General features: G+C 51.0%; 44 protein-coding genes and 1 pseudogene (1 of these 45 cut by a window edge). 34 read left to right on the forward strand and 11 right to left on the reverse strand.

From position 1 onward, the window contains the following. A protein-coding gene (gene leuA, locus C4F37_RS08585) for a 2-isopropylmalate synthase (RefSeq protein ID WP_000082846.1) crosses the window boundary here: on the reverse strand, positions 1-1475 show its 5' portion. 97 nt of this gene lie to the left of the window's left edge; 1475 of the gene's 1572 nt are visible here — the first part of the coding sequence; the start codon lies at positions 1473-1475; the stop codon falls past the left edge of the window. Between the two features lie 91 nt (positions 1476-1566). Further along, entirely contained in the window at positions 1567-1653 is an 87-nt protein-coding gene (leuL, locus tag C4F37_RS08590) for a leu operon leader peptide (RefSeq protein ID WP_001300467.1), read from the reverse strand. Between the two features lie 657 nt (positions 1654-2310). Here leuL and leuO point away from each other — a divergent pair. Continuing rightward, a complete protein-coding gene (gene leuO, locus C4F37_RS08595) occupies positions 2311-3255 on the forward strand; it encodes a transcriptional regulator LeuO (RefSeq protein WP_001295767.1) in 945 nt (314 codons plus the stop codon). Positions 3256-3415: 160 nt separating this feature from the next. On the opposite strand, the pseudogene C4F37_RS27520 reads toward leuO, so the two are convergent. Then, positions 3416-3454, reverse strand: a pseudogene (locus C4F37_RS27520) (hypothetical protein). Positions 3455-3572: 118 nt separating this feature from the next. Here C4F37_RS27520 and ilvI point away from each other — a divergent pair. From ilvI to mutT, 23 genes are all read left to right on the forward strand, one after another. Continuing rightward, positions 3573-5297, forward strand: a complete 1725-nt coding sequence (gene ilvI, locus C4F37_RS08600; RefSeq protein WP_001774153.1) for an acetolactate synthase 3 large subunit — start codon at positions 3573-3575, stop codon at positions 5295-5297. 2 nt (positions 5298-5299) lie between these two features. Then, positions 5300-5791, forward strand: coding sequence for an acetolactate synthase small subunit (gene ilvN, locus C4F37_RS08605; RefSeq protein WP_001252744.1), 492 nt, complete (start codon positions 5300-5302; stop codon positions 5789-5791). An 11-nt stretch (positions 5792-5802) separates the two neighbouring features. Then, positions 5803-5889 carry a fruR/shl operon leader peptide gene (locus tag C4F37_RS08610; RefSeq protein WP_001303787.1) on the forward strand — a complete coding sequence of 29 codons (87 nt, stop codon included), beginning with the start codon at positions 5803-5805 and terminating at the stop codon, positions 5887-5889. Between the two features lie 81 nt (positions 5890-5970). Continuing rightward, on the forward strand, positions 5971-6975 hold the full coding sequence (cra, locus tag C4F37_RS08615; protein ID WP_000762401.1) for a catabolite repressor/activator: 1005 nt from the start codon (positions 5971-5973) through the stop codon (positions 6973-6975). Between the two features lie 601 nt (positions 6976-7576). Next, positions 7577-8035, forward strand: a complete 459-nt coding sequence (mraZ, locus tag C4F37_RS08625) for a division/cell wall cluster transcriptional repressor MraZ (protein ID WP_001295770.1) — start codon at positions 7577-7579, stop codon at positions 8033-8035. Between the two features lies 1 nt (position 8036). Then, complete coding sequence (gene rsmH / locus C4F37_RS08630) at positions 8037-8978, forward strand: 16S rRNA (cytosine(1402)-N(4))-methyltransferase RsmH (protein ID WP_000970479.1); 942 nt, start codon at positions 8037-8039, stop codon at positions 8976-8978. Continuing rightward, positions 8975-9340 (forward strand): cell division protein FtsL, encoded by a 366-nt coding sequence (gene ftsL / locus C4F37_RS08635; protein WP_000625658.1) that lies wholly within the window; start codon positions 8975-8977, stop codon positions 9338-9340. Before rsmH ends, ftsL begins: the two co-directional genes overlap by 4 nt. 15 nt (positions 9341-9355) lie before the next feature. Then, a complete protein-coding gene (gene ftsI, locus C4F37_RS08640) occupies positions 9356-11122 on the forward strand; it encodes a peptidoglycan glycosyltransferase FtsI (RefSeq protein ID WP_000642208.1) in 1767 nt (588 codons plus the stop codon). Further along, positions 11109-12596 (forward strand): UDP-N-acetylmuramoyl-L-alanyl-D-glutamate--2,6-diaminopimelate ligase, encoded by a 1488-nt coding sequence (gene murE / locus C4F37_RS08645; RefSeq protein WP_000785121.1) that lies wholly within the window; start codon positions 11109-11111, stop codon positions 12594-12596. The genes ftsI and murE overlap by 14 nt, the downstream gene beginning before the upstream one ends. Then, complete coding sequence (murF, locus tag C4F37_RS08650; RefSeq protein WP_000626679.1) at positions 12593-13951, forward strand: UDP-N-acetylmuramoyl-tripeptide--D-alanyl-D-alanine ligase; 1359 nt, start codon at positions 12593-12595, stop codon at positions 13949-13951. The genes murE and murF overlap by 4 nt, the downstream gene beginning before the upstream one ends. Next, on the forward strand, positions 13945-15027 hold the full coding sequence (gene mraY / locus C4F37_RS08655) for a phospho-N-acetylmuramoyl-pentapeptide-transferase (protein ID WP_000964131.1): 1083 nt from the start codon (positions 13945-13947) through the stop codon (positions 15025-15027). Before murF ends, mraY begins: the two co-directional genes overlap by 7 nt. A 2-nt stretch (positions 15028-15029) precedes the next feature. Then, positions 15030-16346 (forward strand): UDP-N-acetylmuramoyl-L-alanine--D-glutamate ligase, encoded by a 1317-nt coding sequence (gene murD / locus C4F37_RS08660; protein ID WP_001540693.1) that lies wholly within the window; start codon positions 15030-15032, stop codon positions 16344-16346. Beyond that, positions 16346-17590 (forward strand): cell division protein FtsW, encoded by a 1245-nt coding sequence (ftsW, locus tag C4F37_RS08665; protein ID WP_001295532.1) that lies wholly within the window; start codon positions 16346-16348, stop codon positions 17588-17590. The genes murD and ftsW overlap by 1 nt, the downstream gene beginning before the upstream one ends. Then, positions 17587-18654: an undecaprenyldiphospho-muramoylpentapeptide beta-N-acetylglucosaminyltransferase gene (gene murG / locus C4F37_RS08670; RefSeq protein WP_000016564.1), complete on the forward strand. Its 1068-nt coding sequence runs from the start codon at positions 17587-17589 to the stop codon at positions 18652-18654. Before ftsW ends, murG begins: the two co-directional genes overlap by 4 nt. A gap of 53 nt (positions 18655-18707) precedes the next feature. Further along, on the forward strand, positions 18708-20183 hold the full coding sequence (murC, locus tag C4F37_RS08675; protein WP_001096048.1) for a UDP-N-acetylmuramate--L-alanine ligase: 1476 nt from the start codon (positions 18708-18710) through the stop codon (positions 20181-20183). After that, entirely contained in the window at positions 20176-21096 is a 921-nt protein-coding gene (gene ddlB, locus C4F37_RS08680; protein ID WP_000130042.1) for a D-alanine--D-alanine ligase, read from the forward strand. The genes murC and ddlB overlap by 8 nt, the downstream gene beginning before the upstream one ends. A gap of 1 nt (position 21097) precedes the next feature. Then, positions 21098-21928, forward strand: a complete 831-nt coding sequence (gene ftsQ, locus C4F37_RS08685; RefSeq protein WP_000075745.1) for a cell division protein FtsQ — start codon at positions 21098-21100, stop codon at positions 21926-21928. Next, positions 21925-23187 carry a cell division protein FtsA gene (gene ftsA, locus C4F37_RS08690; protein WP_000588474.1) on the forward strand — a complete coding sequence of 421 codons (1263 nt, stop codon included), beginning with the start codon at positions 21925-21927 and terminating at the stop codon, positions 23185-23187. The genes ftsQ and ftsA overlap by 4 nt, the downstream gene beginning before the upstream one ends. Before the next feature lie 60 nt (positions 23188-23247). Then, positions 23248-24399, forward strand: a complete 1152-nt coding sequence (ftsZ, locus tag C4F37_RS08695; RefSeq protein ID WP_000462772.1) for a cell division protein FtsZ — start codon at positions 23248-23250, stop codon at positions 24397-24399. A 100-nt stretch (positions 24400-24499) separates the two neighbouring features. Then, complete coding sequence (gene lpxC / locus C4F37_RS08700) at positions 24500-25417, forward strand: UDP-3-O-acyl-N-acetylglucosamine deacetylase (RefSeq protein WP_000595482.1); 918 nt, start codon at positions 24500-24502, stop codon at positions 25415-25417. A gap of 230 nt (positions 25418-25647) precedes the next feature. Beyond that, positions 25648-26160, forward strand: a complete 513-nt coding sequence (gene secM, locus C4F37_RS08705) for a secA translation cis-regulator SecM (protein WP_000014320.1) — start codon at positions 25648-25650, stop codon at positions 26158-26160. 61 nt (positions 26161-26221) lie between these two features. Beyond that, positions 26222-28927 (forward strand): preprotein translocase subunit SecA, encoded by a 2706-nt coding sequence (secA, locus tag C4F37_RS08710; RefSeq protein WP_000905780.1) that lies wholly within the window; start codon positions 26222-26224, stop codon positions 28925-28927. Positions 28928-28986: 59 nt separating this feature from the next. Next, positions 28987-29385, forward strand: coding sequence for an 8-oxo-dGTP diphosphatase MutT (gene mutT, locus C4F37_RS08715; protein WP_001540697.1), 399 nt, complete (start codon positions 28987-28989; stop codon positions 29383-29385). 87 nt (positions 29386-29472) lie between these two features. On the opposite strand, the gene yacG is transcribed toward mutT, so the two are convergent. Genes yacG through coaE form a run of 3 tightly spaced genes read right to left on the reverse strand, consistent with a single transcriptional unit; the run spans position 29473 to position 31043 of the window. Further along, a complete protein-coding gene (gene yacG / locus C4F37_RS08720) occupies positions 29473-29670 on the reverse strand; it encodes a DNA gyrase inhibitor YacG (protein ID WP_000005042.1) in 198 nt (65 codons plus the stop codon). A 9-nt stretch (positions 29671-29679) separates the two neighbouring features. Continuing rightward, a complete protein-coding gene (zapD, locus tag C4F37_RS08725) occupies positions 29680-30423 on the reverse strand; it encodes a cell division protein ZapD (protein ID WP_001194731.1) in 744 nt (247 codons plus the stop codon). Next, positions 30423-31043, reverse strand: a complete 621-nt coding sequence (gene coaE / locus C4F37_RS08730; RefSeq protein WP_001269524.1) for a dephospho-CoA kinase — start codon at positions 31041-31043, stop codon at positions 30423-30425. The genes zapD and coaE overlap by 1 nt, the downstream gene beginning before the upstream one ends. A gap of 24 nt (positions 31044-31067) precedes the next feature. On the opposite strand from coaE, the gene C4F37_RS27525 reads away from it, so the two are divergent. Beyond that, the gene (locus C4F37_RS27525) at positions 31068-31112 is read left to right on the forward strand and encodes a protein YacM (protein ID WP_120795372.1); all 45 of its coding nucleotides are present in this window, start codon (positions 31068-31070) and stop codon (positions 31110-31112) included. Positions 31113-31267: 155 nt separating this feature from the next. After that, the gene (gene guaC / locus C4F37_RS08735; RefSeq protein ID WP_001217338.1) at positions 31268-32311 is read left to right on the forward strand and encodes a GMP reductase; all 1044 of its coding nucleotides are present in this window, start codon (positions 31268-31270) and stop codon (positions 32309-32311) included. 34 nt (positions 32312-32345) lie between these two features. On the opposite strand, the gene hofC is transcribed toward guaC, so the two are convergent. From hofC to nadC, 4 genes are all read right to left on the reverse strand, one after another. Then, positions 32346-33548 (reverse strand): protein transport protein HofC, encoded by a 1203-nt coding sequence (hofC, locus tag C4F37_RS08740; protein ID WP_001540700.1) that lies wholly within the window; start codon positions 33546-33548, stop codon positions 32346-32348. Next, positions 33538-34923, reverse strand: a complete 1386-nt coding sequence (gene gspE, locus C4F37_RS08745) for a type II secretion system protein GspE (RefSeq protein WP_001025178.1) — start codon at positions 34921-34923, stop codon at positions 33538-33540. The genes hofC and gspE overlap by 11 nt, the downstream gene beginning before the upstream one ends. A 9-nt stretch (positions 34924-34932) precedes the next feature. Further along, positions 34933-35373, reverse strand: a complete 441-nt coding sequence (gene ppdD, locus C4F37_RS08750) for a prepilin peptidase-dependent pilin (protein WP_000360914.1) — start codon at positions 35371-35373, stop codon at positions 34933-34935. A gap of 203 nt (positions 35374-35576) precedes the next feature. Next, positions 35577-36470, reverse strand: a complete 894-nt coding sequence (nadC, locus tag C4F37_RS08760; RefSeq protein ID WP_001135168.1) for a carboxylating nicotinate-nucleotide diphosphorylase — start codon at positions 36468-36470, stop codon at positions 35577-35579. An 87-nt stretch (positions 36471-36557) separates the two neighbouring features. On the opposite strand from nadC, the gene ampD reads away from it, so the two are divergent. Both ampD and ampE read left to right on the forward strand, forming a co-directional pair. Next, entirely contained in the window at positions 36558-37109 is a 552-nt protein-coding gene (ampD, locus tag C4F37_RS08765; protein WP_000923703.1) for a 1,6-anhydro-N-acetylmuramyl-L-alanine amidase AmpD, read from the forward strand. Next, a complete protein-coding gene (ampE, locus tag C4F37_RS08770) occupies positions 37106-37960 on the forward strand; it encodes a beta-lactamase regulator AmpE (RefSeq protein ID WP_000172010.1) in 855 nt (284 codons plus the stop codon). Before ampD ends, ampE begins: the two co-directional genes overlap by 4 nt. A gap of 42 nt (positions 37961-38002) precedes the next feature. Here the strand turns inward: ampE and aroP are convergent, their stop codons facing one another. Beyond that, positions 38003-39373 (reverse strand): aromatic amino acid transporter AroP, encoded by a 1371-nt coding sequence (aroP, locus tag C4F37_RS08775; protein ID WP_001540704.1) that lies wholly within the window; start codon positions 39371-39373, stop codon positions 38003-38005. Between the two features lie 527 nt (positions 39374-39900). Between aroP and tssD the strand changes: the two genes are divergently transcribed. The 6 genes from tssD to C4F37_RS08805 form a co-directional block, all read left to right on the forward strand. Continuing rightward, positions 39901-41682: a type VI secretion system tube protein TssD gene (gene tssD / locus C4F37_RS08780; protein ID WP_001540706.1), complete on the forward strand. Its 1782-nt coding sequence runs from the start codon at positions 39901-39903 to the stop codon at positions 41680-41682. Positions 41683-41687: 5 nt separating this feature from the next. After that, complete coding sequence (locus C4F37_RS08785; RefSeq protein ID WP_001519352.1) at positions 41688-41978, forward strand: bacteriocin immunity protein; 291 nt, start codon at positions 41688-41690, stop codon at positions 41976-41978. A gap of 167 nt (positions 41979-42145) precedes the next feature. Further along, positions 42146-42385, forward strand: coding sequence for a hypothetical protein (locus C4F37_RS08790; RefSeq protein ID WP_023150874.1), 240 nt, complete (start codon positions 42146-42148; stop codon positions 42383-42385). After that, a complete protein-coding gene (locus tag C4F37_RS08795; RefSeq protein WP_000282221.1) occupies positions 42386-42676 on the forward strand; it encodes a bacteriocin immunity protein in 291 nt (96 codons plus the stop codon). It begins immediately after the preceding gene. Between the two features lie 166 nt (positions 42677-42842). Beyond that, positions 42843-43031: a hypothetical protein gene (locus tag C4F37_RS08800; protein WP_000085117.1), complete on the forward strand. Its 189-nt coding sequence runs from the start codon at positions 42843-42845 to the stop codon at positions 43029-43031. Positions 43032-43084: 53 nt separating this feature from the next. Beyond that, positions 43085-43286 (forward strand): bacteriocin immunity protein (locus C4F37_RS08805; protein WP_106106706.1); only part of this gene is annotated, 202 nt, incomplete at its 3' end.

The following is a 43286-nucleotide window of genomic DNA, read 5'->3' on the forward strand; positions in this document are numbered from 1 at the left end:
ATGGCTTTGGCGGAGGACTCGACAATATCGGTGGCCAGGCCGACGCCGTGGAAGCGGCGACCGTTGTAGTTGGCGACAATATCCACCTGACCCAGCGCATCTTTACCGTGGCCTTTGGCGGTCAGGCTGTATTTCACCAGTTCGACGTTATAGTCAGTGATGCGGTTTATCGCCTGGTAGACGGCATCGACCGGACCGTTACCGTTGGCGGCTTCTGCTTTGACTTCTTCGCCACAGGCCAGTTTGACGGCGGCAGTGGCAATATCGTTAGAACCTGACTGCACGCTGAAGTAATCCAGACGGAAATGCTCCGGCTCTTCTTGCTGCTTACCGATGAAGGCCAGCGCCTCCAGATCGTAATCAAACACCTGGCCTTTTTTGTCCGCCAGCTTCAGGAAAGCGTCGTACAGGTTGTCTAAATTATATTCACTTTCTTTATATCCCATCTCATCCATGCGATGTTTCACCGCCGCACGCCCCGAACGAGAGGTCAGATTCAGCTGGATTTGGTTCAGACCAATAGATTCTGGTGTCATGATTTCGTAGTTTTCGCGGTTTTTCAGTACACCATCCTGGTGGATACCGGAGGAGTGTGCGAATGCGCCGCTGCCAACAATGGCTTTGTTTGCCGGGATCGGCATATTACAAATCTGGCTAACTAACTGGCTGGTGCGCCATATCTCCTGGTGATTGATGGCGGTGTGGACGTTGAGAATATCCTTACGAACTTTGATCGCCATGATGACTTCTTCAAGGGAACAGTTACCGGCACGCTCGCCGATCCCGTTCATTGCGCCTTCTACCTGCCGTGCTCCGGCATGTACCGCCGCCAGTGAGTTGCCGACCGCCAGGCCCAAATCGTCGTGGGTATGTACGGAAATAATGGCTTTGTCGATGTTGGGTACGCGTTCATACAGGCCGCTGATGATTCCGGCGAACTCAAATGGCATGGTGTAGCCCACGGTGTCCGGAATGTTGATGGTGGTGGCACCGGCATTAATCGCCGCTTCGACCACTCGCGCCAGATCGGCAATTGGGGTGCGTCCGGCATCTTCGCAAGAAAATTCAACATCATCGGTGTAATTACGGGCGCGTTTCACCATATAGATAGCGCGTTCGATCACTTCGTCCAGCGTGCTGCGCAGCTTGGTGGCGATGTGCATTGGCGAAGTGGCAATAAAAGTATGGATACGGAAGGCTTCGGCGACTTTCAGGGATTCGGCTGCCACGTCAATATCTTTTTCCACGCAGCGAGCTAACGCGCATACACGGCTGTTTTTAACCTGGCGAGCGATGGTCTGCACTGATTCAAAATCACCCGGCGAAGAGACGGGGAAACCGACTTCCATCACGTCAACACCCATACGCTCAAGGGCCAGCGCAATTTGCAGTTTTTCTTTCACACTCAAGCTTGCCTGTAACGCCTGTTCACCGTCGCGCAATGTGGTATCGAAAATAATGACTTGCTGGCTCATGGTTTGGGTCCTTGTCTCTTTTTGAGCGCCTCGCTTCGGGCATAAAAAAACCCGCGCAATGGCGCGGGTTTTTGTTTGACTGCGTGCTGGCTTAATGCTGGATGCCGCTCACTCGTCTACCGCGCAAAGAAGATGCGTTTAGTAGTAGTAGACCGATAAAGCGAACGATGTGAGTCATTAAATCAGCTCCAGATGAATGCGATATGCTTTTAGAGTTACTGGATACAAAAACGGATGTCAACCCTGAAGCAATAAAAACGTCACGCCATTGTGAGTTCGGCATCCGTAAAATTAGCTAATTGTGCTGCGGTGGTTAAAACAAGCGATATTAATTTCTGCTTAACCGCCGATGCTTTTCATCGGTTGACATATTTCAGAATAATTTTTTGCATCTAATCAACGAGGGAAAGGGGGATAAAATGCACGCGTTACAAAACCTATCCTGATGATTTGTATTGAATTATATGTTTTGCGAATTTTTTGATATTCATTTGCTGAATATTATTGATCAATTAATGTTAAGAATTAATGCATTAAACATATAAATTAATTATTAAAAAGCACATTTAATCCATTTTGTGGATGATTGAGTATTCGTGGTAGTTATGATTAGATTGTTTTCGCAACAAAAACATTATGGATTATTATGCTGTAGTAAATGACTCTTTGCTCGGCAGTGGATTCTGTTTTTATCAGAACCCGTATCTTTATGTTTTCCTAATTTTACTCATTTTGCTTTTTCTTATTTTATATGCATGATAAATCATATTCTCGAGGATTATTTCTCTGCATTCCAATAAGGGAAAGGGAGTTAAGTGTGACAGTGGAGTTAAGTATGCCAGAGGTACAAACAGATCATCCAGAGACGGCGGAGTTAAGCAAGCCACAGCTACGCATGGTCGATCTCAACTTATTAACCGTTTTCGATGCCGTGATGCAGGAGCAAAACATCACCCGTGCCGCTCATGCTCTGGGAATGTCGCAACCTGCGGTCAGTAACGCTGTTGCACGCCTGAAGGTGATGTTTAATGACGAGCTTTTTGTTCGTTATGGCCGTGGTATTCAACCGACTGCTCGCGCATTTCAACTTTTTGGCTCAGTTCGTCAGGCATTGCAACTAGTACAAAATGAATTGCCTGGTTCAGGTTTTGAACCCGCGAGCAGTGAACGTGTATTTCATCTTTGTGTTTGCAGCCCGTTAGACAGCATTCTGACCTCGCAGATTTATAATCACATTGAGCAGATTGCGCCAAATATACATGTTATGTTCAAGTCTTCATTAAATCAGAACACTGAACATCAGCTGCGTTATCAGGAAACGGAGTTTGTGATTAGTTATGAAGACTTCCATCGCCCTGAATTTACCAGTGTGCCATTATTTAAAGATGAAATGGTGTTGGTAGCCAGCAAAAATCATCCAACAATTAAAGGCCCGTTACTGAAGCATGATGTTTATAACGAACAACATGCTGCGGTTTCGCTCGATCGTTTCGCATCATTTAGTCAAACCTGGTATGACACGGTAGATAAGCAAGCCAGTATCGCGTATCAGGGCATGGCAATGATGAGCGTACTTAGCGTGGTGTCGCAAACGCATCTGGTCGCTATTGCGCCGCGTTGGTTGGCTGAAGAGTTCGCTGAATCCTTAGAGTTACAGGTATTACCGCTGCCGTTAAAACAAAACAGCAGAACCTGTTATCTCTCCTGGCATGAAGCTGCCGGGCGTGATAAAGGCCATCAGTGGATGGAAGAGCAATTAGTCTCAATTTGCAAACGCTAACTGAATGCAGAATAGGTCAGACATCAATGTCTGGTTTATTCTGCATTTTTTATTGAATGTAGAATTTTATTCTGAATGTTTGTGCTCTCTATTTTAGGATTAATTAAAAAAATAGAGAAATTGCTGTAAGTTGTAGGATTCAGCCGATTTATTATCAATTTCATCCTCTGTAATGGAGGATTTTATCGTTTCTTTTCACCTTTCCTCCTGTTTATTCTTATTACCCCGTGTTTATGTCTCTGTCTGCCAATTGCTTAAGCAAGATCGGACGGTTAATGTGTTTTACACATTTTTTCCGTCAAACAGTGAGGCAGGCCATGGAGATGTTGTCTGGAGCCGAGATGGTCGTCCGATCGCTTATCGATCAGGGCGTTAAACAAGTATTCGGTTATCCTGGAGGCGCGGTCCTTGATATTTACGATGCATTGCATACCGTGGGTGGTATCGATCATGTTTTAGTTCGCCATGAGCAGGCGGCGGTGCATATGGCCGATGGTCTGGCGCGCGCGACCGGGGAAGTCGGCGTCGTGCTGGTAACGTCGGGTCCAGGGGCGACCAATGCAATTACTGGCATTGCCACCGCTTATATGGATTCCATTCCATTAGTTGTCCTTTCCGGGCAGGTAGCGACTTCGTTGATAGGTTATGATGCCTTTCAGGAGTGCGACATGGTGGGGATTTCTCGCCCGGTGGTTAAACACAGTTTTCTGGTTAAGCAAACGGAAGACATTCCGCAGGTGCTGAAAAAGGCTTTCTGGCTAGCGGCAAGTGGTCGTCCTGGACCCGTGGTCGTTGATTTACCGAAAGATATTCTAAATCCGGCGAACAAATTACCCTATGTCTGGCCGGAGTCGGTCAGTATGCGTTCTTACAATCCCACGACCTCCGGGCATAAAGGGCAAATTAAGCGCGCTCTGCAAACGCTGGTGGCGGCAAAAAAACCGGTTGTCTACGTAGGCGGTGGGGCAATCACGGCGGGCTGCCATCTGCAGTTGAAAGAAGCGGTGGAGGCGTTGAATCTGCCCGTTGTTTCCTCTTTGATGGGGCTGGGGGCGTTTCCGGCAACGCATCGCCAGGCACTGGGCATGTTGGGAATGCACGGTACCTACGAAGCCAATATGACGATGCATAACGCGGATGTGATTTTCGCCGTCGGGGTACGTTTTGATGACCGAACGACGAACAATCTGGCAAAGTACTGCCCAAATGCCACTGTTTTGCATATCGATATTGATCCTACTTCCATTTCTAAAACCGTGACTGCTGATATCCCGATTGTGGGGGATGCTCGCCAGGTCCTCGAACAAATGCTTGAACTCCTGTCGCAAGAATCCGTCCATCAACCGCTGGATGAGATCCGCGACTGGTGGCAGCAGATTGAACAGTGGCGCGCTCGTCAGTGCCTGAAATATGACTCTTACAGTGAAAAGATTAAACCGCAGGCGGTGATCGAGACTCTTTGGCGGTTGACGAAGGGAGACGCTTACGTGACGTCCGATGTCGGGCAGCACCAGATGTTTGCTGCGCTTTATTATCCATTCGACAAACCGCGTCGCTGGATCAACTCTGGCGGCCTCGGCACGATGGGTTTTGGTTTACCTGCGGCACTGGGCGTCAAAATGGCGTTGCCAGAAGAAACCGTGGTTTGCGTCACTGGTGACGGCAGTATTCAGATGAACATCCAGGAACTGTCTACCGCGTTGCAATATGAGTTGCCCGTACTGGTGGTGAATCTCAATAACCGCTATCTGGGGATGGTGAAGCAGTGGCAGGACATGATCTATTCCGGCCGTCATTCACAATCTTATATGCAGTCCTTACCAGACTTCGTCCGTCTGGCGGAAGCCTATGGTCACGTCGGGATCCAGATCTCTCATCCGCAAGAACTGGAAAGCAAACTTAGCGAGGCGCTGGAACAGGTGCGCAATAATCGCTTGGTGTTTGTTGATGTTACCGTCGATGGCAGTGAGCACGTCTACCCGATGCAGATTCGCGGGGGCGGAATGGATGAAATGTGGTTAAGCAAAACGGAGAGAACCTGATTATGCGCCGGATATTATCAGTCTTACTCGAAAATGAATCAGGCGCGTTATCCCGCGTGATTGGCCTTTTTTCCCAGCGTGGCTACAACATTGAAAGCCTGACCGTTGCGCCAACCGACGATCCGACATTATCGCGTATGACCATCCAGACCGTGGGCGATGAAAAAGTGCTTGAGCAAATCGAAAAGCAATTACACAAGCTGGTCGATGTCTTGCGCGTGAGCGAGTTGGGGCAGGGCGCGCACGTTGAGCGGGAAATCATGCTGGTGAAAATTCAGGCCAGCGGTTACGGGCGTGACGAAGTGAAACGTAATACGGAAATATTCCGTGGGCAAATTATCGATGTCACACCCTCGCTTTATACCGTTCAATTAGCAGGCACCAGCGATAAGCTTGATGCATTTTTAGCATCGATTCGCGATGTGGCGAAAATTGTGGAAGTTGCTCGCTCTGGTGTGGTCGGACTTTCACGCGGCGATAAAATAATGCGTTGAGAATGATCTCAATGCGCAATTTGCAGCCCAACATGTCACGTTGGGCTTTTTTTGCGAAATCAGTGGGAACCTGGAATAAAAGCAGTTGCCGCAGTTAATTTTCTGCGCTTAGATGTTAATGAATTTAACCCATACCAGTACAATGGCTATGGTTTTTACATTTTACGCAAGGGGCAATTGTGAAACTGGATGAAATCGCTCGGCTGGCGGGAGTGTCGCGGACCACTGCAAGCTATGTTATTAACGGCAAAGCGAAGCAATACCGTGTGAGCGACAAAACCGTTGAAAAAGTCATGGCTGTGGTGCGTGAGCACAATTACCACCCGAACGCCGTGGCAGCTGGGCTTCGTGCTGGACGCACACGTTCTATTGGTCTTGTGATCCCCGATCTGGAGAACACCAGCTATACCCGCATCGCTAACTATCTTGAACGCCAGGCGCGGCAACGGGGTTATCAACTGCTGATTGCCTGCTCGGAAGATCAGCCCGACAACGAAATGCGCTGCATTGAGCACCTTTTACAGCGTCAGGTTGATGCCATTATTGTTTCGACGTCGTTGCCACCTGAGCATCCTTTTTATCAACGCTGGGCTAACGACCCGTTCCCGATTGTCGCGCTGGACCGCGCCCTCGATCGTGAACACTTCACCAGCGTGGTTGGTGCCGATCAGGATGATGCCGAAATGCTGGCGGAAGAGTTACGTAAGTTTCCCGCCGAGACGGTACTTTATCTTGGCGCGCTGCCGGAGCTTTCTGTCAGCTTCCTGCGTGAACAAGGTTTCCGTACTGCCTGGAAAGATGATCCTCGCGAAGTGCATTTCCTTTATGCCAACAGCTATGAGCGGGAGGCAGCTGCCCAGTTATTCGAAAAATGGCTGGAAACGCATCCGATGCCGCAGGCACTGTTCACAACGTCGTTTGCGTTGTTGCAAGGGGTGATGGATGTCACGCTACGTCGTGACGGCAAACTGCCTTCTGACCTGGCAATTGCCACCTTTGGCGATAACGAACTGCTCGACTTCTTACAGTGCCCGGTGCTGGCAGTGGCTCAACGTCACCGCGATGTCGCAGAGCGTGTGCTGGAGATTGTCCTGGCAAGCCTGGACGAACCGCGTAAGCCAAAACCTGGTTTAACGCGCATTAAACGTAATCTCTATCGCCGCGGCGTGCTCAGCCGTAGCTAAGCCGCGAACAAAAGTACGCGCCAGGTGAATTTCTCTCTGGCGCGTTGAGTACGGGAATGGACATCAATATCCTTAAAGTAAATAAGACTATTCCTGGCTATTATTGATAAATGCTTTTAAACCCGCCCGTTAATTAACTCACCTGCTGAAATTCACAATAATTAAATGATATTGACAGCGCGTTTTTGCATTATTTTGTTACATGCAGAGATGAATTGCCGATTTAACAAACACTTTTCTTTGTTTTTGCGCAAACCTGCTGGCATCAAGCGCCACACAGACGCAACAGGGACTGTTAACCAGAGAAGATATGTCCTAAAATGCCGCTCGCGTCGCAAACTGACACTTTATATTTGCTGTGGAAAATAGTGAGTCATTTTAAAACGGTGATGACGATGAGGGATTTTTTCTTACAGCTATTCATAACGTTAATTTGCTTCGCACGTTGGACGTAAAATAAACAACGCTGATATTAGCCGTAAACATCGGGTTTTTTACCTCGGTATGCCTTGTGACTGGCTTGACAAGCTTTTCCTCCGCTCCGTAAACTCCTTTCAGTGGGAAATTGTGGGGCAAAGTGGGAATAAGGGGTGAGGCTGGCATGTTCCGGGGAGCAACGTTAGTCAATCTCGACAGCAAAGGGCGCTTATCAGTGCCTACCCGTTATCGGGAACAGCTGCTTGAGAACGCTGCCGGTCAAATGGTTTGCACCATTGACATTCATCACCCGTGCCTGCTGCTTTACCCCCTGCCTGAATGGGAAATTATCGAGCAAAAATTATCGCGTCTGTCGAGCATGAACCCGGTTGAGCGCCGTGTGCAGCGCCTACTGTTAGGTCATGCCAGCGAATGTCAGATGGATGGCGCAGGTCGATTGTTAATCGCGCCAGTACTGCGGCAACATGCCGGGCTGACAAAAGAAGTGATGCTGGTTGGACAGTTCAACAAGTTTGAGCTGTGGGATGAAACAACCTGGCATCAACAGGTCAAGGAAGATATCGACGCAGAGCAGTTGGCTACCGGAGACTTATCGGAGCGACTGCAGGACTTGTCTCTATAAAATGATGGAAAACTATAAACATACTACGGTGCTGCTGGATGAAGCCGTTAATGGCCTCAATATCCGTCCTGATGGCATCTACATTGATGGGACTTTTGGTCGCGGTGGTCACTCACGTCTGATCCTCTCGCAGCTTGGCGAAGAGGGGCGTTTGCTGGCGATCGATCGCGACCCGCAGGCTATCGCCGTTGCGAAGACTATTGATGATCCGCGCTTCTCCATCATCCACGGACCTTTCTCCGCGCTGGGCGAATATGTTGCCGAGCGCGATCTTATCGGCAAGATCGACGGCATTCTCCTCGATCTTGGCGTCTCTTCACCGCAACTTGATGATGCTGAGCGCGGCTTTTCCTTTATGCGCGATGGTCCGCTGGACATGCGTATGGACCCAACCCGTGGGCAGTCAGCCGCTGAATGGCTACAAACCGCAGAAGAAGCCGATATCGCCTGGGTATTGAAAACCTATGGTGAAGAGCGTTTTGCCAAACGCATTGCCCGCGCCATTGTCGAGCGTAACCGCGAACAGCCGATGACCCGCACCAAAGAACTGGCGGAAGTCGTGGCTGCCGCAACGCCGGTGAAAGATAAGTTTAAACATCCCGCGACCCGTACCTTCCAGGCGGTGCGCATTTGGGTAAACAGTGAACTGGAGGAGATAGAGCAGGCGCTAAAAAGCTCGCTCAATGTGCTGGCCCCGGGTGGGCGGCTTTCGATCATCAGCTTCCACTCACTTGAAGACCGCATTGTGAAACGTTTTATGCGTGAAAACAGCCGCGGTCCGCAAGTTCCGGCAGGGTTACCGATGACAGAAGAGCAGCTCAAAAAACTGGGGGGCCGTCAGTTGCGAGCACTAGGTAAGTTGATGCCGGGCGAAGAAGAGGTGGCTGAGAACCCTCGTGCCCGTAGTTCAGTTCTGCGTATTGCAGAGAGGACGAACGCATGATCAGCAGAGTGACAGAAGCTCTAAGCAAAGTTAAAGGATCGATGGGAAGCCACGAGCGCCATGCCTTGCCTGGCGTTATCGGTGACGATCTTTTGCGATTTGGGAAGCTGCCACTCTGCCTGTTCATTTGCATTATTTTGACGGCGGTGACCGTGGTAACCACGGCGCACCATACCCGTTTACTGACCGCTCAGCGCGAACAACTGGTGCTGGAGCGAGATGCTTTAGACATTGAATGGCGCAACCTGATCCTTGAAGAGAATGCGCTCGGCGACCATAGCCGGGTGGAAAGGATAGCCACGGAAAAGCTGCAAATGCAGCATGTTGATCCGTCACAAGAAAATATCGTAGTGCAAAAATAAGGATAAACGCGACGCATGAAAGCAGCGGCGAAAACGCAGAAACCAAAACGTCAGGAAGAACATGCCAACTTTATCAGTTGGCGTTTTGCGTTGTTATGCGGCTGTATTCTCCTGGCGCTGGCTTTTCTGCTCGGACGCGTAGCGTGGTTACAAGTTATCTCCCCGGATATGCTGGTGAAAGAGGGCGACATGCGTTCTCTTCGCGTTCAGCAAGTTTCCACCTCCCGCGGCATGATTACTGACCGTTCTGGTCGCCCGTTAGCGGTGAGCGTGCCGGTTAAAGCGATTTGGGCTGACCCGAAAGAAGTGCATGACGCTGGCGGTATCAGCGTCGGTGATCGCTGGAAGGCGCTGGCTAACGCGCTCAATATTCCGCTGGATCAGCTCTCAGCCCGCATTAACGCCAACCCGAAAGGGCGCTTTATTTATCTGGCGCGTCAGGTAAACCCTGACATGGCGGACTACATCAAAAAACTGAAACTGCCGGGGATTCATCTGCGTGAAGAATCTCGCCGTTATTATCCATCCGGCGAAGTGACTGCTCACCTCATCGGTTTTACTAACGTCGATAGCCAAGGGATTGAGGGTGTCGAGAAGAGTTTCGATAAATGGCTTACCGGGCAGCCGGGTGAGCGCATTGTGCGTAAAGACCGCTATGGTCGCGTAATTGAAGATATTTCTTCTACTGACAGCCAGGCAGCGCACAACCTGACGCTGAGTATTGATGAACGCCTGCAGGCGCTGGTTTATCGCGAACTGAACAACGCAGTGGCCTTTAACAAGGCTGAATCTGGTAGCGCCGTGCTGGTGGATGTCAACACCGGTGAAGTGCTGGCGATGGCTAACAGCCCGTCATACAACCCAAATAATCTGAGCGGCACGCCGAAAGAAGCGATGCGTAACCGTACCATCACCGACGTGTTTGAACCGGGCTCAACGGTTAAACCGATGGTGGTGATGACCGCGTTGCAACGTGGCGTGGTGCGGGAAAACTCGGTACTCAATACCGTTCCTTATCGAATTAACGGTCACGAAATCAAAGACGTGGCGCGCTACAGCGAATTAACCCTGACCGGGGTATTACAGAAGTCGAGTAACGTCGGTGTTTCCAAACTGGCGTTAGCGATGCCGTCCTCAGCGTTAGTAGATACTTACTCACGTTTTGGACTGGGAAAAGCGACCAATTTGGGGTTGGTCGGAGAACGCAGTGGCTTATATCCTCAAAAACAACGGTGGTCTGACATAGAGAGGGCCACCTTCTCTTTCGGCTACGGGCTAATGGTAACACCGTTACAGTTAGCGCGAGTCTACGCAACTATCGGCAGCTACGGCATTTATCGCCCACTGTCGATTACCAAAGTTGACCCCCCGGTTCCCGGTGAACGTGTCTTCCCGGAATCCATTGTTCGCACCGTGGTGCATATGATGGAAAGCGTGGCGCTACCGGGCGGCGGCGGCGTGAAGGCGGCGATTAAAGGCTATCGTATCGCCATTAAAACCGGTACCGCGAAAAAGGTCGGGCCGGACGGTCGCTACATCAATAAATATATTGCTTATACCGCAGGCGTTGCGCCTGCGAGTCAGCCGCGCTTCGCGCTGGTTGTTGTTATCAACGATCCGCAGGCGGGTAAATACTACGGCGGCGCCGTTTCCGCGCCGGTCTTTGGTGCCATCATGGGCGGCGTATTGCGTACCATGAACATCGAGCCGGATGCGCTGACAACGGGCGATAAAAATGAATTTGTGATTAATCAAGGCGAGGGTACAGGTGGCAGATCGTAATTTGCGCGACCTTCTTGCTCCGTGGGTGCCAGACGCACCTTCGCGAGCACTGCGAGAGATGACACTCGACAGCCGTGTGGCTGCGGCGGGCGATCTCTTTGTAGCTGTAGTAGGTCATCAGGCGGACGGGCGTCGATATATCCCGCAGGCGATAGCGCAAGGTGTGGCTGCCATTATTGCAGAGGCGAAAGATGAGGCGACCGACGGTGAAATCCGTGAAATGCACGGCGTACCGGTCATCTATCTCAGCCAGCTCAACGAGCGTTTATCTGCACTGGCGGGCCGCTTTTACCATGAACCCTCTGACAATTTACGTCTTGTAGGCGTAACGGGCACCAACGGCAAAACCACGACGACCCAGCTGCTGGCACAGTGGAGCCAACTGCTTGGCGAAACCAGCGCGGTAATGGGCACCGTTGGTAACGGCCTGCTGGGGAAAGTGATCCCGACAGAAAATACCACCGGTTCGGCAGTCGATGTTCAGCATGAGCTGGCGGGGCTGGTGGATCAGGGCGCGACTTTTTGCGCAATGGAAGTTTCATCCCACGGGCTGGTACAACACCGTGTGGCGGCATTGAAATTTGCGGCGTCGGTCTTTACCAACTTAAGCCGCGATCACCTTGATTATCATGGTGATATGGAACACTACGAAGCTGCAAAATGGCTGCTTTATTCTGAGCATCATTGCGGTCAGGCGATTATTAACGCCGACGATGAAGTGGGCCGCCGCTGGCTGGCAAAACTGCCGGACGCGGTTGCGGTATCAATGGAAGATCATATCAATCCGAACTGTCACGGACGCTGGTTGAAAGCGACCGACGTGAACTATCACGACAGCGGTGCGACCATTCGCTTTAGCTCGAGTTGGGGCGATGGGGAAATTGAAAGTCGCCTGATGGGCGCATTCAACGTCAGCAACCTGCTGCTGGCGCTGGCGACACTGCTGGCACTCGGCTATCCGCTGGCTGATTTGCTGAAAACCGCCGCGCGTCTGCAACCGGTTTGCGGACGTATGGAAGTGTTCACTGCACCAGGCAAACCGACGGTGGTGGTGGATTACGCGCATACGCCGGATGCACTGGAAAAAGCCTTACAGGCGGCGCGCCTGCACTGTGCGGGCAAGCTGTGGTGCGTCTTTGGCTGCGGTGGCGATCGTGATAAAGGCAAACGTCCACTGATGGGCGCAATTGCTGAAGAGTTTGCTGACGTGGCGGTGGTGACGGACGATAACCCGCGTACCGAAGAGCCTCGTGCCATCATCAACGATATTCTGGCGGGAATGTTAGATGCCGGATATGCCAAAGTGATGGAAGGCCGTGCTGAAGCGGTGACTTGCGCCGTTATGCAGGCTAAAGAGAATGATGTGGTACTGGTCGCGGGCAAAGGCCATGAGGATTACCAGATTGTTGGCAATCAGCGTCTGGACTACTCCGATCGCGTCACGGTGGCGCGTCTGCTGGGGGTGATTGCATGATTAGCGTAACCCTTAGCCAACTTACCGATATTCTCAACGGTGAACTGCAAGGTGCAGATATTACCCTTGATGCTGTAACCACTGACACGCGAAAACTGACGCCGGGCTGCCTGTTTGTTGCCCTGAAAGGCGAACGTTTCGATGCTCATGATTTTGCCGACCAGGCGAAAGCTGGCGGCGCAGGCGCACTACTGGTTAGCCGTCCGCTGGATATTGATCTGCCGCAGTTAATCGTCAAGGATACGCGTCTGGCGTTTGGTGAACTGGCTGCATGGGTTCGCCAGCAAGTTCCGGCGCGCGTGGTTGCTCTGACAGGTTCCTCCGGCAAAACCTCCGTTAAAGAGATGACGGCGGCAATTTTAAGCCAGTGCGGCAACACACTTTATACGGCAGGCAATCTCAATAACGACATCGGTGTACCGATGACGCTGTTGCGCTTAACGCCGGAATACGATTACGCAGTTATTGAACTTGGCGCGAACCATCAGGGTGAAATTGCCTGGACTGTGAGTCTGACTCGCCCGGAAGCGGCGCTGGTCAACAACCTGGCAGCGGCGCATTTGGAAGGTTTTGGCTCGCTTGCGGGTGTCGCGAAAGCGAAAGGTGAAATCTTTAGCGGCCTGCCGGAAAACGGTATCGCCATTATGAACGCCGACAACAACGACTGGCTGAACTGGCAGAGCGTAATTGGCTCACGCAAAGTGTGGCGTTTCTCACCTAATGCCGCCAACAGCGATTTCACCGCCACCAATATCCATGTAACCTCGCACGGTACGGAATTTACCCTGCAAACCCCTACAGGTAGCGTCGATGTTCTGCTGCCGTTGCCGGGGCGTCACAATATTGCGAATGCGCTGGCAGCCGCTGCGCTCTCCATGTCCGTGGGCGCAACGCTTGATGCTATCAAAGCGGGGCTGGCAAATCTGAAAGCTGTTCCAGGCCGTCTGTTCCCCATAAAACTGGCAGAAAACCAGTTGCTGCTCGACGACTCCTACAACGCCAATGTCGGTTCAATGACCGCCGCTGTTCAGGTTCTGGCTGAAATGCCGGGCTACCGCGTGCTGGTGGTGGGCGATATGGCGGAACTGGGCGCTGAAAGCGAAGCCTGCCATGTACAGGTGGGCGAAGCGGCAAAAGCTGCTGGTATTGACTGCGTGTTAAGTGTGGGTAAACAAAGCCATGCTATCAGCACCGCCAGCGGCGTTGGCGAACATTTTTCCGATAAAACTGCGCTTATCGCGCGTCTTAAATCACTGATTGCTGAGCAACAGGTAATTACGATTTTAGTTAAGGGTTCACGTAGTGCTGCCATGGAAGAGGTAGTACGCGCTTTACAGGAGAATGGGACATGTTAGTTTGGCTGGCCGAACATTTGGTCAAATATTATTCCGGCTTTAACGTCTTTTCCTATCTGACGTTTCGCGCCATCGTCAGCCTGCTGACCGCGCTGTTCATCTCATTGTGGATGGGCCCGCGTATGATTGCTCATTTGCAAAAACTTTCCTTTGGTCAGGTGGTGCGTAACGACGGTCCTGAATCACACTTCAGCAAGCGCGGTACACCGACCATGGGCGGGATAATGATCCTGACGGCGATTGTGATCTCCGTGCTGCTGTGGGCTTACCCGTCCAATCCGTACGTCTGGTGCGTACTGGTGGTGCTGGTAGGTTATGGTGTTATTGGCTTTGTTGATGATTATCGCAAAGTGGTGCGTAAAGACACCAAGGGCCTGATTGCCCGTTGGAAGTATTTCTGGATGTCGGTCATTGCACTGGGTGTTGCCTTCGCGCTGTACCTTGCCGGCAAAGACACGCCCGCAACGCAGCTGGTGGTTCCGTTCTTTAAAGATGTGATGCCGCAACTGGGGCTGTTCTACATTCTGCTGGCTTACTTTGTCATTGTGGGTACTGGCAACGCGGTAAACCTGACCGATGGTCTCGACGGTCTGGCAATTATGCCGACCGTATTTGTCGCCGGTGGTTTTGCGCTGGTGGCGTGGGCGACCGGCAACATGAACTTTGCCAGCTATTTACACATACCGTATCTACGACACGCCGGGGAACTGGTCATTGTCTGTACCGCGATAGTCGGGGCAGGACTGGGCTTCCTGTGGTTTAACACCTATCCGGCGCAGGTCTTTATGGGCGATGTAGGTTCGCTGGCGTTAGGTGGTGCGTTAGGTATTATCGCCGTACTGCTGCGTCAGGAATTCCTGCTGGTGATTATGGGGGGCGTGTTCGTGGTAGAAACGCTTTCCGTCATCCTGCAGGTCGGCTCCTTTAAACTGCGCGGACAACGTATTTTCCGCATGGCACCGATTCATCACCACTATGAACTGAAAGGCTGGCCGGAACCGCGCGTCATTGTGCGTTTCTGGATTATTTCGCTGATGCTGGTCCTGATTGGTCTGGCAACGCTGAAGGTACGTTAATCATGGCTGATTACCAGGGTAAAAATGTCGTCATTATCGGCCTGGGCCTCACCGGGCTTTCTTGCGTGGACTTTTTCCTCGCTCGCGGTGTGACGCCGCGCGTTATGGATACGCGTATGACACCGCCTGGCCTGGATAAATTACCCGAAGCCGTAGAACGCCACACGGGCGGTCTGAATGATGAATGGCTGATGGCGGCAGATCTGATTGTCGCCAGTCCCGGTATTGCACTGGCGCATCCATCCTTAAGCGCTGCCGCTGATGCCGGAATCGAAATCGTTGGCGATATCGAGCTGTTCTGTCGTGAAGCACAAGCACCGATTGTGGCGATTACCGGTTCTAACGGCAAAAGCACGGTCACCACGCTAGTGGGTGAAATGGCGAAAGCGGCGGGGGTTAACGTTGGTGTGGGTGGCAATATTGGCCTGCCTGCGTTGATGCTGTTGGATGATGAGTGCGAACTGTACGTGCTGGAACTGTCGAGCTTCCAGCTGGAAACCACCTCCAGCTTACAGGCGGTAGCAGCGACCATTCTGAACGTGACTGAAGATCATATGGATCGCTATCCGTTTGGTTTACAACAGTATCGTGCAGCAAAACTGCGCATTTACGAAAACGCAAAAGTTTGCGTGGTTAATGCTGATGATGCCTTAACAATGCCGATTCGCGGTGCGGATGAACGCTGCGTCAGCTTTGGCGTCAACATGGGCGACTATCACCTGAATCATCAGCAGGGTGAAACCTGGCTGCGGGTGAAAGGCGAGAAAGTGCTGAACGTGAAAGAAATGAAACTTTCCGGGCAGCATAACTACACCAATGCGCTGGCGGCGCTGGCGCTGGCAGATGCCGCAGGGTTACCGCGTGCCAGCAGCCTGAAAGCGTTAACCACATTCACTGGTCTGCCGCATCGCTTTGAAGTTGTGCTGGAGCATAACGGTGTGCGCTGGGTTAACGATTCAAAAGCGACCAACGTCGGCAGTACGGAAGCGGCGCTGAATGGCCTGCACGTAGACGGCACGCTGCATTTGTTGCTGGGGGGCGATGGTAAATCGGCGGACTTTAGCCCACTGGCGCGTTACCTGAATGGCGATAACGTATGTCTGTATTGTTTCGGTCGTGACGGCGCGCAGCTGGCGGCGCTACGCCCGGAAGTGGCAGAACAAACCGAAACTATGGAACAGGCGATGCGCTTGCTTGCTACGCGTGTTCAGCCGGGCGATATGGTTCTGCTCTCCCCGGCCTGTGCCAGCCTTGATCAATTCAAGAACTTTGAACAACGAGGCAATGAGTTTGCCCGTCTGGCGAAGGAGTTAGGTTGATGCGTTTATCTCTCCCTCGCCTGAAAATGCCGCGCCTGCCAGGATTCAGTATTCTGGTCTGGATCTCCACGGCGCTAAAGGGCTGGGTGATGGGCTCGCGGGAAAAAGATACCGACAGCCTGATCATGTACGATCGCACCTTACTGTGGCTGACCTTCGGCCTCGCGGCGATTGGCTTTATCATGGTGACCTCGGCGTCAATGCCCATAGGGCAACGCTTAACCAACGATCCGTTCTTCTTCGCGAAGCGTGATGGCGTCTATCTGATCCTGGCATTCATTCTGGCGATCATTACGCTGCGTCTGCCGATGGAGTTCTGGCAACGCTACAGTGCCACGATGCTGCTCGGATCTATCATCCTGCTGATGATCGTTCTGGTAGTGGGTAGCTCGGTTAAAGGGGCATCGCGTTGGATCGATCTCGGTTTGCTGCGTATTCAGCCTGCGGAGCTGACAAAACTGTCGCTGTTTTGCTATATCGCCAACTATCTGGTGCGTAAAGGCGACGAAGTACGTAATAACCTGCGCGGCTTCCTGAAACCGATGGGCGTAATTCTGGTGTTGGCAGTGTTACTGCTGGCACAGCCAGACCTTGGTACGGTGGTGGTGTTGTTTGTGACTACGCTGGCGATGTTGTTCCTGGCGGGAGCGAAATTGTGGCAGTTCATTGCCATTATCGGTATGGGCATTTCAGCGGTTGTGTTGCTGATCCTCGCCGAACCGTACCGTATCCGCCGTGTTACCGCATTCTGGAACCCGTGGGAAGATCCCTTTGGCAGCGGCTATCAGTTAACGCAATCGTTGATGGCGTTTGGTCGCGGTGAACTGTGGGGACAAGGTTTAGGTAACTCGGTACAAAAACTGGAGTATCTGCCGGAAGCGCACACTGACTTTATTTTCGCCATTATCGGCGAAGAACTGGGGTATGTCGGTGTGGTGCTGGCACTTTTAATGGTATTCTTCGTCGCTTTTCGCGCGATGTCGATTGGCCGCAAAGCATTAGAAATTGACCACCGTTTTTCCGGTTTTCTCGCCTGTTCTATTGGTATCTGGTTTAGTTTCCAGGCGCTGGTTAACGTAGGCGCGGCGGCGGGGATGTTACCGACCAAAGGTCTGACATTGCCGCTGATCAGTTACGGTGGTTCGAGCTTACTGATTATGTCGACAGCCATCATGATGCTGTTGCGTATTGATTATGAAACGCGTCTGGAGAAAGCGCAGGCGTTTGTACGAGGTTCACGATGAGTGGTCAAGGGAAGCGATTAATGGTGATGGCAGGCGGAACCGGTGGACATGTATTCCCGGGGCTGGCGGTTGCGCACCATCTAATGGCTCAGGGTTGGCAAGTTCGCTGGCTGGGGACTGCCGACCGTATGGAAGCGGACTTAGTGCCAAAACATGGCATCGAAATTGATTTCATTCGTATCTCTGGTCTGCGTGGAAAAGGTATAAAAGCACTGATAGCTGCGCCGCTGCGTATCTTCAACGCCTGGCGTCAGGCGCGGGCGATTATGAAAGCGTACAAACCTGACGTGGTGCTCGGTATGGGCGGCTATGTATCAGGTCCAGGTGGTCTGGCCGCGTGGTCGTTAGGCATTCCGGTTGTACTTCATGAACAAAACGGTATTGCGGGCTTAACCAATAAATGGCTGGCGAAGATTGCTACCAAAGTGATGCAGGCGTTTCCAGGTGCTTTCCCTAATGCGGAAGTGGTGGGTAACCCGGTGCGTACCGATGTGCTGGCGCTGCCGTTGCCGCAGCAACGTTTGGCTGGACGTGAAGGTCCGGTTCGTGTGTTGGTAGTGGGTGGTTCCCAGGGCGCACGCATTCTTAACCAGACAATGCCGCAGGTTGCTGCGAAACTGGGTGATTCAGTCACTATCTGGCATCAGAGCGGCAAAGGTTCGCAACAATCCGTTGAACAGGCGTATGCCGAAGCGGGACAACCGCAGCATAAAGTGACGGAATTTATTGATGATATGGCGGCGGCGTATGCGTGGGCGGATGTCGTCGTTTGCCGCTCCGGTGCGTTAACGGTGAGTGAAATCGCCGCGGCAGGACTACCGGCGTTGTTTGTGCCGTTTCAACATAAAGACCGTCAGCAATACTGGAATGCGCTACCGCTGGAAAAAGCGGGCGCAGCCAAAATTATCGAGCAGTCACAGCTTAGCGTGGATGCTGTCGCCAACACCCTGGCCGGGTGGTCGCGAGAAACCTTATTAACCATGGCAGAACGCGCCCGCGCTGCATCCATTCCGGATGCCACCGAGCGAGTGGCAAATGAAGTGAGCCGGGCTGCCCGGGCGTAATTGTAGCGATGCCTTTTGCATCGTATGAATTTAAGAAGTTAATGGCGTAAAGAATGAATACACAACAATTGGCAAAACTGCGTTCCATCGTGCCCGAAATGCGTCGCGTTCGGCACATACATTTTGTCGGCATCGGTGGTGCCGGTATGGGCGGTATTGCCGAAGTTCTGGCCAATGAAGGTTATCAGATCAGTGGTTCCGATTTAGCGCCAAATCCGGTCACGCAGCAGTTAATGAATCTGGGAGCGACGATTTATTTCAACCATCGCCCGGAAAACGTACGTGATGCCAGCGTGGTCGTTGTTTCCAGCGCGATTTCTGCCGATAACCCGGAAATTGTTGCAGCTCATGAAGCGCGTATTCCGGTGATCCGTCGTGCTGAAATGCTGGCTGAGTTAATGCGTTTTCGTCATGGCATCGCCATTGCCGGAACACACGGCAAAACGACAACCACCGCGATGGTTTCCAGCATCTACGCAGAAGCGGGGCTCGACCCAACCTTCGTTAACGGCGGACTGGTAAAAGCGGCGGGGGTTCATGCGCGTTTGGGGCATGGTCGGTACCTGATTGCCGAAGCAGATGAGAGTGATGCATCGTTCCTGCATCTGCAACCGATGGTGGCGATTGTCACCAATATCGAAGCCGACCACATGGATACCTACCAGGGCGACTTTGAGAATTTAAAACAGACTTTTATTAATTTTCTGCATAACCTGCCGTTTTACGGTCGTGCGGTGATGTGTGTTGATGATCCGGTGATCCGCGAATTGTTACCGCGTGTGGGGCGTCAGACCACGACTTACGGCTTCAGCGAAGATGCCGACGTGCGTGTAGAAGATTATCAGCAGATTGGCCCGCAGGGGCACTTTACGCTGCTGCGCCAGGACAAAGAGCCGATGCGCGTCACCCTGAATGCGCCAGGTCGTCATAACGCGCTGAACGCCGCAGCTGCGGTTGCGGTTGCTACGGAAGAGGGAATTGACGACGAGGCTATTTTGCGTGCGCTGGAAAGCTTCCAGGGGACGGGGCGCCGTTTCGATTTCCTCGGTGAATTCCCGCTAGAGCCAGTGAATGGAAAAAGCGGTACGGCAATGCTGGTCGATGACTACGGCCACCACCCGACGGAAGTGGACGCCACTATTAAAGCGGCGCGCGCAGGCTGGCCGGATAAAAACCTGGTAATGCTGTTTCAGCCGCACCGTTTTACCCGTACGCGCGACCTGTATGATGATTTCGCCAATGTGCTGACGCAGGTTGATACCCTGTTGATGCTGGAAGTGTATCCGGCTGGTGAAGCGCCAATTCCGGGAGCGGACAGCCGTTCGCTGTGTCGCACAATTCGTGGACGTGGGAAAATTGATCCCATTCTGGTGCCGGACCCGGCGCAGGTAGCCGAGATGCTGGCACCGGTATTAACCGGTAACGACCTGATTCTCGTTCAGGGGGCTGGTAATATCGGAAAAATTGCTCGTTCTTTAGCTGAAATCAAACTGAAGCCGCAAACTCCGGAGGAAGAACAACATGACTGATAAAATCGCGGTCCTGTTGGGCGGGACCTCCGCTGAGCGGGAAGTTTCTCTGAATTCTGGCGCAGCGGTGTTAGCCGGGCTGCGTGAAGGCGGTATTGACGCGTATCCTGTCGACCCGAAAGAAGTCGACGTGACGCAACTGAAGTCGATGGGTTTTCAGAAAGTGTTTATCGCGCTACACGGTCGCGGCGGTGAAGATGGTACGCTGCAGGGCATGCTCGAGCTGATGGGCTTGCCTTATACCGGCAGCGGAGTGATGGCATCTGCGCTTTCAATGGATAAACTACGCAGCAAACTTCTGTGGCAGGGTGCCGGTTTACCGGTCGCGCCGTGGGTAGCGTTAACCCGCGCAGAGTTTGAAAAAGGCCTTAACGATAAGCAGTTAGCAGAAATTTCTTCTCTGGGTTTGCCGGTTATCGTTAAGCCGAGCCGCGAAGGTTCCAGTGTGGGAATGTCAAAAGTAGTAGCAGAAAATGCTCTACAAGATGCATTAAGATTGGCATTTCAGCACGATGAAGAAGTATTGATTGAAAAATGGCTAAGTGGGCCGGAGTTCACGGTTGCGATACTCGGTGAAGAAATTTTACCGTCAATACGTATTCAACCGGCCGGAACCTTCTATGATTATGAGGCGAAGTATCTCTCTGATGAGACACAGTATTTCTGCCCCGCAGGTCTGGAAGCGTCACAAGAGGCCAATTTGCAGGCATTAGTGCTAAAAGCATGGACGACGTTAGGTTGCAAAGGATGGGGACGTATTGACGTTATGCTGGACAGTGATGGACAGTTTTATCTGCTGGAAGCCAATACCTCACCGGGTATGACCAGCCACAGTCTGGTGCCGATGGCGGCACGTCAGGCAGGTATGAGCTTCTCGCAGTTGGTAGTACGAATTCTGGAACTGGCGGACTAATATGTCGCAGGCTGCTCTGAACACGCGAAATAGCGAAGAAGAGGTTTCTTCTCGCCGCAATAATGGAACGCGTCTGGCGGGGATCCTTTTCCTGCTGACCGTTTTAACGACAGTGTTGGTGAGCGGCTGGGTCGTGTTGGGCTGGATGGAAGATGCGCAACGCCTGCCGCTCTCAAAGCTGGTGTTGACCGGTGAACGCCATTACACGCGTAATGACGATATCCGGCAGTCGATCCTGGCATTGGGTGAGCCAGGTACCTTTATGACCCAGGATGTCAACATCATCCAGACGCAAATAGAACAACGCCTGCCGTGGATTAAGCAGGTGAGCGTCAGAAAGCAGTGGCCTGATGAATTGAAGATTCATCTGGTTGAATATGTGCCGATTGCGCGGTGGAATGATCAACATATGGTAGACGCGGAAGGAAACACCTTCAGCGTGCCGCCAGATCGCACCAGCAAGCAGGTGCTTCCAATGCTGTATGGCCCGGAAGGCAGCGCCAATGAAGTGTTGCAGGGCTATCGCGAAATGGGGCAGATGCTGGCAAAGGACAGATTTACTCTGAAGGAAGCGGCGATGACCGCGCGACGTTCCTGGCAGTTGACGCTGAATAACGATATTAAGCTCAATCTTGGCCGGGGCGATACGATGAAACGTTTGGCTCGCTTTGTAGAACTTTATCCGGTTTTACAGCAGCAGGCGCAAACCGATGGCAAACGGATTAGCTACGTTGATTTGCGTTATGACTCTGGAGCGGCAGTAGGCTGGGCGCCCTTGCCGCCAGGGGAATCTACTCAGCAACAAAATCAGGCACAGGCAGAACAACAATGATCAAGGCGACGGACAGAAAACTGGTAGTAGGACTGGAGATTGGTACCGCGAAGGTTGCCGCTTTAGTAGGGGAAGTTCTGCCCGACGGTATGGTCAATATCATTGGCGTGGGCAGCTGCCCGTCGCGTGGTATGGATAAAGGCGGGGTGAACGACCTCGAATCCGTGGTCAAGTGCGTACAACGCGCCATTGACCAGGCAGAATTGATGGCAGATTGTCAGATATCTTCGGTATATCTGGCGCTTTCAGGTAAGCACATCAGCTGCCAGAATGAAATTGGTATGGTGCCTATTTCTGAAGAAGAAGTGACGCAAGAAGATGTGGAAAACGTCGTCCATACCGCGAAATCGGTGCGTGTGCGCGATGAGCATCGTGTGTTGCATGTGATCCCGCAAGAGTATGCGATTGACTATCAGGAAGGGATCAAGAATCCGGTAGGGCTTTCGGGCGTGCGGATGCAGGCAAAAGTGCACCTGATCACATGTCACAATGATATGGCGAAAAACATCGTCAAAGCGGTTGAACGTTGTGGGCTGAAAGTTGACCAACTGATATTTGCCGGTCTGGCATCAAGTTATTCGGTATTGACGGAAGATGAACGTGAACTGGGTGTCTGCGTCGTTGATATCGGTGGTGGTACAATGGATATCGCCGTTTATACCGGTGGGGCATTGCGCCACACGAAGGTAATTCCTTATGCTGGCAATGTCGTGACCAGTGATATCGCTTACGCCTTTGGCACACCGCCAAGTGACGCCGAAGCGATTAAAGTTCGCCACGGTTGTGCGCTGGGCTCCATCGTTGGAAAAGATGAGAGCGTGGAAGTGCCGAGCGTAGGCGGTCGTCCGCCGCGGAGTCTACAACGTCAGACCCTGGCAGAGGTGATCGAGCCGCGCTATACCGAGCTGCTCAATCTGGTCAACGAAGAGATATTGCAGTTGCAGGAAAAGCTTCGCCAACAAGGGGTTAAACATCACCTGGCGGCAGGCATTGTATTAACCGGTGGCGCAGCGCAGATCGAAGGTCTTGCAGCCTGTGCTCAGCGCGTGTTTCATACGCAAGTGCGTATCGGCGCGCCGCTGAATATTACCGGTTTAACGGATTATGCTCAGGAGCCGTATTATTCGACGGCGGTGGGATTGCTTCACTATGGGAAAGAGTCACATCTTAACGGTGAAGCTGAAGTAGAAAAACGTGTTACAGCATCAGTTGGCTCGTGGATCAAGCGACTCAATAGTTGGCTGCGAAAAGAGTTTTAATTTTTATGAGGCCGACGATGATTACGGCCTCAGGCGACAGGCACAAATCGGAGAGAAACTATGTTTGAACCAATGGAACTTACCAATGACGCGGTGATTAAAGTCATCGGCGTCGGCGGCGGCGGCGGTAATGCTGTTGAACACATGGTGCGTGAGCGCATTGAAGGTGTTGAATTCTTCGCGGTAAATACCGATGCACAAGCGCTGCGTAAAACAGCGGTTGGACAGACGATTCAAATCGGTAGCGGTATCACCAAAGGACTGGGAGCTGGCGCTAATCCAGAAGTTGGCCGCAATGCGGCTGATGAGGATCGCGATGCACTGCGTGCGGCGCTGGAAGGTGCAGACATGGTCTTTATTGCTGCGGGTATGGGTGGTGGTACCGGTACAGGTGCAGCACCAGTCGTCGCTGAAGTGGCAAAAGATTTGGGTATCCTGACCGTTGCTGTCGTCACTAAGCCTTTCAACTTTGAAGGCAAGAAGCGTATGGCATTCGCGGAGCAGGGGATCACTGAACTGTCCAAGCATGTGGACTCTCTGATCACTATCCCGAACGACAAACTGCTGAAAGTTCTGGGCCGTGGTATCTCCCTGCTGGATGCGTTTGGCGCAGCGAACGATGTACTGAAAGGCGCTGTGCAAGGTATCGCCGAACTGATTACTCGTCCGGGTTTGATGAACGTGGACTTTGCAGACGTACGCACCGTAATGTCTGAAATGGGCTACGCAATGATGGGTTCTGGCGTGGCGAGCGGTGAAGACCGTGCGGAAGAAGCTGCTGAAATGGCTATCTCTTCTCCGCTGCTGGAAGATATCGACCTGTCTGGCGCACGCGGCGTACTGGTAAACATCACAGCGGGCTTCGACCTGCGTCTGGATGAGTTCGAAACGGTAGGTAACACCATCCGTGCATTTGCTTCCGACAACGCGACCGTGGTTATCGGTACTTCTCTTGACCCGGATATGAATGACGAGCTGCGCGTAACTGTTGTTGCGACAGGTATCGGCATGGACAAACGTCCTGAAATCACTCTGGTGACCAATAAGCAGGCTCAGCAGCCAGTGATGGATCGCTACCAGCAGCACGGGATGGCTCCGCTGACCCAGGAGCAGAAGCCGGTTGCTAAAGTCGTGAATGACAATGCGCCGCAAACTGCGAAAGAGCCGGATTATCTGGATATCCCAGCATTCCTGCGTAAGCAAGCTGATTAAGAATTGACTGGAATTTGGGTTTCGAGGCTCTTTGTGCTAAACTGGCCCGCCGAATGTATAGTACACTTCGGTTGGATAGGTAATTTGGCGAGATAATACGATGATCAAACAAAGGACACTTAAACGTATCGTTCAGGCGACGGGTGTCGGTTTACATACCGGCAAGAAAGTCACCCTGACGTTACGCCCTGCGCCGGCCAACACCGGGGTCATCTATCGTCGCACCGACTTGAATCCACCGGTAGATTTCCCGGCCGATGCCAAATCTGTGCGTGATACCATGCTCTGTACGTGTCTGGTCAACGAGCATGATGTGCGGATTTCAACCGTAGAGCACCTCAATGCTGCTCTCGCGGGCCTGGGCATCGATAACATTGTTATCGAAGTTAACGCGCCGGAAATCCCGATCATGGACGGCAGCGCCGCTCCGTTTGTATACCTGCTGCTTGACGCCGGTATCGACGAGTTGAACTGCGCCAAGAAATTTGTTCGCATTAAAGAAACTGTTCGTGTCGAAGATGGCGATAAGTGGGCTGAATTTAAGCCGTACAATGGTTTTTCTCTGGATTTCACCATCGATTTTAACCATCCGGCTATTGATTCCAGCAACCAGCGCTATGCGATGAACTTCTCCGCTGATGCATTTATGCGCCAGATCAGCCGTGCGCGTACGTTCGGTTTCATGCGTGATATCGAATATCTGCAGTCCCGTGGTTTGTGCCTGGGCGGCAGCTTCGATTGTGCCATCGTTGTTGACGATTATCGCGTACTGAACGAAGACGGCCTGCGTTTTGAAGACGAATTTGTGCGTCACAAAATGCTCGATGCGATCGGTGACTTGTTCATGTGTGGTCACAATATTATCGGTGCATTTACCGCTTATAAATCCGGTCATGCACTGAATAACAAACTGCTGCAGGCTGTCCTGGCGAAACAGGAAGCCTGGGAATATGTGACCTTCCAGGACGACGCAGAACTGCCGTTGGCCTTCAAAGCGCCTTCAGCCGTACTGGCATAACGACATTTATACTGTCGTATAAAATTCGACTGGCAAATCTGGCACTCTCTCCGGCCAGGTGAACCAGTCGTTTTTTTTTGAATTTTATAAGAGCTATAAAAAACGGTGCGAACGCTGTTTTCTTAAGCACTTTTACGCACAACTTATCTTCATTCGTGCTGTGGACTTCAGGCTTTAATGATAAGATTTGTGCGCTAAATACGTTTGAATACGATCGGGATGGCAATAACGTGAGTGGAATACTGACGCGCTGGCGACAGTTTGGTAAACGCTACTTCTGGCCGCATCTCTTATTAGGGATGGTCGCGGCGAGTTTAGGTTTGCCTGCACTCAGCAACGCCGCCGAACCAAACGCGCCCGCAAAAGCGACAACCCGCAACCACGAGCCTTCAGCCAAAGTTAACTTTGGTCAATTGGCCTTGCTGGAAGCCAACACGCGCCGCCCGAATTCGAACTATTCCGTTGATTACTGGCATCAACATGCCATTCGCACGGTAATCCGTCATCTTTCCTTCGCAATGGCACCGCAAACGCTGCCCGTTGCTGAAGAATCTTTGCCTCTTCAGGCGCAACATCTTGCATTACTGGATACGCTCAGCGCGCTGTTGACCCAGGAAGGCACGCCGTCTGAAAAGGGTTATCGCATTGATTATGCGCATTTTACCCCGCAAGCAAAATTCAGCACGCCCGTCTGGATAAGCCAGGCGCAAGGCATCCGTGCTGGCCCTCAACGCCTCAGCTAACAACAATAAACCGTTACTTCATTTTATTGACTCCGCAACGCGGGGCGTTTGAGATTTTATTATGCTAATCAAATTATTAACTAAAGTTTTCGGTAGTCGTAACGATCGCACCCTGCGCCGGATGCGCAAAGTGGTCAACATCATCAATGCCATGGAACCGGAGATGGAAAAACTCTCCGACGAAGAACTGAAAGGGAAAACCGCAGAGTTTCGTGCACGTCTGGAAAAAGGCGAAGTGCTGGAAAATCTGATCCCGGAAGCTTTCGCCGTGGTGCGTGAGGCAAGTAAGCGCGTCTTTGGTATGCGTCACTTCGACGTTCAGTTACTCGGCGGTATGGTTCTTAACGAACGCTGCATCGCCGAAATGCGTACCGGTGAAGGTAAAACCCTGACCGCAACGCTGCCTGCTTACCTGAACGCACTAACCGGTAAAGGCGTGCACGTAGTTACCGTCAACGACTACCTGGCGCAACGTGACGCCGAAAACAACCGTCCGCTGTTTGAATTTCTTGGCCTGACAGTTGGTATCAACCTGCCGGGCATGCCAGCACCGGCAAAGCGTGAAGCTTACGCAGCTGACATCACTTACGGTACGAACAACGAATACGGCTTTGACTACCTGCGCGACAACATGGCGTTCAGTCCTGAAGAACGTGTACAGCGTAAACTGCACTATGCGCTGGTGGACGAAGTGGACTCCATCCTGATCGATGAAGCGCGTACACCGCTGATCATTTCCGGCCCGGCAGAAGACAGCTCGGAAATGTATAAACGCGTGAATAAAATTATTCCACACCTGATCCGTCAGGAAAAAGAAGACTCCGAAACCTTCCAGGGCGAAGGCCACTTCTCGGTGGATGAAAAATCTCGCCAGGTGAACCTGACCGAACGTGGTCTGGTTCTGATTGAAGAACTGCTGGTTAAAGAAGGCATCATGGATGAAGGTGAGTCTCTGTACTCTCCGGCCAACATCATGCTGATGCACCACGTAACGGCGGCGCTGCGCGCTCATGCGCTGTTTACCCGCGACGTCGACTACATCGTTAAAGATGGTGAAGTTATCATCGTTGACGAACACACCGGTCGTACCATGCAGGGACGTCGTTGGTCCGATGGCCTGCATCAGGCTGTGGAAGCGAAAGAAGGTGTACAGATCCAGAACGAAAACCAGACGCTGGCGTCGATCACCTTCCAGAACTACTTCCGTCTGTATGAAAAACTGGCGGGGATGACCGGTACTGCTGATACCGAAGCTTTCGAATTTAGCTCCATCTACAAGCTGGATACCGTCGTTGTTCCGACCAACCGTCCAATGATTCGTAAAGATCTGCCGGACCTGGTCTACATGACTGAAGCGGAAAAAATTCAGGCGATCATTGAAGATATCAAAGAACGTACTGCGAAAGGCCAGCCGGTGCTGGTGGGTACAATCTCCATCGAAAAATCGGAGCTGGTGTCAAATGAACTGACCAAAGCCGGTATTAAGCACAACGTCCTGAACGCCAAATTCCATGCCAACGAAGCGGCGATTGTTGCTCAGGCAGGTTATCCGGCTGCGGTGACTATCGCGACCAACATGGCGGGTCGTGGTACCGATATTGTGCTCGGTGGTAGCTGGCAGGCAGAAGTTGCCGCGCTGGAAAATCCGACTGCAGAGCAAATTGAAAAAATTAAAGCCGACTGGCAGGTACGTCACGATGCGGTACTGGCAGCAGGTGGCCTGCATATCATCGGTACTGAACGTCACGAATCCCGTCGTATCGATAACCAGCTGCGCGGTCGTTCTGGTCGTCAGGGGGATGCTGGTTCTTCCCGTTTCTACCTGTCGATGGAAGATGCGCTGATGCGTATTTTTGCTTCCGACCGAGTATCCGGCATGATGCGTAAACTGGGTATGAAGCCAGGCGAAGCCATTGAGCACCCGTGGGTGACCAAAGCGATTGCCAACGCCCAGCGTAAAGTTGAAAGCCGTAACTTCGACATTCGTAAGCAACTGCTGGAATATGATGACGTGGCTAACGATCAGCGTCGCGCCATTTACTCCCAGCGTAACGAACTGCTGGATGTCAGCGATGTGAGCGAAACCATCAACAGCATTCGTGAAGATGTGTTCAAAGCGACCATTGATGCCTACATTCCGCCACAGTCGCTGGAAGAAATGTGGGATATTCCGGGGCTGCAGGAACGTCTGAAGAACGATTTCGACCTCGATTTACCAATTGCCGAGTGGCTGGATAAAGAACCAGAACTGCATGAAGAGACGCTGCGTGAGCGCATTCTGGCGCAGTCCATCGAAGTGTATCAGCGTAAAGAAGAAGTGGTTGGTGCTGAGATGATGCGTCACTTCGAGAAAGGCGTCATGCTGCAAACGCTTGACTCTCTGTGGAAAGAGCACCTGGCTGCGATGGACTATCTGCGTCAGGGTATCCACCTGCGTGGCTATGCACAGAAAGATCCGAAGCAGGAATACAAACGTGAATCGTTCTCCATGTTTGCAGCGATGCTGGAGTCGTTAAAATATGAAGTTATCAGCACGCTGAGCAAAGTTCAGGTACGTATGCCTGAAGAGGTTGAGGAGCTGGAACAACAGCGTCGTATGGAAGCCGAGCGTTTAGCGCAAATGCAGCAGCTTAGCCATCAGGATGACGACTCTGCTGCCGCAGCTGCACTGGCGGCGCAAACCGGTGAACGCAAAGTAGGACGTAACGATCCTTGCCCGTGTGGTTCTGGTAAAAAATATAAGCAGTGCCATGGCCGCCTGCAATAAAAGCTAACAGTTGAAGTAAAAGGCGCAGGATTCTGCGCCTTTTTTATAGGTTTAAGTCAATGAAAAAGCTGCAAATTGCGGTAGGTATTATTCGCAACGAGAACAATGAAATCTTTATAACGCGTCGCGCAGCAGATGCGCACATGGCGAATAAACTGGAGTTTCCCGGCGGTAAAGTTGAAATGGGCGAAACGCCGGAACAGGCGGTGGTGCGTGAACTTCAGGAAGAAGTCGGGATTACCCCACAACATTTTTCGCTATTTGAAAAACTGGAATATGAATTCCCGGACAGGCATATAACTCTGTGGTTCTGGCTGGTCGAAAGCTGGGAAGGGGAGCCGTGGGGTAAAGAAGGGCAACCCGGTGAGTGGATGTCGCTGGTCGGTCTTAATGCCGATGATTTTCCGCCAGCCAATGAACCGGTAATTGCGAAACTTAGGCGTGTGTATGTCGAATAAGGCGTCACGCTGCATCCGATATTTGCATATGATGCCTGATGCGACGCTGGCGCGTTTTATCAGGCCAGCGTCGCATCAGATAGAATGTCACTGCTTTGGCTCTTCGCTCCAGTCATCGCTTTCGGAAAGATCGCCACTGCTGGGGATTCGTTTTTCTTCAGCAGCCCATTCTCCGAGGTCGATCAGCTGACAACGTTTGGAGCAAAATGGCCGAAACGGGCTGATTTCACCCCACACCACCGTTTTCCCGCAGGTTGGGCAATTCACCGTAATAGTTTCTGACATTTTTACTCCTTAGCAACAGGCCAGTTCGAAATCCAGACGTTCTGGTACCTGTCCGTTTTCACTGTCCAGCGGCATAAAACGAATGGCAAAACGGCTCTTATGACCGGAAATTTGCGGATAAAGCTGTGAATCGAGCGACAGATTCAGGCGCAGCAAGTCGGCATCGCCACCGTTATCCTGATAAAAACCATTCAGGCTGGTTTGTTTACGGAAGGGGGCCGACTGGCGAATTAAATCCAGCACCATGGTAAGTGCCTGGGTAAGCGGGTTCAGGCTGGCAATCCAGGTTTCTACCTGGCTGTCGCGCTGCGCCTGGGGTAGATGCAGCCAAATGTGCAATGTAGGTAAATCAAAGCTGCAACAGCCGCCCGGGATGCTCAGTCGCTGACGCACCAGAGCAATCAAACGATCTTCACGTAGAAATTGCCCGATACGCGGCGCGGAGATTAATACGCTCCCCGCCGCTTTTAACTGCTGAATTAATGCCTCAATACGGCTCTGGTCCACGCCGGGCACGCCAATCCAGGTCTGGAGTTTACGTTGCTGTCGGTCAAGTTCTTTCAACAGCTCAGTGCGGACTTCGCCGCGCTCGAAAACATCCAGTAATTCGCTGACATTACGGAAAAAATGCAGCGCGCCAGCGTGGTCAACGATGGGTAAATTAACGGTGAGTTGCTGAATCAAAAACTCAATGCGCAGCCATGTACGCATTTTTTCATTTAGTGGATGTTCAAAAAGGACCTGGGTCTGCATTACGGTTTTTCCTGTGAGACAAACTGCGACGCAAGCTGCAAATAGTGTGCGTGCAGGCGGGCAACATCCGATGCGATAGCATCCGGTGCGCCGTTATTATCAATGACGTCATCTGCCACGGCAAGGCGAGCTTCGCGCGTTGCCTGAGCAGCAAGGATTTGTTCGACATGCTCGCGAGTTACATCGTCGCGCTGCATGGTGCGCTTAAGTTGCGTTTCTGGGCTGACATCCACCACCAGCACTCGATTCGCTTTTTTATACAGTGAGTTTTCTACCAGCAATGGCACAACCCATAGTACATAGGGGGAAGTAGCTCGCTGGATCTGGTGTTGCGTCTCTTGCTGAATCAGCGGATGCAGCAGGGCGTTAAGCCAGTTTTTCTCTTCCGGGTTGGCGAAGATCCGCTCGCGCAAGGCCCGGCGCTGCAATGTTCCATCAGCAGCAATCATGTTAGCGCCAAAGTGATCAGCAATGGCATGTAGCGCAGGTGCACCTGGTTCAACCACCTGACGCGCAATAATATCGGCATCAATGACGTTAATTCCGAGATCAGCAAACGCATTGGCAACGGTACTCTTGCCACTGCCAATGCCTCCCGTTAAGGCAACTATATACCTCATAATTTATATTCCCGGGAATTCATCATGATTATCAAAACGTTAAAAATGAGCGCACGAAAGCGAAATTGATGAAACGTTCGCTCACTATTTACCAGGTAAATTTATGGGATTGTAGCGTAAAAAAAGACAATTTCGCAGTCTTGCGCCGCATTGATTAGTGCGTATGATAACGTCACTGGAGTTGCGCTCTTACCCTTATAGCCATTAACCCCAGGAATCCGCACATGCGTATTGAAGAAGATCTGAAGTTAGGTTTTAAAGACGTTCTCATCCGCCCTAAACGCTCCACTCTTAAAAGCCGTTCCGATGTTGAACTGGAACGTCAATTCACCTTCAAACATTCAGGTCAGAGCTGGTCCGGCGTGCCGATTATCGCCGCCAATATGGACACCGTAGGCACATTTTCTATGGCCTCTGCGCTGGCTTCTTTTGATATTCTGACTGCTGTGCATAAACACTATTCTGTCGAAGAGTGGCAAGCGTTTATCAACAATTCTTCCGCTGATGTGCTGAAACATGTGATGGTTTCTACCGGCACGTCTGATGCGGATTTCGAAAAAACTAAACAGATTCTCGACCTGAACCCGGCATTAAATTTCGTTTGTATTGACGTGGCGAATGGTTATTCCGAACACTTCGTGCAGTTCGTTGCGAAAGCGCGTGAAGCGTGGCCGACCAAAACCATTTGTGCAGGCAACGTAGTGACTGGTGAAATGTGTGAGGAGCTTATCCTCTCCGGTGCCGATATCGTTAAAGTTGGCATTGGCCCAGGTTCTGTTTGTACAACTCGCGTCAAAACAGGCGTCGGTTATCCGCAACTTTCTGCGGTGATCGAATGCGCCGATGCTGCGCACGGTCTGGGCGGAATGATCGTCAGCGATGGCGGCTGCACCACGCCGGGCGATGTCGCGAAAGCCTTTGGCGGCGGTGCCGATTTCGTCATGCTTGGCGGCATGCTGGCGGGCCACGAAGAGAGCGGCGGTCGCATCGTTGAGGAGAACGGCGAGAAATTTATGTTGTTCTACGGCATGAGCTCAGAGTCTGCGATGAAACGTCACGTTGGCGGCGTTGCGGAATATCGCGCAGCAGAAGGTAAAACCGTTAAGCTGCCGCTGCGAGGCCCGGTTGAAAATACCGCGCGTGATATTTTGGGCGGCCTGCGTTCAGCTTGTACATACGTTGGGGCTTCACGCCTGAAAGAACTGACCAAGCGCACCACGTTTATCCGTGTGCAGGAACAAGAAAACCGCATCTTCAACAACCTGTAATATACCAACGCTGGCGTGGAGCAACACGCCAGCGTTATCCCATTCCACTCATCGCATCGCCTAAATGGAAAATTGGCAGATACATTGCCACCACCAGCGTACCGATAATTCCTCCCGTTATGATCAGCAACGCCGGTTCCAGTAAGGCTGCGAGGTTATCCGCCAGCGCCATTGTGTTATCCCGATGATGATGGGCGAGGTTGTCTAACATGAGATCCAGCGAGCCGGATGCCTCTCCTGTTCTCACTAATTGCAAACAGAGCGGGCTAAACTCACCGGCATTTTTTAGCGCCAGCCAGATGGGGTGACCGTTACTGATATCGTGCTGGATTTGTGTCAGAAGTTGCACCCAGTACGGGCAGCGCATTGTTTCTCTGACGCTCTCAACGCCCTGTAAAAAAGAAATGCCTGCACTTTGTGTCAGCGTCAGAATCGTAAAGATCTGCGTGAGTTTTTGTCCCCGCATCAGTGAACCCATAATCGGGATGCGTAACAGCAATTTCTGCCGTGCGATAAGCCTGGTTGGGTGGCGCATCAGCAGCTTATTGGCTATCGCCAGCAGAAAGCCGAATAGCACCAGCAACCAACCCCATTCGCCACTAAAACTTGCCAGCGTCATGATCCCCTGCGTTAGCGCCGGTAGCGGAGTGTTAAAGGTCTTATAGATAGCGGCAAACTCCGGCAGAACAAAATGCAGCATTGCCACAACCACCATGATTGCCATCGCTAAAATGATAATGGGATAACGTAACGCTGATTTCACTTTGTCGGTCAACTGATGCTGGGCTTTTTGCTGACGCGCCAGTTCAAAGCAGCATTCATCCAGCTTACCGGTCAGTTCACCCGTGCGGATCATCGCCTGATAGAGCGGCGGAAATACCTCTGACCAGGGTAATAAGGCATTGGAAAAGGCAACGCCCTGTTCAAGATCGTGCGCCAGTGATTGCAGCAACGCTTGCCACTGCTTACTGGGATGCTGTTCCGCCAGCAGAGCCAGCCCTTCAGAAAGCGTTAACCCGGCTTTGAGTAGCGTCGCCAGTTGATGAATGACTTCCGCGCTTTTATCTCCTCGCCACTGCGCAGAATTGATGGCGATTCGCTTCAGGCTTAGTGGGGTAACCATCTGTTGCTGTAGTGCCATGAGCAGCAAAGCACGGCTCTCTGCCCATAGCATCCCATCTTGCGCATTGCCGTCGCCGGTTATGCCATGCCAGCGCCAGAGTTGCTTACTCGCCATGCGGCATCCCCAATACGCGGATTAACTCTTCAAAGGTGGTTAAGCCTTGCTCCACGGCCAGGCAGCCGTTTTCAAAAAGCGTTCGCATACCCGCCTGTCGGGCGTGCGTTTCCAGCGATTCAACGTCGGTATTAGCGGAAATAAGCTGACGTATGACCGGTGTTATGGGCAGAACTTCAAATAAGGCCGTGCGACCATAAAAACCGTGGTAGCAATGTACACAACCGGGTGCCTGCCAGTGGGGCAGCGGCGATGGCCATACATTGTCTGGAATATGGATGGGCTCCCCTTGCTGCCGGCGACAATGCGGGCAAAGTTTGCGTACCAGACGCTGGGCTATTACCAGCGTAAGCGCCGATGATAGCATCCAGCGGGCGACTCCCATTTGCTGTAAACGTACCAGCGTTTCGCAGGTGGAGTTAGTGTGTAGGGTAGACAACACCAGGTGACCGGTTTGCGCGGCTTTAATGGCAATTTCTGCCGTTTCGCCATCGCGGATCTCTCCGATCATGATGACGTCAGGATCCTGGCGCAATAACGCACGCAAAACGCCCTGAAAGGTGAGTCCGGCACGCGAATGGATTTGCGTCTGGTTTAGTCCGGCTATGGGGATCTCAACCGGATCTTCGACGCTACAAATATTAATGTCAGCGGTATTCAGCATTTGCAGGGCACTATAAAGCGTGACCGTTTTGCCGCTGCCTGTAGGGCCAGTTACCAGCACCAGTCCCTGTGGTTGTTGCAAGGCATGAGCAAAGTCCACCAGTTGTGACGGCTGCATTCCAAGCGTGTTAACATCCAGTGCCTGGTTCACCTGCTGTAACAACCTTAATACCACCTTTTCACCACCCCGACATGCTAAGGTCGCAATACGAAATGAGACGGCATTTCCTGCCAGTTCGACAGTGAATTGCCCGTCCTGCGGCAGGCGATGTTCCGCAATATCCAGGTTTCCCAGCACTTTTAATCTGGCGGTTAATGCGACTCCGGCATCCGGTGAAACGTCCGGTAAAGGATGCAATACGCCGTCGATACGCAAGCGGATGCGGTAGGCATTGTCCGCTGGTTCGATATGAATATCAGACGCGCGTTGTTCCAGCGCAGATTGTAACGTTCGAGTCAGCAACTCTGCTTTGGGCTGATGCTTCTCCTGAACAGCTACGGGCAATGTCTGTTGTGTGCGACTGGCGTGACCTTCCATTTGTTGGCGCGTCCAGCAGGTGATCTCAATACGTTTGGTGGTAGCGAAATGCAATGCGTCCAGTAGCTCATGCGAAGGTGCATCGACTACCGCAACATGAACCACCTCTTCGCTGGCATCCAGCAAGACTCCCTGATAACGCAGACACAGGGCAGTGAGCTGTGGAATATTCATTGCCGCTCCTTAGTTGGCGTCATCAAAGCGGAAGACATCTTCGCAGGCTTGCTGCAATGCGCTGTCACTTTGAATATTGCAGTTACGCGTCCAGCCGGTGACGCCGTTTGCGTTATCCCAACCCGGCGTCATGACGACGCTTAGTCCATTGAGACTTTCTTGCCCGGTCAGCGACACCACGCCCTTTGCCACACTCATGGCTGAAACATAGCGGGTGGTGGTAGGCGAGGGAATGCCATTGCTGCCACCGTCGCAGGTATTTAATCCACCATGTTCCAGCGCGCACAACTCTACGGCGGTACGGTAAGGCACAAAGGTTTGTAGCATGTCGGTGAGTGCGGCTTTGCGCAGGTAGTTTTGATAAGCGGGAATACCAATGGCGCTTAAAATGGCAATGATGCCAATAACCACCATCAGTTCGATAAGTGTAAAACCGCGTTGCTTGTCCATCTGTTTCGCTCCTTGATTTGGTTGGCGCTACTTTGGCAAACGCCATCAGCACAAGCGAGGGGCAAAAAACGAAACGGGAAAGCAGCTTCCGAGGTTTTTTATTTCGTTGCAGCGAAAGACAAGAAATTTGCGAGGCGTTACGAAGAAAGTTGGGGAAGGGGAGATTTATCCGCCCGCGATGGAGCGGATAAATCTGTTAGCAATTAGCGAAAACGCATTGAAAGGTCGAGTGCCTGTACGTGTTTAGTTAGTGCACCAACGGAGATAAAGTCCACGCCCGTTTCGGCAAATTCGCGCAGTGTTTTGTCAGTGACGTTGCCAGACACTTCCAGTAGCGCCTTGCCGTTGGTGCGTTTGACGGCTTCGCGCATCTGTTCTGTTTCGAAGTTATCCAGCATGATGATATCGGCACCTGCTTTCAGAGCTTCATCAAGTTCTTCCAGATTCTCTACTTCGACTTCTACTGGCGCATCCGGGTGCAACCAGGACGCTTTTTCGACCGCCTGCCGCACTGAGCCGGAGGCAATAATATGGTTTTCTTTGATCAGGAAGGCATCAGAAAGCCCCAGACGGTGATTCGCTCCGCCGCCGCAAAGTACCGCGTATTTCAGAGCTGAACGCAGGCCGGGTAAGGTTTTGCGCGTATCCAACAGCTGCGTGTTGGTGCCTTCCAGTAATTCGACATAGTGGCGTACCTTACTGGCAACTCCTGAAAGGGTTTGCACAAAATTAAGCGCAGTGCGTTCGCCCGTTAACAGCACGCGAGATGGGCCTTCAAGTTCGAACAAGGGTTGATTGGCGTTGATGACATCGCCGTCATCCACATGCCAGATTATGGTGACATCGTCGCCTGCCAGTTGAATAAACACCTCTTCAACCCAGCGTTTGCCGCAAAATACGCCATTCTCGCGGGTGATCACTGTGGCATGAGAGCGAGAGTTTTCCGGTAAAAGTTTTGCCGTAATGTCATTGTTGGCATCGACTGTTCCGCCTAAATCTTCCCGCAGCGCCTGGGCCACCGCGCCGGGGATATCGAGATTAATGCGTTCCAGCAGCTCGTCACGTCGGGTGTCAGGGTTATAGCGGCGAGGCGGCATGTTAAAACTCCAGATAGCTAACGAATCATAAGGTAGAAACATGCTACTCTGAACCGGGTATTAGCACCACATATAAGGAGATCCTGCATGTTGTTAGAACAGGGGTGGCTGGCTGGCGCGCGCCGCGTTCCCTCACCACATTACGATTGCCGCCCGGATGACGAAACACCCACTCTGCTGGTGGTGCACAATATTAGCCTGCCGCCAGGCGAGTTTGGCGGTCCGTGGATCGACGCATTATTCACTGGAACTATTGATCCGCAGGCGCATCCTTTCTTTGCTGAGATCGCCCATTTGCGCGTCTCCGCTCACTGTTTGATTCGCCGCGATGGTGAAATAGTCCAGTATGTTCCTTTCGATAAACGTGCCTGGCATGCGGGAGTCTCTCAGTATCAGGGGCGTGAACGCTGCAATGATTTTTCTATTGGGATTGAGCTGGAAGGCACCGATACGCTGGCGTATACCGATGCGCAGTATCAACAGCTTGCGGCGGTTACGCGGGCACTGATTGATCGCTATCCGGATATCGCTAATAACATGACGGGCCATTGTGATATTGCGCCGGATCGGAAAACCGATCCCGGCCCTGCATTTGATTGGGCACGGTTTCGTGCGCTGGTCAGCAAGGAGACAACATGACGCTATTTACAACCTTACTGGTGTTAATTTTCGAGCGCCTGTTTAAGTTGGGCGAGCACTGGCAGCTTGATCATCGTCTTGAAGCGTTCTTTCGGCGGGTGAAACATTTTTCTCTCGGGCGCACATTAGGCATGACCATTATTGCGATGGGCGTGACTTTTTTACTGTTACGCGCATTGCAGGGAGTATTGTTCAACGTTCCCACGCTGCTGGTGTGGCTGCTGATTGGTTTGCTGTGTATTGGCGCAGGTAAAGTTCGTCTTCATTATCATGCTTATCTGACAGCTGCTTCACGTAATGATAGCCATGCCCGTGCCACGATGGCTGGCGAACTCACCATGATTCACGGCGTCCCGGCAGGCTGCGATGAACGTGAGTATTTGCGTGAGCTGCAAAATGCATTGCTGTGGATTAACTTTCGTTTTTATCTTGCTCCGCTGTTCTGGCTGATTGTGGGGGGAACCTGGGGACCCGTTACGCTGATGGGGTATGCGTTTTTGCGTGCATGGCAATACTGGCTGGCGCGATACCAGACGCCGCATCATCGTTTACAGTCCGGCATTGATGGCGTGCTTCATGTACTGGATTGGGTGCCGGTTCGTCTTGCGGGTGTGGTATATGCCTTGATCGGTCATGGTGAGAAAGCGTTACCGGCCTGGTTTGCTTCGCTGGGTGATTTCCATACTTCGCAATATCAGGTATTAACGCGTCTGGCACAGTTCTCTCTGGCGCGTGAACCGCATGTCGATAAGGTGGAGACGCCAAAGGCAGCGGTTTCAATGGCGAAGAAAACCTCGTTCGTGGTCGTGGTGGTAATTGCGCTACTGACGATTTACGGGGCGTTGGTGTAAAGATTATTGCCCTCACCCTGCACGGGTGAGGGCGTAGAGAGATTAATGCGCTTTTACGGCTTTGGCGGTTTTCTCTTTAAACAGATAGCCGATACCTAACACGATCAGCCATACCGGGATCAGGTATACCGAAATCGCCATTCCTGGGGTCATCAGCATAATCACCAGTACCGCCGCCATAAACAGCAGGCAGATCCAGTTACCCAGCGGATAAAGCAGGGCAGGGAAGCGAGTTACCACGCCTTGTTCTTGTTTGGCACGACGGAATTTCATATGCGCCAGACTGATCATCGCCCAGTTGATGACCAGTGCAGATACCACCAGCGCCATTAACAGTCCGAAAGCGGACTCTGGGGCAAGGTAGTTAATCAGTACGCACAATGCCGTAACCAGCGCAGACACCAGAATAGTGTTAACCGGTACGCCGCGTTTATCGACAGACGCCAGCGCTTTTGGCGCGTTCCCTTGTTGTGCCAGACCGAACAGCATACGGCTGTTGCAATATACGCAGCTGTTGTACACGGAGAGCGCAGCAGTCAGTACCACGATATTCAGCGCATTCGCTACAAAGGTATCGCCTAACTCGTGGAAGATCAGCACAAACGGACTGGTATCGGTGGTAACGCGGGTCCACGGCATTAGTGAGAGCAGAACGGCTAACGAGCCAATATAGAAAATCAGGATGCGGTAGATAACCTGGTTAGTTGCTTTCGGGATACTTTGCTCCGGGTTATCAGCTTCTGCTGCGGTGATCCCCACCAGTTCCAGACCACCGAAAGAGAACATGATAATCGCCATCATCATCACCAGACCGGTGAAGCCGTGTGGCAGGAAACCACCCTGATCCCACAGGTTGCTAACGCTCGCCTGCGGGCCGCCGTTGCCGCTGAATAGCAGCCAGGCGCCGAAGATGATCATCGCTACCACCGCGATAACTTTGATAATGGCAAACCAGAACTCCATCTCGCCAAACACTTTTACGTTTGTCAGGTTGATGGCGTTGATCACCACAAAGAACACGGCGGCAGAAACCCAGGTTGGGATTTCCGGATACCAGAACTGAATGTATTTACCCACGGCAGTCAGCTCTGCCATGGCAACTAAAACGTACAGTACCCAGTAGTTCCAGCCAGAGGCGAAACCGGCAAAACTGCCCCAGTATTTATAAGCAAAGTGGCTAAAGGAGCCTGCGACAGGTTCTTCGACCACCATTTCACCTAGCTGACGCATGATCAGAAAGGCGATAAAACCAGCAATGGCGTAACCCAGGATAATCCCTGGCCCTGCGGACTGTATTACGGAGGCGCTACCCAGGAATAGCCCTGTCCCTATCGCGCCACCCAGCGCGATAAGCTGAATATGGCGGTTTTTAAGGCCGCGCTTTAGCTGCTCGCCGTGCTGTTGACCTTCCATTATGAAACCTCGTGTTGTGTTGTTTTTTTGAACTACGCAGCAATGCGTGTGTAATTTTGTAATTCCGTTTGTTGTATTGGTTTCTTTACATTTTATGTAACTGAATTATGATGATAGTACTTTCAACTATCACAAGATAATGGTATATGCGCGAGAATGCACCTGCTTTATGTAGATGTGTTGATTTTCTGGATAAAAAAAAAGCAATTGTAAGTTTTTCATCACATTTAATAGATACTTTAAGTCTGATAACATACTGTTTTAACTAGCTATATGTCGGATTTGTCTGCCTGCTGAACACCATGCCTTAGCCACCAGCACAATAATCTTACAAAAGGTCATATAAGAATAAATAGATGTTAATAATACAATGGGGTTGTAACGCGAGTATTTAAATATAATATTGCGAGCTAAGTGAAAACGTTAAGTAATTGAAATAATTTTTCATTAAAAGCGTTTCTTATTGATCGAGAAATAAGTTTTCTATTTAATGCAAAAAAGTTAAGGATAAACGGGAATGAAATAAAGTGGGCGATATTGTTTACCTGAGAATAATCGGTGAGAAGCAGGGCGATATTTCTTCAGGCTGTGGGACGTATGCGTCGGTTGGTAATCGCTGGCAGGTTGGCCATGAAGATGAAATTTTTGCCTTTGCACTTACCAACGCCATTACCAGTACTGGTAAAGGCGTTAATCTACAGGGGCTACAATTTTGCAAACTCATTGATAAAAGCTCACCGCTACTGTCTAATGCCATCAATCAGAATGAGCGGTTATTTATTGAAATCGATTTGTATCGTATAAATAAAAGCGGGCGCTGGGAACGGTATTATTATATTCAGCTAAGAAATGCTTCATTAACTGCTATTCATGTAAACATTTCTGACAATAATCTTCCTACCGAATGTATAACTGTCGATTATGACTATATATTATGTAAACATCTCATAGCCAATACAGAATTTGACTGGTTGGCCTTTCCTGCTGGCTATAATAGCTTATTTATTCCGCCTAAAAGTCCACCTGCCAGTAATCTTAAGCCTGAACCGCTACCAGTTGTTAACCTTCCACTCTCTTCACCAGCGGTTAACCCGGTCTATGCCAAATCCTGTCTGAAGGTGAAGGGATGTACAGATGCCGGAACGGCAGAAGAACCCGCTGAAAACTTCGGTCAAGTAGCGATTTTCGCTCAGCCAGTGGTTGATGACTGCTGTGGATACCACCATCCCGAGGCTAACGTTATCGGGGAACCCGCAGAAGCTCAAACCATGCTACTGTTCCCGAGTAGTGTGTTGGCGACTCAAATATGGGGAAAATGGTCGCTCAGTGGCGTACTCAGTGCAACCCGCGGCTCTTACATCGGTGCGTTGGCATCTGCTCTGTATATTCCCTCTGCGGGTGAGGGCAGTGCTCGTGTGCCTGGACGTGATGAGTTCTGGTATGAGGAAGAACTGCGCCAGAAAGCGCTTGCAGGCAGTACCGCCACTACCCGGGTGCGTTTTTTCTGGGGAACTGACATTCACAGCAAGCCCCAGGTATATGGTGTTCATACGGGTGAAGGTACGCCGTATGAAAACGTCCGCTTGGCGAACATGCTGTGGAACGAGGAGAGGCAGCGTTATGAATTTACCCCCGCTCACGATGTCGATGGCCCCCTGATTACCTGGACGCCGGAAAATCCGGAACATGGGAATGTTCCGGGCCATACCGGTAACGACAGGCCGCCGCTGGATCAGCCCACCATTCTGGTGACGCCGATTCCGGACGGTACAGATACCTATACCACGCCGCCATTCCCGGTTCCTGATCCGAAAGAATTCAACGATTATATTCTGGTTTTTCCGGCGGGATCCGGTATTAAGCCTATCTATGTTTACCTGAAGGAGGATCCGCGAAAGCTGCCTGGTGTTGTAACAGGGCACGGCGTCCCGCTTTCACCAGGAACTCGCTGGCTGGATATGTCGGTATCCAATAACGGCAACGGCGCACCAATCCCGGCGCATATTGCTGATAAATTGCGCGGACGGGAGTTTAAAACCTTTGATGAGTTTCGCGAGGCGCTGTGGCTGGAGGTGAGTAAAGACTCAGTGTTATTGGCGCAGTTTATAAAAAGTAATCAGAATAACGTTAGTCAAGGATATTCCCCCTATGTCCCTGAGGAGGGGTATTATTACGGACCAAATGAGATAGTTAAGAAATTCCAGATACATCATGTAGTTGCTATAGAACATGGTGGTGGAGTGTATGATATTGATAATTTTAAGATTGTTACGCCCCGACTACATGATGAAATTCACTACAGGAGATAATGTATATGCGTGATTTAAAAGATAAAATATATTTTTACACAGAAGGTGAATTTCTTGAAATGCTTGAGGAGATAGTAAATGCAACTAGCAAAGATAAATCCCTAAAAGGGAAAAAATTAGAAAAATATCTCGATACCTTAGTGGATCATTTCATTAAAATTACTGAACATCCTAAAAAGGGAGATCTCATTTTCTATCCTAATTCCCAAGAAGATGGTGAACCTGAAAACATCCTGAAAATTGTCAAAGAATGGCGGCGTTCACAGGGGTTACCCTTGTTTAAAGACTCTAAATAAAGTAGATAATAAAACTATATATGGAACATCATCGCATCTGGCTAATGCGATGATATTAATGACATAAAATAATAATGTGATTGCTCTTAAAAAACAGGTAAAAATACTGAAGCCTCATTAGGTTATTTTATCATTTTCCCGCTTTTACCGATACCCTTTGGCTGGAGGTGAGTCAGTATCCGGAGTTGATAGCGCAGTTTTCAAGCGGTAATCAAACACGTATAAAACAAGGAGTAATCGCAAAAGCACCACTTGAAGGTTGGCATTATGGCACTAAAGAAATCGTTAAAAAATTCCACATGTATCATCGTGTTGCGATTGAATATAGTGGCGGAATTTACGATATTGATAATTTAAGGAGGGCACACCTCATTTGCATGATGAAATTTATTACAGGAGATAGTTAAATGTATAATTTTAAAGATGAAATAGAAGATTACACAGAGCGGGAATTCATTGAGTTGCTTGGCGAGTTTACAAATCCAACCGGGGATAACGCTCAATTAAAAGGGGAAGAGCTTGACAAATATTGGGATGATCTAGAAGAACATCTTACCAGAATTACACAACATCCGTTGATGAGCGATCTTATCTACTATCCTGCAAAGAAGGGAGATGATGAACCTGAAAACATCCTGAAAATTGTCAAAGAATGGCGGCGTTCACAGGGGCTACCCTTGTTTAAAGACTCTAAATAAAGTAGATAATAAAACTATATATGGAACATCATCGCGTCTGGCTAATGCGATGATGTTAATAACATAAAATAATAATGTGGGTGCTCTTAAAAAACAGGTAAAATACTGAAATTTCATTAGGTTATTTTATCAATTTCCCGCTTTCACCGATACCCTTTGGCTGGAGGTGAGTCAGTATCCGGAGTTGATAGCGCAGTTTTCAACTGGTAACCAAACACGTATAAAACAAGGATTAATCGCAAAAGCGCCTCTTGAAGGTTGGCATTATGGCTCTAAGGAAATTGTTAAAGAATTCCATATATATCATAGTGTTGCGATTGAATGTGGTGGCGAAATTTATGATATTGATAATTAAAGGATTGTTACGCCTCGACTACATGATGAAATTCACTACAGGAGATAATGTATATGCATGATTTAAAATATAAAATATATTTTTACACAGAAGGTGAATTTCTTGAAATGCTTGAGGAGATAGTAAATGCAACTAGCAAAGATAAATCCCTAAAAGGGAAAAAATTAGAAAAATATCTCGATACCTTAGTGGATCATTTCATTAAAATTACTGAACATCCTAAAAAGGGAGATCTCATTTTCTATCCTAATTCCC

This window comes from Escherichia sp. R1, assembly GCF_003000935.1.
Classification (GTDB): domain Bacteria; phylum Pseudomonadota; class Gammaproteobacteria; order Enterobacterales; family Enterobacteriaceae; genus Escherichia; species Escherichia coli.

Excerpts from the sequence above, each read along its gene's own strand:
- zapD (WP_001194731.1), bottom strand. The coding sequence starts at position 30,423 with ATGCAGACCCAGGTCCTTTTTGAACATCCACTAAATGAAAAAATGCGT.
- leuL (WP_001300467.1), bottom strand. The coding sequence starts at position 1,653 with ATGACTCACATCGTTCGCTTTATCGGTCTACTACTACTAAACGCATCT.
- nadC (WP_001135168.1), bottom strand. The coding sequence starts at position 36,470 with ATGCCGCCTCGCCGCTATAACCCTGACACCCGACGTGACGAGCTGCTG.
- secA (WP_000905780.1), top strand. The coding sequence starts at position 26,222 with ATGCTAATCAAATTATTAACTAAAGTTTTCGGTAGTCGTAACGATCGC.
- ftsA (WP_000588474.1), top strand. The coding sequence starts at position 21,925 with ATGATCAAGGCGACGGACAGAAAACTGGTAGTAGGACTGGAGATTGGT.
- mraY (WP_000964131.1), top strand. The coding sequence starts at position 13,945 with ATGTTAGTTTGGCTGGCCGAACATTTGGTCAAATATTATTCCGGCTTT.
- mutT (WP_001540697.1), top strand. The coding sequence starts at position 28,987 with ATGAAAAAGCTGCAAATTGCGGTAGGTATTATTCGCAACGAGAACAAT.
- C4F37_RS08610 (WP_001303787.1), top strand. The coding sequence starts at position 5,803 with ATGCGCAATTTGCAGCCCAACATGTCACGTTGGGCTTTTTTTGCGAAA.
- rsmH (WP_000970479.1), top strand. The coding sequence starts at position 8,037 with ATGATGGAAAACTATAAACATACTACGGTGCTGCTGGATGAAGCCGTT.
- ftsQ (WP_000075745.1), top strand. The coding sequence starts at position 21,098 with ATGTCGCAGGCTGCTCTGAACACGCGAAATAGCGAAGAAGAGGTTTCT.
- ftsZ (WP_000462772.1), top strand. The coding sequence starts at position 23,248 with ATGTTTGAACCAATGGAACTTACCAATGACGCGGTGATTAAAGTCATC.
- gspE (WP_001025178.1), bottom strand. The coding sequence starts at position 34,923 with ATGAATATTCCACAGCTCACTGCCCTGTGTCTGCGTTATCAGGGAGTC.
- murC (WP_001096048.1), top strand. The coding sequence starts at position 18,708 with ATGAATACACAACAATTGGCAAAACTGCGTTCCATCGTGCCCGAAATG.
- murF (WP_000626679.1), top strand. The coding sequence starts at position 12,593 with ATGATTAGCGTAACCCTTAGCCAACTTACCGATATTCTCAACGGTGAA.
- hofC (WP_001540700.1), bottom strand. The coding sequence starts at position 33,548 with ATGGCGAGTAAGCAACTCTGGCGCTGGCATGGCATAACCGGCGACGGC.
- ilvI (WP_001774153.1), top strand. The coding sequence starts at position 3,573 with ATGGAGATGTTGTCTGGAGCCGAGATGGTCGTCCGATCGCTTATCGAT.
- guaC (WP_001217338.1), top strand. The coding sequence starts at position 31,268 with ATGCGTATTGAAGAAGATCTGAAGTTAGGTTTTAAAGACGTTCTCATC.
- C4F37_RS08785 (WP_001519352.1), top strand. The coding sequence starts at position 41,688 with ATGCGTGATTTAAAAGATAAAATATATTTTTACACAGAAGGTGAATTT.
- aroP (WP_001540704.1), bottom strand. The coding sequence starts at position 39,373 with ATGGAAGGTCAACAGCACGGCGAGCAGCTAAAGCGCGGCCTTAAAAAC.
- murD (WP_001540693.1), top strand. The coding sequence starts at position 15,030 with ATGGCTGATTACCAGGGTAAAAATGTCGTCATTATCGGCCTGGGCCTC.
- ampE (WP_000172010.1), top strand. The coding sequence starts at position 37,106 with ATGACGCTATTTACAACCTTACTGGTGTTAATTTTCGAGCGCCTGTTT.
- ftsI (WP_000642208.1), top strand. The coding sequence starts at position 9,356 with ATGAAAGCAGCGGCGAAAACGCAGAAACCAAAACGTCAGGAAGAACAT.
- coaE (WP_001269524.1), bottom strand. The coding sequence starts at position 31,043 with ATGAGGTATATAGTTGCCTTAACGGGAGGCATTGGCAGTGGCAAGAGT.
- ftsW (WP_001295532.1), top strand. The coding sequence starts at position 16,346 with ATGCGTTTATCTCTCCCTCGCCTGAAAATGCCGCGCCTGCCAGGATTC.
- ppdD (WP_000360914.1), bottom strand. The coding sequence starts at position 35,373 with ATGGACAAGCAACGCGGTTTTACACTTATCGAACTGATGGTGGTTATT.
- ampD (WP_000923703.1), top strand. The coding sequence starts at position 36,558 with ATGTTGTTAGAACAGGGGTGGCTGGCTGGCGCGCGCCGCGTTCCCTCA.
- yacG (WP_000005042.1), bottom strand. The coding sequence starts at position 29,670 with ATGTCAGAAACTATTACGGTGAATTGCCCAACCTGCGGGAAAACGGTG.
- murG (WP_000016564.1), top strand. The coding sequence starts at position 17,587 with ATGAGTGGTCAAGGGAAGCGATTAATGGTGATGGCAGGCGGAACCGGT.
- mraZ (WP_001295770.1), top strand. The coding sequence starts at position 7,577 with ATGTTCCGGGGAGCAACGTTAGTCAATCTCGACAGCAAAGGGCGCTTA.
- leuO (WP_001295767.1), top strand. The coding sequence starts at position 2,311 with ATGCCAGAGGTACAAACAGATCATCCAGAGACGGCGGAGTTAAGCAAG.
- ddlB (WP_000130042.1), top strand. The coding sequence starts at position 20,176 with ATGACTGATAAAATCGCGGTCCTGTTGGGCGGGACCTCCGCTGAGCGG.
- ilvN (WP_001252744.1), top strand. The coding sequence starts at position 5,300 with ATGCGCCGGATATTATCAGTCTTACTCGAAAATGAATCAGGCGCGTTA.
- C4F37_RS08795 (WP_000282221.1), top strand. The coding sequence starts at position 42,386 with ATGTATAATTTTAAAGATGAAATAGAAGATTACACAGAGCGGGAATTC.
- lpxC (WP_000595482.1), top strand. The coding sequence starts at position 24,500 with ATGATCAAACAAAGGACACTTAAACGTATCGTTCAGGCGACGGGTGTC.
- ftsL (WP_000625658.1), top strand. The coding sequence starts at position 8,975 with ATGATCAGCAGAGTGACAGAAGCTCTAAGCAAAGTTAAAGGATCGATG.